This is a genomic window from Candidatus Nitrospira neomarina (assembly GCF_032051675.1).
GTDB lineage: Bacteria > Nitrospirota > Nitrospiria > Nitrospirales > UBA8639 > Nitrospira_E > Nitrospira_E neomarina.
Window position 1 is genome coordinate 748,549 of record NZ_CP116968.1, and the last position, 57,671, is coordinate 806,219.

General features: G+C 49.1%; 54 protein-coding genes (2 of these 54 only partly in view). 49 read left to right on the forward strand and 5 right to left on the reverse strand.

The window, feature by feature from the left end:
* Window positions 1–730, forward strand: the end of a protein-coding gene (locus tag PQG83_RS03360) for a methyl-accepting chemotaxis protein (protein ID WP_312746787.1). Its footprint begins 947 nt before the window's first position; only the last 730 of its 1,677 coding nucleotides appear in the window; the start codon falls outside the window, past its left edge; it ends in the stop codon at window positions 728–730.
* Window positions 731–768: 38 nt separating this feature from the next.
* Here the strand turns inward: PQG83_RS03360 and PQG83_RS03365 are convergent, their stop codons facing one another.
* Window positions 769–1,056, reverse strand: coding sequence for a hypothetical protein (locus PQG83_RS03365; RefSeq protein ID WP_312746788.1), 288 nt, complete (start codon window positions 1,054–1,056; stop codon window positions 769–771).
* A 223-nt stretch (window positions 1,057–1,279) separates the two neighbouring features.
* On the opposite strand from PQG83_RS03365, the gene PQG83_RS03370 reads away from it, so the two are divergent.
* The 47 genes from PQG83_RS03370 (at window position 1,280) to PQG83_RS03600 (ending at window position 49,857) form a co-directional block, all read left to right on the forward strand.
* The gene (locus PQG83_RS03370) at window positions 1,280–1,408 is read left to right on the forward strand and encodes a hypothetical protein (RefSeq protein WP_312746789.1); all 129 of its coding nucleotides are present in this window, start codon (window positions 1,280–1,282) and stop codon (window positions 1,406–1,408) included.
* Between the two features lie 108 nt (window positions 1,409–1,516).
* Window positions 1,517–2,005, forward strand: coding sequence for a chemotaxis protein CheW (locus PQG83_RS03375; RefSeq protein WP_376753567.1), 489 nt, complete (start codon window positions 1,517–1,519; stop codon window positions 2,003–2,005).
* 16 nt (window positions 2,006–2,021) lie between these two features.
* A complete protein-coding gene (locus PQG83_RS03380; RefSeq protein ID WP_312746791.1) occupies window positions 2,022–2,783 on the forward strand; it encodes a flagellar motor protein in 762 nt (253 codons plus the stop codon).
* A gap of 35 nt (window positions 2,784–2,818) precedes the next feature.
* Window positions 2,819–3,559: a flagellar motor protein MotB gene (locus tag PQG83_RS03385; RefSeq protein WP_312746792.1), complete on the forward strand. Its 741-nt coding sequence runs from the start codon at window positions 2,819–2,821 to the stop codon at window positions 3,557–3,559.
* Window positions 3,560–3,888: 329 nt separating this feature from the next.
* Window positions 3,889–4,608, forward strand: a complete 720-nt coding sequence (locus tag PQG83_RS03390) for a flagellar hook-basal body protein (protein WP_312746793.1) — start codon at window positions 3,889–3,891, stop codon at window positions 4,606–4,608.
* A gap of 95 nt (window positions 4,609–4,703) precedes the next feature.
* Window positions 4,704–5,495, forward strand: a complete 792-nt coding sequence (gene flgG, locus PQG83_RS03395) for a flagellar basal-body rod protein FlgG (protein ID WP_312640596.1) — start codon at window positions 4,704–4,706, stop codon at window positions 5,493–5,495.
* A gap of 11 nt (window positions 5,496–5,506) precedes the next feature.
* Complete coding sequence (gene flgA / locus PQG83_RS03400) at window positions 5,507–6,262, forward strand: flagellar basal body P-ring formation chaperone FlgA (RefSeq protein WP_312746794.1); 756 nt, start codon at window positions 5,507–5,509, stop codon at window positions 6,260–6,262.
* Entirely contained in the window at window positions 6,259–6,960 is a 702-nt protein-coding gene (locus PQG83_RS03405; protein WP_312746795.1) for a flagellar basal body L-ring protein FlgH, read from the forward strand. Before flgA ends, PQG83_RS03405 begins: the two co-directional genes overlap by 4 nt.
* Window positions 6,961–7,117: 157 nt before the next feature.
* On the forward strand, window positions 7,118–8,224 hold the full coding sequence (locus PQG83_RS03410; protein WP_312746796.1) for a flagellar basal body P-ring protein FlgI: 1,107 nt from the start codon (window positions 7,118–7,120) through the stop codon (window positions 8,222–8,224).
* 57 nt (window positions 8,225–8,281) lie between these two features.
* Window positions 8,282–8,638, forward strand: coding sequence for a rod-binding protein (locus PQG83_RS03415; RefSeq protein WP_312746797.1), 357 nt, complete (start codon window positions 8,282–8,284; stop codon window positions 8,636–8,638).
* 61 nt (window positions 8,639–8,699) lie between these two features.
* On the forward strand, window positions 8,700–9,020 hold the full coding sequence (locus PQG83_RS03420; protein WP_312746798.1) for a flagellar biosynthesis anti-sigma factor FlgM: 321 nt from the start codon (window positions 8,700–8,702) through the stop codon (window positions 9,018–9,020).
* A 33-nt stretch (window positions 9,021–9,053) separates the two neighbouring features.
* Complete coding sequence (gene flgN, locus PQG83_RS03425) at window positions 9,054–9,551, forward strand: flagellar export chaperone FlgN (RefSeq protein ID WP_312746799.1); 498 nt, start codon at window positions 9,054–9,056, stop codon at window positions 9,549–9,551.
* Window positions 9,552–9,558: 7 nt separating this feature from the next.
* Window positions 9,559–11,205, forward strand: a complete 1,647-nt coding sequence (gene flgK / locus PQG83_RS03430; RefSeq protein WP_312746800.1) for a flagellar hook-associated protein FlgK — start codon at window positions 9,559–9,561, stop codon at window positions 11,203–11,205.
* Between the two features lie 81 nt (window positions 11,206–11,286).
* Window positions 11,287–12,438, forward strand: coding sequence for a flagellar hook-associated protein FlgL (gene flgL, locus PQG83_RS03435; protein WP_312746801.1), 1,152 nt, complete (start codon window positions 11,287–11,289; stop codon window positions 12,436–12,438).
* 72 nt (window positions 12,439–12,510) lie between these two features.
* Entirely contained in the window at window positions 12,511–13,482 is a 972-nt protein-coding gene (locus tag PQG83_RS03440; protein ID WP_312746802.1) for a GGDEF domain-containing response regulator, read from the forward strand.
* 2 nt (window positions 13,483–13,484) lie between these two features.
* Window positions 13,485–15,845 (forward strand): ATP-binding response regulator, encoded by a 2,361-nt coding sequence (locus tag PQG83_RS03445; RefSeq protein WP_312746803.1) that lies wholly within the window; start codon window positions 13,485–13,487, stop codon window positions 15,843–15,845.
* Between the two features lie 76 nt (window positions 15,846–15,921).
* Window positions 15,922–16,398 (forward strand): flagellar assembly protein FliW, encoded by a 477-nt coding sequence (fliW, locus tag PQG83_RS03450; RefSeq protein WP_312746804.1) that lies wholly within the window; start codon window positions 15,922–15,924, stop codon window positions 16,396–16,398.
* 105 nt (window positions 16,399–16,503) lie between these two features.
* Complete coding sequence (gene csrA / locus PQG83_RS03455) at window positions 16,504–16,749, forward strand: carbon storage regulator CsrA (RefSeq protein ID WP_312746805.1); 246 nt, start codon at window positions 16,504–16,506, stop codon at window positions 16,747–16,749.
* A gap of 841 nt (window positions 16,750–17,590) precedes the next feature.
* On the forward strand, window positions 17,591–18,520 hold the full coding sequence (locus tag PQG83_RS03460) for a thiamine pyrophosphate-dependent dehydrogenase E1 component subunit alpha (RefSeq protein WP_312746806.1): 930 nt from the start codon (window positions 17,591–17,593) through the stop codon (window positions 18,518–18,520).
* Window positions 18,510–19,646, forward strand: a complete 1,137-nt coding sequence (locus PQG83_RS03465) for an alpha-ketoacid dehydrogenase subunit beta (protein WP_312746807.1) — start codon at window positions 18,510–18,512, stop codon at window positions 19,644–19,646. Before PQG83_RS03460 ends, PQG83_RS03465 begins: the two co-directional genes overlap by 11 nt.
* A gap of 38 nt (window positions 19,647–19,684) precedes the next feature.
* A complete protein-coding gene (locus PQG83_RS03470) occupies window positions 19,685–20,662 on the forward strand; it encodes a GDP-mannose 4,6-dehydratase (RefSeq protein ID WP_312746808.1) in 978 nt (325 codons plus the stop codon).
* Complete coding sequence (locus PQG83_RS03475; RefSeq protein ID WP_312746809.1) at window positions 20,659–21,780, forward strand: GHMP family kinase ATP-binding protein; 1,122 nt, start codon at window positions 20,659–20,661, stop codon at window positions 21,778–21,780. The genes PQG83_RS03470 and PQG83_RS03475 overlap by 4 nt, the downstream gene beginning before the upstream one ends.
* Before the next feature lie 13 nt (window positions 21,781–21,793).
* Window positions 21,794–22,354, forward strand: a complete 561-nt coding sequence (locus PQG83_RS03480; protein WP_312746810.1) for an NUDIX hydrolase — start codon at window positions 21,794–21,796, stop codon at window positions 22,352–22,354.
* 1 nt (window position 22,355) lies between these two features.
* Window positions 22,356–23,222: a transketolase gene (locus PQG83_RS03485; protein WP_312746811.1), complete on the forward strand. Its 867-nt coding sequence runs from the start codon at window positions 22,356–22,358 to the stop codon at window positions 23,220–23,222.
* Window positions 23,212–24,156, forward strand: a complete 945-nt coding sequence (locus PQG83_RS03490; protein WP_312746812.1) for a transketolase family protein — start codon at window positions 23,212–23,214, stop codon at window positions 24,154–24,156. Before PQG83_RS03485 ends, PQG83_RS03490 begins: the two co-directional genes overlap by 11 nt.
* Window positions 24,157–24,191: 35 nt before the next feature.
* The gene (locus tag PQG83_RS03495) at window positions 24,192–25,199 is read left to right on the forward strand and encodes an NAD-dependent epimerase/dehydratase family protein (RefSeq protein WP_312746813.1); all 1,008 of its coding nucleotides are present in this window, start codon (window positions 24,192–24,194) and stop codon (window positions 25,197–25,199) included.
* Window positions 25,171–25,638: a hypothetical protein gene (locus PQG83_RS03500; protein ID WP_312746814.1), complete on the forward strand. Its 468-nt coding sequence runs from the start codon at window positions 25,171–25,173 to the stop codon at window positions 25,636–25,638. The genes PQG83_RS03495 and PQG83_RS03500 overlap by 29 nt, the downstream gene beginning before the upstream one ends.
* Before the next feature lie 15 nt (window positions 25,639–25,653).
* Complete coding sequence (locus tag PQG83_RS03505) at window positions 25,654–26,769, forward strand: aldo/keto reductase (RefSeq protein WP_312746815.1); 1,116 nt, start codon at window positions 25,654–25,656, stop codon at window positions 26,767–26,769.
* Window positions 26,770–26,787: 18 nt separating this feature from the next.
* Window positions 26,788–27,759, forward strand: a complete 972-nt coding sequence (locus PQG83_RS03510; protein WP_312746816.1) for a class I SAM-dependent methyltransferase — start codon at window positions 26,788–26,790, stop codon at window positions 27,757–27,759.
* A complete protein-coding gene (locus PQG83_RS03515; RefSeq protein ID WP_312746817.1) occupies window positions 27,759–28,520 on the forward strand; it encodes a hypothetical protein in 762 nt (253 codons plus the stop codon). Before PQG83_RS03510 ends, PQG83_RS03515 begins: the two co-directional genes overlap by 1 nt.
* Before the next feature lie 29 nt (window positions 28,521–28,549).
* Window positions 28,550–29,578, forward strand: a complete 1,029-nt coding sequence (locus PQG83_RS03520) for an NAD-dependent epimerase/dehydratase family protein (RefSeq protein ID WP_312746819.1) — start codon at window positions 28,550–28,552, stop codon at window positions 29,576–29,578.
* 31 nt (window positions 29,579–29,609) lie between these two features.
* A complete protein-coding gene (gene rfbC / locus PQG83_RS03525) occupies window positions 29,610–30,095 on the forward strand; it encodes a dTDP-4-dehydrorhamnose 3,5-epimerase (RefSeq protein ID WP_312746821.1) in 486 nt (161 codons plus the stop codon).
* Window positions 30,088–31,080: an NAD-dependent epimerase/dehydratase family protein gene (locus tag PQG83_RS03530; protein ID WP_312746823.1), complete on the forward strand. Its 993-nt coding sequence runs from the start codon at window positions 30,088–30,090 to the stop codon at window positions 31,078–31,080. The genes rfbC and PQG83_RS03530 overlap by 8 nt, the downstream gene beginning before the upstream one ends.
* Before the next feature lie 74 nt (window positions 31,081–31,154).
* A complete protein-coding gene (locus PQG83_RS03535) occupies window positions 31,155–32,306 on the forward strand; it encodes an aldo/keto reductase (protein ID WP_312746824.1) in 1,152 nt (383 codons plus the stop codon).
* Window positions 32,307–32,467: 161 nt separating this feature from the next.
* Entirely contained in the window at window positions 32,468–37,669 is a 5,202-nt protein-coding gene (locus PQG83_RS03540; RefSeq protein ID WP_312746826.1) for a glycosyltransferase, read from the forward strand.
* A gap of 33 nt (window positions 37,670–37,702) precedes the next feature.
* Window positions 37,703–38,938, forward strand: a complete 1,236-nt coding sequence (locus PQG83_RS03545) for a glycosyltransferase family 9 protein (protein WP_312746828.1) — start codon at window positions 37,703–37,705, stop codon at window positions 38,936–38,938.
* A gap of 69 nt (window positions 38,939–39,007) precedes the next feature.
* Window positions 39,008–40,825: a glycosyltransferase family protein gene (locus PQG83_RS03550; protein WP_312746830.1), complete on the forward strand. Its 1,818-nt coding sequence runs from the start codon at window positions 39,008–39,010 to the stop codon at window positions 40,823–40,825.
* 39 nt (window positions 40,826–40,864) lie between these two features.
* Entirely contained in the window at window positions 40,865–42,520 is a 1,656-nt protein-coding gene (locus PQG83_RS03555) for a glycosyltransferase family 9 protein (protein WP_312746832.1), read from the forward strand.
* On the forward strand, window positions 42,501–43,049 hold the full coding sequence (locus PQG83_RS03560) for a DUF8042 domain-containing protein (RefSeq protein WP_312746836.1): 549 nt from the start codon (window positions 42,501–42,503) through the stop codon (window positions 43,047–43,049). Before PQG83_RS03555 ends, PQG83_RS03560 begins: the two co-directional genes overlap by 20 nt.
* A gap of 298 nt (window positions 43,050–43,347) precedes the next feature.
* Entirely contained in the window at window positions 43,348–44,175 is an 828-nt protein-coding gene (locus PQG83_RS03565; protein WP_312746839.1) for a flagellin N-terminal helical domain-containing protein, read from the forward strand.
* Window positions 44,176–44,305: 130 nt separating this feature from the next.
* Window positions 44,306–44,641, forward strand: a complete 336-nt coding sequence (locus tag PQG83_RS03570; protein ID WP_312746841.1) for a flagellar protein FlaG — start codon at window positions 44,306–44,308, stop codon at window positions 44,639–44,641.
* Between the two features lie 130 nt (window positions 44,642–44,771).
* Window positions 44,772–46,187 carry a flagellar filament capping protein FliD gene (gene fliD / locus PQG83_RS03575; RefSeq protein WP_312746843.1) on the forward strand — a complete coding sequence of 472 codons (1,416 nt, stop codon included), beginning with the start codon at window positions 44,772–44,774 and terminating at the stop codon, window positions 46,185–46,187.
* Window positions 46,188–46,201: 14 nt separating this feature from the next.
* A complete protein-coding gene (fliS, locus tag PQG83_RS03580; RefSeq protein WP_312746845.1) occupies window positions 46,202–46,594 on the forward strand; it encodes a flagellar export chaperone FliS in 393 nt (130 codons plus the stop codon).
* 13 nt (window positions 46,595–46,607) lie between these two features.
* A complete protein-coding gene (locus PQG83_RS03585; protein WP_312746847.1) occupies window positions 46,608–46,922 on the forward strand; it encodes a hypothetical protein in 315 nt (104 codons plus the stop codon).
* Between the two features lie 320 nt (window positions 46,923–47,242).
* Window positions 47,243–47,491, forward strand: coding sequence for a hypothetical protein (locus PQG83_RS03590; protein WP_312746849.1), 249 nt, complete (start codon window positions 47,243–47,245; stop codon window positions 47,489–47,491).
* Between the two features lie 85 nt (window positions 47,492–47,576).
* Window positions 47,577–48,182 carry a PilZ domain-containing protein gene (locus PQG83_RS03595; RefSeq protein ID WP_312746851.1) on the forward strand — a complete coding sequence of 202 codons (606 nt, stop codon included), beginning with the start codon at window positions 47,577–47,579 and terminating at the stop codon, window positions 48,180–48,182.
* 172 nt (window positions 48,183–48,354) lie between these two features.
* On the forward strand, window positions 48,355–49,857 hold the full coding sequence (locus tag PQG83_RS03600) for a CsgG/HfaB family protein (RefSeq protein ID WP_312746853.1): 1,503 nt from the start codon (window positions 48,355–48,357) through the stop codon (window positions 49,855–49,857).
* A 55-nt stretch (window positions 49,858–49,912) separates the two neighbouring features.
* Here PQG83_RS03600 and PQG83_RS03605 read toward each other — a convergent pair whose 3' ends face one another.
* The 4 genes from PQG83_RS03605 to lon all read right to left on the reverse strand — a co-directional run bounded on the left by PQG83_RS03605 (window position 49,913) and on the right by lon (window position 55,461).
* A complete protein-coding gene (locus PQG83_RS03605; protein WP_312746856.1) occupies window positions 49,913–51,337 on the reverse strand; it encodes an HD domain-containing protein in 1,425 nt (474 codons plus the stop codon).
* A gap of 124 nt (window positions 51,338–51,461) precedes the next feature.
* Entirely contained in the window at window positions 51,462–51,911 is a 450-nt protein-coding gene (locus PQG83_RS03610) for a DUF2062 domain-containing protein (protein WP_312746859.1), read from the reverse strand.
* Between the two features lie 21 nt (window positions 51,912–51,932).
* Window positions 51,933–52,949 (reverse strand): thiamine-phosphate kinase, encoded by a 1,017-nt coding sequence (gene thiL / locus PQG83_RS03615; protein ID WP_312746864.1) that lies wholly within the window; start codon window positions 52,947–52,949, stop codon window positions 51,933–51,935.
* Between the two features lie 37 nt (window positions 52,950–52,986).
* Window positions 52,987–55,461, reverse strand: a complete 2,475-nt coding sequence (gene lon, locus PQG83_RS03620; RefSeq protein ID WP_312746866.1) for an endopeptidase La — start codon at window positions 55,459–55,461, stop codon at window positions 52,987–52,989.
* A gap of 563 nt (window positions 55,462–56,024) precedes the next feature.
* On the opposite strand from lon, the gene bamA reads away from it, so the two are divergent.
* Window positions 56,025–57,671 carry the 5' portion of an outer membrane protein assembly factor BamA gene (gene bamA, locus PQG83_RS03625; protein ID WP_312746868.1) on the forward strand. 690 nt of this gene lie beyond the right edge of the window, so the window shows 1,647 of its 2,337 coding nt (coding positions 1–1,647); it begins with the start codon at window positions 56,025–56,027; the stop codon falls past the right edge of the window.

Genomic DNA, 57,671 nt, shown 5'->3' on the forward strand with positions numbered 1-57,671 from the left:
TCAGTCAGTTTCCACCGTGGAAGAAGTGTCAAGAACTGCGGGAGAAGTGGAGCAAAGTTCCACAGAAGCTGCACGCATTGCTCAGGAAACCGCCAAAGCTGCGCGAGGCGGACAGGAAGAGATGAACCAAACCGTGATGGGTATGCAACAGATTTCTCATGCGGTGGTGCAGGCCGCAAATACTATTACTGCACTCGGGCGGTCTTCGGACCAAATTGGAAAAATCGTAAGTGTGATTGAAGATATTGCGGATCAGACCAATTTATTGGCACTCAATGCGGCCATTGAGGCTGCGAGGGCGGGTGAACAGGGGCGAGGGTTCGCTGTGGTTGCCGATGAAGTGCGGAAATTAGCAGAACGGACAACCAAGGCGACTAAAGAAATTGGAGATATGATCCGGCAGATTCAGAAGGATACGCGAAGTGCTGTTTCATCAATGGATCAAGGTACAAGCCAGGTCGGCCTTGGGGTGGCCTTAGCCAATAAAACCGGAGGGGCCTTGGCAAACATTCATTCTATGATCAACGCGACGGTGGAGAAGATTCAACGAATTGCCAATGCTACAAAAGAGCAATCCATGGCAACGCGACAAATTGCCAGCGATTTAGAATTTATGACCCAAACAACCCGTCAGACAACCAGTGGAGTTTTTCAGTCCGCCAAAGCTTGTCATGATTTGCGACTGTTGGCCGGGGATCTTCAGAAGTTGGTCGGATCAATTAAAGTGTAACTCAAGGATCCCCATGCCCGGTGAATGGTCAAAGAGCCCTAATGGGTGGAAGGGGGGTTCTGGTTGATCGAATCGTTGAACCCCGGTGACTGGTCGGTTGAGATCGAAGGAGGTAATTTCTTCTTGTCGACAACCTGTTCGAGCATGTTGACGGAGTCTTTGAGTAAATCCGCCGCGCAGGCCAAGGTGACATGTAATTGTTTCCAGGCCTCATCCCAGCGGCCCTCAAGTTGAAGGTCCTGGAAACGTCGATGTTGGTCTTGCAAAATGGCTTTTTTTGCATCAAGGAGTAACCGATCGGCTTGTGAGCTGGCGAGTCTGTCCATGTAATGAATCCTTTATTTAGAGACATGCTAATGAAGTAATAATGCTGTTCACCCTATCAGAGCCGTTCTTGAAGCCTCAAGGCTTGTACATTAAACGTTGGTGGACAATGCGATGAATTATGTGAGATTGCTGTAGATTCTTACCTGCCTCTAAGGGAATCTAATAACTGTTAATGGAAAACAATGGAAATCATTGACGCTCATGTAGGACATTTCGTGGCGGATGGATGAATATGATCGAACTGTGGGGAATGGCATCGATCAAAAAGGAACTGTCTGTGGGGAGGAAAGTGATGCTGCGGAAAGCGGGGTCAGTCAGGCGGTTGGTTGCGTGGATGGGCCAGGTATTTGAAGGGCTTGGAGAAACCAAAAGCCCTGGCGATGTTGGGTGGCATCGGCTCTCACAGGGTAGGAACGGGGCATGAGAGAGGCTCTTGACGCGTGTGGAGGGACACAAGGCATGCAGAAAACTTTGACGAAGGTATTACCTCATGATGATTTTGAGGAGGACAGTGGAGTGGTTCTCCAAATGGTCAGTTTTCAGTTGGGGGACGAAGTCTTTGCTATTGATATCTTGGTGGTTCAGGAAATTATTCGTCTGCTGGATATTACCCAGGTTCCCAATGCCCCTCATTTTGTGGAAGGGGTAGTCAATCTGCGTGGAAAAGTCATTCCCATTATTAATCTTCGGGTTCGCTTTGGTCTGGCCGGGACTGAACCCACCAAGGATACCCGGATTGTGGTCGTGGAAATCGCGGATATGATTTTAGGATTTATCGTTGATTCTGTTGAAGAAGTCTTACGGCTGTCCGAAGAATGTATTGAACCCCCGCCCCCTACTAGTCGAGGAGGTGCTGAAGAATGTCATAAAGGGGTAGGGCGGGTGAATGGGTGCCTCGTGTTGTTGCTGGACCTTGAACGGTTGTTTAGTCATCGGTCCTTTGCATAAGGAAGAATGGTCCATCATGGATATTTTATCGGTATTGGGTATCCTGCTTTCGCTGGGCGCCATTGTAGGCGGACAACATTTGGAGGGCGGGCATTTAAGCTCCATTCTCCAAGGGACAGCCTTTTTGATTGTGATGGGAGGCACGTTGGGCGCGGTGATGCTGCAATTCCCTCTTCCAATTTTTCTGAAAGCTCTTTCCAGTGCCAGCATGGTGTTTGGAAATGTGAGCGTGGATATGAAGGGCATTATTGCCAAAATTGTGGAGTTATCCAATATCAGCAGAAAACAGGGACTTTTGGCTTTGGAAGGGCAAATTAAAACATTGACGGATCCGTTAATGGCCAAAGGGGTGCAACTGGTGGTCGATGGGACGGAGCCGCACAAAATAAAGGAAATCCTGGAAGTGGAAGTCGAAATTTTTGAAGAAGAATTTGGAACGACGAGCAAGGTCTATGAAGCGTTTGGCGGATATGCGCCGTGTGTGGGGATTATTGGCGCCGTACTTGGTCTGATTCATGTGATGGAAAACTTGGCCGATCCTTCAGCATTGGGTGGCGGGATCGCGGTGGCATTTGTAGCCACGGTCTATGGGGTGGGAGCTGCCAACCTCTTGTTTCTTCCTATGGGTAATAAAATTAAGTTAAAGGCTAAGACTTTGATCATCGCGAAAATAATGGTGATTGAAGGCCTTGTGTCCGTGGCCCAAGGGGAAAATCCACGAATGATTGAGGAGAAGCTGAGTGGATTTCTGTCCTCGGCGGAGAAAAATAAAAAGTAAAACGCTGACGGCCGGACGATCGGGGTGAGGGGCGTGTGAAGAAAAAACACGAGGAACATGAAAACCATGAACGATGGCTGGTTTCGTATGCAGATTTTATTACGTTACTGTTTGCTTTTTTTGTGGTGATGTATTCAGTCTCATCTGTCAATGAAGGGAAGTTCAAGGTCCTCAGCGAATCACTGGTGAGCTCCTTTAACAACAAAAAGACAGTAGGGGAACTTTCAATCGTGAATCTTCCCATAAATAAAAATATCCCCACTCAGGTTAAAGCGAAATCTTCTCCAGCGGAAAATGCCGGGGCCTTCCTAAGCGTGGCCAATGCCATTACTGCCGCGAACATTCCTCAAGGGGTGCAAATCACTACGACGGAACGTGGGTTGAATATTCGGATCAAAGACGATGCGCTATTTCAAAGTGGAAGTGCCAGGCTGAATCCACAAATTATCGAATTTATCGATCTCCTTGCCGGACTCGTCAAAGAGTTGCCCAACCATATTTCCGTTGAAGGGCATACGGACAATCAGCCGATTCGATCGTCTCTCTATCCCTCGAATTGGGATCTTTCTACTGCCAGGGCCAATACCCTGGTCCGCTATTTGATCGACCAGCATCATCTTGCTGATGAACGATTGTCTTCAACCGGCTATGCAGGGACCCGGCCTGTTGAGTTGAATGACACACCACAGGGTCAAGCCTCTAACCGTCGAGTAGAACTCATTGTGCTGAGGGGTACCCATTCCGACACCGAATTTTCACACCCCTACCTTCCCTAGAAAATATTCCACGATTCGACCGCAATTTCAGAACATCAGTTGATCCAATTTCGGCTTTTCGCTAGGCAGGATCTGGCCTATAAGGAAAGTAATGCCGATAGGTGCCGCGTGGTGTCCGGGATTCCAATGCCTGGTAGTTTTAGATTTGAAGAGTTCAATAGGCAACAATTGCCAGTTCGAGCTCACGGGTGCCGGGTTTAAGGACTGAATGCTACCCCTCCGTAGAAAAACTTTCCATTCCGGTCTCTCTTCCGATCAAAATCCGTCTCTGTCTCTTATTGGCACATGCGTTGCAGAATTTCTCAGGTATTCACGTCAAGGAGGAAGCCATGAACCGAGGTATCTATCCGCCCTTAGCCGGGGCGATTACGCTTGAACACCGCATGGAAGTCCTTTCTCATAATATCGGGAATGTGCATACGACGGGATTTAAAAAAGACAAGCCGGTCTTCGCAACCATCCTGGGACAAACCTCAGGGCCTTCCGTGGCCGGAATAGATTTGTTTCCCCTGATGGATGCGCTTCCCCCTGATCGATCGCAAGGCACCTTGTATCAGACCGGGGAACCGTTAGATATAGGGTTGGAAGGCGAGGGGTTTTTGGTCGCCCAAACATCAGATGGATTGCGGTACTACCGTGGTGGAAAATTGTATCGGAATGCAAACGGAAACTTAGTGACCCATACCGGTGATCCACTTATGGGAAAGAAAGGGCCCATTACCCTTCCTCCTGGCGAGGTCGTGATTGGCGCTGATGGATCACTTTCCGTCAATAATCAGGTTGTAGACAGGTTACGGTTGGAGAGGATTGCGGATGGACAAGAAACGGCCAAGGTGGGCAATTTGTTCTGGACCGTTCCAGCTCAGATCGTTCCGGATAAGCAGACAACGGTGCATCAAGGCATGTTGGAACAATCCAATGTCAATCCGTCCCTGGATATGGTTGAGTTGATCAAAGTGACCAGAGAATACGAACAAATGCAAAAAGCGATTAAAGCCATGGATGAACTAGCCGCCCAAGCCATACAGGCAGGCCGGGTTCAAGGGTAATCCGAAACAGGGATGAGAAATGATCCAGGACCCTTTTGCTGTATGAACAGTTTCTCGGGGCCAGCGAACACAGATAAAAAGGGGGAGCAACCACAATGATTCGAGCGATGCATACCGCATCCACAGGCATGTTTGCCCAACAACTGAATATTGACACGATTGCGAATAATCTCGCCAATGTGAATACGACAGGGTTTAAACGAAGTCGCGCAGAATTTGCGGATCTTCTTTATCAAATTTCCCGTTTGCCTGGAGCGAGTGCTTCGAATGTTGGGGTCTTTCCTGTGGGGATGCAGGTCGGATTAGGTGTGAGGCCGGTAACCGTGGCGAAGGAGTATGTCCAAGGAAGTCTCAAGCAAACCACGAATCCGTTGGATTTGGCGATAGAAGGAGTGGGATTTTTTCAAGTCACACGCCCGGATGGGACCACGATGTATACGCGGGCTGGATCCTTTAAGCAAGACAGTACGGGTAATGTGGTTTCAGGTGACGGCGATCAGCTCATTCCGAGCATTACCATTCCGTCCGGAGCACTCCAAGTGGATATTGGGCAGGATGGAACGGTGTCCGCGTTGCTTCCCGGGGTGTCTCAAGCCACTCAGGTTGGGCAAATTCAGTTGGTGCGATTTGATAATCCGTCCGGTTTGATTGCGCAGGGCAATAATTTATTTTCAGAGAGTTCCTCCTCAGGTCCTGCACAGCAGGGGACACCAGGCTTTTCAACCGGATTTGGAAATATACAGCAAGGATTCCTGGAAATATCTAATGTGAATATTGCCGATGAAATGGTCAATATGATCATTGCCCAACGGGCCTATGAACTGAATGCGAAAGCCATTCAGGCATCGGACGATATGATGCAGGTTGTTAACGGACTCAGACGTTAGAGGATAAGATTTTGAAGATCATCATAATATTTTTGGGATTGTTCCTGTGCGGGAATGGATGGGGGACACTTGGAGGAATATCCTGGGCGGAAGTATCAGTTTTATCAACACCTGTTCGTCCGGATAGTCAGTCGTTGGACGGAAAAGATTTTGAACGGGTGATCCTGGCGGAACTGAAGCGCCGGTATGGACGATCGCAGCACCAGGTGTCGTTTCGGGTATTGTTTCCCAAGCAAGGGGTTGAGGTTCCCAAGGGGAAAATCCACCTTGAGATTGGAGATTGGTCAGGGGGAGGGAGAACAGGACGACGTGCCTTTCGAGTTGGCATTTTTGTGAATCAGCAATTTCTCCGAACGGTGAATGTTGTGGGGGAGGTGAAGGCCCAAGTCGAAGTGGCGACACCAATACGCTGGTTGAAACCCAAAGAGGTGGTGACCGGTGAGGATCTGTCTGTGATGTTGGTGGATGCCCCTTCACTGACCCATGATTTTATTCTTGATCTTGACGAAGTGATAGGGAAACAGGTCTTACGTCCATTGCCACCAAGACAACCGATTCGAAAAATCATGTTGGACTATCCGCCGATGATTCATAAAGGCGACCGGGTGATGATTGAAGTCAGGAGTGATGGTTTGCTGGTTCAGACCGTGGGAATAGCCAAAGCGGCTGGTAAAAAAGGAGAAACCATTCCTGTCAAAAATCAGACATCGGGCCGGGAGGTGTTGGGTACCGTGTTGGCATCGGGACTCGTGGAGGTTGGATTTTGAGCAATGATCTGTTGAGGGCGAAGTCTTGGGTATGGGGAGTCCTGCTGCTGGCGGTCCTGTTTGGGGGGGTCGGATGCGCCAAGGAAAAGACGATGAGACAGGTCGAAGCTGAGTCGAATGTTCTGGAAAAGAGTCCGGCATCCTCCATGGGGTCCCTCTGGGACCCGGGGAACGGCCGAGCGTACATGTTTGAAGATAGGCGAGCGGGGCGAATCGGAGACATTGTCGTCGTGCAAATTGTCGAACAACACAAGGGTTCCAAAAAAGCCAACACGAAAGCAGACCGGGATTCCAACCTGTCAGCTGGAGTAAGTGGGGGACTCTTTGGGATTAACACCCTCAGCCAGAAGTTTGCAGAATATTTTAATATTGATGCTGGGACTTCTCATGAATTTGAGGGCGACGGATCGACGAGCCGGGAAGATACCCTGACGGGCACCATTGCCGCCAATGTCATTGAAGTCTTTCCCAACGGTGACCTCCGGATTCGGGGGAAACGGGAGGTCACGGTTAATAGTGAAAAGCAAACCATGACCATTAAGGGCATCGTCCGCCGGATCGATCTGGATACGCAGAACATGGTGTTGTCATCCAAAGTCGCCGATGCAGAAATTTCTTATACCGGATTAGGAGTGGTGGATGATGTTCAGAGGCCGGGATGGGCTACAAGGATTTTTGACTGGTTGACGCCGTTTTAAATTATTTGGGGATGAGTTCATATTTTATTTTGATCTAATGGGAGAATGTGTGATTCGTCCATCATCTTTTAGAAATGGTAGAAAACCTTCAAGGAAATCCGGACGAGCATGGGTTTCGGGATGGGGTGTAGTCTTAGTTTTAATCGGCGGATGCCTCATGGTCAGTGCCAGTGCGGTCATTTTACCGGGAGAAATTCAGGCGGCCCGCATCAAAGATATCGCCTCCATTGAAGGCGTGCGGGAAAACCAGTTAGTCGGGTATGGCTTGATTGTTGGGCTGGACCGGACGGGTGATTCCGTCGTCGGTGGGCAATTTACGGCGCAAGCCATTATTTCCATGTTGAATACCATGGGGCTCAAACTCAATATTGATCCCATTCAATTGTTAACAAAAAATACCGCGTCGGTGATGGTGACCGCCAAATTGCCGCCGTTCGCGAGACCCGGCATGAAATTGGATGTGCAGGTCTCCTCCATGGCCAATGCCAAAAGTTTGCGAGGGGGAACGTTGTTGTTGACCCCGCTGAAAGCAGCCAATCAACAGGTATATGCTGTCGCCCAAGGGCCGCTCTCCACCTCGGGATTTGAAGCTGGTGCTGGAGGGACCACCGTGAAGAAAAATCAACAATCCGGGGGGATTATTCCTGGTGGAGCGATTGTCGAACGAGCGGTGGATGTGGACATGCAAGCGTGGGAGAAATTTTCGTTGACCATGCATCAGGCCGATTTCATCACGGCATTGCGGGTGTCTGAAGCCATTAATGCTCATCTTGGGGATGGTGTGGCCTCGGCTGTCAATTCCGGACAGATTCACGTGGGGATTCCCGAACGGTTCCAGGGCAAGATCGTCCAAATGATTGCTGCGGTTGAAGGGCTGGATGTGAATGTGGACGTCCTGGCCAAGGTTGTGGTGAACGAACGAACGGGAACGATTGTCATGGGGGAACATGTCCGGTTGGCGAGGATGGCCATTTCTCATGGCGATCTCACGATCAAGGTGGGAACGCAGTTTAATGTCTCTCAACCAGAGAATGGCTTTATTGGGCGGGGAGCACAGGGTGCCGGTAGAACGGTCGTGACTCCTGATGTCCAAACCGATGTGCAAGAAGAGGATGGTCGAGTCATTCAAGTAGACAGTTCCGTGACGCTTGGGGATTTGGTAAAGGCGTTGAATTCATTGGGTGTGACTCCTCTCGATTTGGTCGCCGTCCTAACGGCGGCTAAGGCTGCCGGTGCCCTTCAGGCCGACTTGGAGTTGATCTAGACCAGGATCTGAAGAGGACACGGTGAGCATGCCTGTCTGGCGGAAAGGATATGGTTTATGAGTGCTGACATGTTCCCTATGGATATGACGGGTCTCTCACACTCCGTCACCACCGGGAGGATAGATAAGGTGGAAGATTCCGTTCGTCGAGGAGAATTGCGGCGTGCGAGTCAGGAATTCGAATCCTATTTTTTGTCCTATCTGATGAAGGTGATGCGAGAGACGGTCCCCAAGGGCGAGTTCACAGCCAACCCAATGGGGGAAATGTATTATTCATTTTATGACGAAGAAATTGGCAAGCGTGCCGCTCAAGCGGGAGGGATTGGCCTTTCTGCGTATGTGTTAGACACGGTGGCCAGAAATGAAGATCTCACGCGTTCTCCCACCTCTGGTCCCCCTTTTTCGAAATCTTAAGAGGTTCTGTAAAGTTTAACGGCGTTGCTTCCGATACATACAGAGAAGGAGGCAAGAAGCCATGACCATACGGGGCCTTGATCCCAGTGGAGAGCTGGGGAAACTATTTTTTCACGTCCAAGCTAAAAACCTTCAAACGCAGGAATCCAGCCCGCCAAACGCCACCCAGCGTCCTTCGTCCGCTGACCCTGTCGATCTTTCCGTTTTGGCCCAGGAAATACGCGACTATTCCACTCGGGTGGCGCAGGTTCCTGAGCTGAGAGAGGAGAAAATCAGGCGTATTAAGGAGGTATTGGAAGCGGGGGCACAATTGGCGACCTCAAGTCAGGTGGCTGATGCCTTGACCCGAGAGACGATTCTTAACGAGCTGGGCTTGAAATAAACACCTGATGCTCAGAAGAGAAATGGCTGACCGATGATTCATTCCCAATCGGCAACGTGGGAACGATTGCTGGAAATGCTGGCTGAAGCCCAATCGGTGTTTCAGCGGTATGGTGTGTTGCTTTTTCAAGAAGCCCACAGCCTCCGGATTATGGATCGGCCTAAATTGGTCGAGGTCAACGGTCAGAAGGAACAGGCGCTGGAGACGATGTGTCAGTTGGAACAGCAGGTAGAGCGTGAGCTTCACCGGTTGGCCGGGTCCGCCGCGTACGAGTCAATTTGGAGTTGGTTGAAAACCGTTCCGGACCCACGGGCACAATTGGCACAAGGAATGTTGACGGACCTTCTTCGGCTGGCACATTTGATCCAGGAACAAGGGAAAAAGAATGAAGCCCTGATTCGCCCAATCTATCAAAGGGTCCGTGAGGCAGTTCAGGTTATGTATACAGGGTTAGGTACCGGACCGGTGTATCAGGGATCCGGAATATTACAGTTTCCTTCGGTTCCGGGCTCGGTCCATCTCCGGGGATAGGAGTCTTATGGCGGGCATCAGTGACATTTTCAATATCGCGCGTTCCGGAATTCGTGCCAACCAACAAGGGCTCGCCACCACGTCACATAACATCGCCAATATTAATACCAAAGGCTATTCCAGACAGGAAGTCGTTCTTGAGACTGCGCGGCCGGCTGAAGGCACGATTGGGAGCGGAGTCCGGGTTGCCGCTATTCGTCAGTCCGTCGATGATTTCCTGGAAAACCAGTTGACCTCTGTCAATGAGGACCTTGGATCGATAACCGCCAGGAATCATTACTTGGTTCAAGCGGATGGAATTTTTACCGAAACGGATAATTCCGGACTGTCGTTTAGTCTGACAGAGTTTTTTAATGCGGCTCGGGATTTGGCGACGAATCCGGAAAGTACCATACAGCGGACAGTCCTGTTGGCGAAGGGGCAATCCCTCACGGACCAATTTGTGACGGCGGCCCAAGGATTACATCAAATCCGCATGGATGCCGATGGGGAGATTGCCAGGCATGTCGATACTATTAATGGGTTGGCCACAAAGATTGCCTCTCTGAATGATGTCATTTTTAAGACGGAATCCAGTGGACGTGATGCGCTGGATTTAATGGATCAACGAAGGGTCCTCATTAATGATTTGGCTGGTTTGGTCAATATTGAGCAGGTGCCTCTGAACGATGGCATCGGCATTAATGTTGGAGGTCAACTCTTGGTAGCGGGTAATCATGCCAATACGTTGTCGACCGAATCCGACCCGGACAATCCTCCGATGCATGATGTGACATTTGTGCGCAGTGACGGGAGTGAGTTTTCAATCTCTCACAATATTCATGGAGGACAAATCGGCGGATTACTCGCCCAACGTGATGGGGATATCGTGAAATTTCAAGACCAGGTGGATCGATTGGCCGCCGTTTTGGTTAATGAATTTAATCAACAGCATCAGGCCGGGTATGGCCTGGATGGCACCACGAATAATAATTTCTTCTCCGCCTTAAATCCTCAAGCTCCTCTGGCCCATGACCGGAATACGGGAAGTGCTTCCGGCGGTTCGGTCACGATTGCAGATCCTACGCTGGCGACCTTTCAGGAGTATGAGGTGCAGTTTTCCGGAGCCTCTGCCTATTCAGTGGTCAATACGGCGACGGGTGCGACTGTGACGTCTGGTGTGTATACCTCCGGATCGCCCCTGAGTTTTGATGGGTTAGATGTCGTGATCAGCGGCACGCCGGCTGCGGGGGATGTGTTTTATGTCAATGCTCAAAAAGGCGCGGCTCAGCAATTTGGTGTCGCCCTCTCGGATACGGATAAGATCGCGGCTGCTTCTACGGTCGCAGGGATTCCCGGTAATAACACCAATGCATTGAATCTGGTGGCTATTCATACGAATCGGCACGTGGACCTTGGGAATGTGACACTCAATGATTACCACACGATTACGATTGGAGATGTCGGGAGCGCCACCCAGCAATCGACACAGGCGATGCGGAGTAAACAGCTTGAAATTGATCAATTGACGGCCCTACGAGAAAGTGTCTCCGGGGTCTCATTGGATGAGGAATTGACCAATCTCCTTAGTTTCCAGCGCTCATTCGAAGCCTCAGCCCGGATGATAACGGTAGCGGATGAATTGATGCAGACGATGCTGGCGATGGGTCGCTAACTGTCTTGATGAGGCAACCATCTAAGGGTAAGTCATCATTGATGACCGGTCGAAGACGGTCGGATAAGGACGAACAATCGTATGCGTGTGACTGATCGTCAACAGGTTGATGCGCTGCTAAGGGCGATTCAAGGTATTCAGCGTAATATCGGGGAACGCCAGGAACAAATTTCTTCGGGAAAGCGGGTGAATCGCCCATCTGATGATCCTGCGGCATCCGAACGGATTAATCAGTTTCGAAATGTTCTACGGACCACTGAACATCGCTTGAACACGGTCAATGAAGGAATGGGCCGGCTCAATTTATCCGATAGCGTTCTGGAGCAGGCTGGCAATACCGTCCAGCGGGCGAAAGAACTGGCGTTGAATATGGCGAGCGACACGAATACGTCCGTGGAGCGACGAAATGCGGCTCAGGAAGTTCAGCAACTGATCCTGGGCTTGGCCGGCATTGCCAATACGCAACTTAATGGACGATTTGTGTTTGCCGGCAGTCAAACAAAAACCGAACCGTTTGTTCCGGGTTCGGCCACGGGATCCGCCGGTATCGCCAATGGAGGAGGTGCCAGTGTTGGGGTATCTGTGGCGTCTGCGCCGGCCTTACAACCGGATGCCTATCAAATCCAGTTTACCTCCTCGACACAATTTGATGTGCTGAATCTGACAACGAATCAGACTGTCTCCTCAGGGAATACTTATGCATCCGGCGCGCCATTCTCGTTTGATGGGTTGGATGTCACCATTTCGGATGGTGGCGGGCCCCCTGCCACTGGCGATCAATTTTTTGTACGAGTCGGCTATACCTATCAAGGCGATGGTGCGGGGGTGGAGGTGGAAGTTGGTGATGGTCGGACCGTGGAAAGTAATGTCCCTGGAGACCAAATCTTTTCGGGTCCGACGGTGGATCTATTTCAAAATCTTCAGGATTTTCATCAGGCCTTGGTGACCAATGATGTGTCGGGTATTCGAGCGGCCATCGGTCAGTTTGATCCGGCTCTCTCCCAAGTAAACGATGCCAGGGCTACGATCGGTGCCAGAGTCAATCGATTGGATACCATCAAAGAGGGTTTAGATCTGTTGAGTGTGAATACGCAAACTCTTCGATCCAATTTTGAGGATGCCGATATCGCCCAGGTGGCTTCTGATTTGGCTACGCTACAAAACACGCTTGAAGCGTCGATGAGCACACTGGCACGGCAATTTCAGACGAATTTATTAGATTTTATTAAGTAGGCCGTGAAGGTCTCTTTTTTTTTATTGGACTCAATAGTGTCACCCCCGTAATTGAATAGGTACGAAATCTTTATGCGAATTCTTGTTGTTGATGATGATCCTCTCACATTACATATGGTGGTGTATCGATTACGGCAATGGGGCCATGATGTCACTTCCTGCACTGACGGGGATTCGGCATGGAAGGTGTTGGCACGAGGATCCGTGCCGAATGTGGCGATTGTCGATTGGATCATGCCGGGGCTCAATGGCCCTGAACTGTGTCAAAAAATCCGTGGGAGAACCGATTGTCCCTATGTGTATATTGTCATGTTGACGGGGCGGAACAATCCTGAGGATCTCATTGCCGGATTGGACGCGGGAGCGGATGATTATCTCACAAAGCCTTTCCATTTAGGTGAATTGGATGCACGGTTACGAGCAGGGAAGCGAATTGTCGATTTGCAAAATGAATTGATTTCGGCTCGAGAAACCCTTCGGATTCAGGCCATGCAAGATCCCTTGACGCAAATCCTGAATCATGGCGCCATTGTGGATTCGTTGATGCGGGAAATAGATCGGGCCCATCGGGAGCAGCAACCCTTGAGTCTCATTCTGGCTGATTTGGATGGATTTAAGAATGTGAATGATTCCTATGGGCATGTTGCGGGGGATCAGGTGCTGATTGAGGTCGCTAGACGGATGCGTTTTTGTTTGCGTTCTTATGATGCTATTGGCCGATATGGGGGAGAGGAATTTCTCATGGTGTTGCCCAATAGTGATGCGGCCCAGGCCGTGCGGCTCGCTGAACGGATTCGAGTGGCGATTTCCCAGAAACCCTTTCGCGTTCACAATTCAGATCTAACGGTGACGGTCAGTCAGGGGGTCACGACGTGGACCGATCCCTGTCCAATTCCCATTGATCATTTAATCCAATCTGCAGATGGTGTCCTCTATTTAGTCAAAAATAGCGGTCGAAATGGGGTGGAGTTTGCGCAATTTCATGGGCATGCGGATGAGACCTTTTCCCGACTCACGAGTTCCCCAACTTCAATAAAGCAATGATTATGGCTTCCATTCTTGTGATTAATGATGATCCGGTCCAACTCCATCTTCTAGCGAGTTGGCTTGAGAAGGATTACTTTGCGGTCCATCGTTTTGTCTGTTCCGAAGAGGCCTGGCAGTGGCTCCAAGAAGGTAATGTGCCGGATGTCATTGTTCTTGATCTTCATATGCCGGGAATTAGCGGATGGCGGTTCTGTGAATTATTGCATTCGTTCTTCGGGTCCACACAGGCGGTGCCGTCTGTCCTTGCCGTTTCCGCCACGTATACCGGAATCGATGCTCAAGACATTTTAAAGGATCTTGGGGCCTCCGCCTTTCTTGCCCTCCCGACGGATCCGCAACGCTTTCGTCAGCAGGTACGACAGCTGGTGGAAAGTCCTCCAAGTCCCCTGCGTCCACAGATCTGGATGGTTTCGGCTGACCATTCGGCTATTCAAGGGATTCATCACCTCTTTGTTGAACGGGGGTGGCGTGTGGTGGAATGGGAAGCGGGCAAGCAGGTTCAGGTGGCGGTGAATCTTGTGGATCCGGATATTATCCTCATTGACGATCCCCTGCCGGATGCGACAAGCGATGAGTTCGGGATCTGGTGCAAAGGCCAATTTCCTCAGGCCATGTGTATACTCCTTGGGAACGAATCTATGGCAGAAAGATCCCTTCCTGAGGCGATCCATGTAGATGCGTATCTACCAAAAGCCTGCGATCCATTCAATATCATCTCTTTGTGTGAAAAAGGGCGGTGGGAACGCGCATTCTCTCGAGTGGAACATTTACTGGACATCCGCACTGATGATTTACGCGAATCTGAAGCTCAATTTAGGGAGCTGTTCGAAACGCTCCCGGATATATTGGTGATTTATGATCATCGCGGAATGATCACCCACGTGAATTCTCTCGGAGCACAACAATTAGGATATCGCCCCCCGGTCCTGATGGGGAAAGCGTTTTCAGTAATCAAACCTGAGTCAGCTGACGCGGAATCCAGTCCTACGGCGCCAAACCCTGCCCGTGGGGGCCGGAGATGGGAGGAAACGTTTCTTCGTCAAAAAAACGGCAGCAATCTTCCCGTTGAGATGATGGAACGAACAGTTCAATTTCAAGGCCAACGCCAAACTCTTTTCATTGCCCGCGATTTGACGGCAAGAAAGCACATGGAGGAAGAGAAATCTGCCCTTGAACATCAGTTGCGGCAGGTTCAAAAAATGGAAGCCATCGGTCGACTGGCCTCAGGGGTTGCCCACGACATGAATAATACATTAACGGCCATTATGGCCCATGCAAGTTTGTTGAAGATACAGGATAAAGCTGACACCCCCTTGTGGGCAGCGGGTGATGTCATCGAGAAAGCCGTTCGTCGTGGAAAGGAATTGACTTCCCAGCTCCTTGGGTATGCCAGGCAGGGCAAACATCATCATGTCACGGTGGATACCCATGAAGTGATTCAGGAAGTAATGAATCTGCTCGGGAGGACAATCCATAAAATGATCACATTTCGCGCGGATCTGTCGGCAATGAGGCCTCATGTGGTGGGGGATCCTAACCAACTCTATCAGATTCTCATGAATTTAAGTGTCAATGCCTGTGATGCCATGGGAGAACGTGGGGAATTGCTTATACAGACTTCGAATGAAACGGTCACACCCGAATATGCCTCACGTGTCCCGGGATTGTGCGCAGGTGATTATGTGGTGATTCGGGTTACGGATACCGGGACGGGAATGTCATTAGAGACGCAACGACATATTTTTGAGCCATTTTTTACCACCAAAGAGCAGGGGCAGGGAACGGGAATGGGATTGGCGATGGTGTATGGTATCGTCAAAAATCATTACGGCTATATCGGGGTGACGAGTTCCCCTGGGTGTGGAACGACCATGCGTGTCTATCTTCCGGATGCACCGTGTGCGACTCTCATGACCAGATCGACTCAGAAGACAGAGCCTTCTCACGGGACCGGTCATATTTTAGTGGTGGATGATGAGAAGGATGTGGGAGAAGCTGCTCAGGCCATACTGGAATTTCTCGGCTATCAGGTGACAGTAGTGTTGAATGGGAAGGACGCCGTCGCCATCTGCCAGGACCCGACAACTCCTGTAGATGTTGTGCTGTTGGATATGGTGATGCCGGTAATGTCCGGGGCGGCATGTTTTGAAGAATTGCGAAGGATTCGACCAGATCTCAGGGTCATTCTCTGCACGGGTTATGACCGGAACCATGCTGTACAAGATTTATTGAATCAAGGTGTGATCGGGTTTATTCAAAAACCGTATGATGTCGACGAATTGGCTCATGCCTGTCAGGTTGTTCTGACAAATGACAACCGGGTCGAACCCTGTGGTACGGGGAGAACGTGCCAAGCATAGATTTTTCGAGAGGGAACTCATGGGCACGCTCACTTCAGCATGAAGATGACAACCCCTATTTGGAGAACAGACCAACATGAAAATTCAGACTAGTCGCTTCGGTATGCTGGATGTGTCCGATGACACGCTTTTAACCTTTCCCTTTGGCCTCGTAGGGTTCCCAGCTTTCCGACGGTATGTGGTGCTCGACCCCCCAGAGGATGCCGATTATCGGTGGTTTCAGTCCGTGGATGAACCAAGCTTAGCTTTGGTGATTATGGACGTGCATCTTTTGCAGCCGGATTTTCGCACCAACCTATCCGAAGAAGGACTGGCGGAACTCGGCATGACTCCGACCGATTCCATTTCCATCATGGCCGTCGTCACGATTCCCTCTGATCAGCCCGATCAGGCCACGGCGAATCTTCGTGCCCCTCTTGTCGTGAATGAACGAACAAGACAGGGGAAACAACTGATTCTCCATGAATCAATCCCCTTGCGTTATCCATTATTTCAAGATTCTATTCAGGGCCAAACTTACTCCGGGGCGGCGAGAGAGGCCGCATCGGTGTAAGGGATGCACACACACCATCGGGGAACAGGGCCAACCGGCTTAGTGCGTGTATAATGGCAGGAATTTTTTACCCGTGAATTTTACCTCAAAGCCAAGGAAGGCACCATGCTCATACTTACCAGAAAAATTGATGAAGCCATTCGTTTAGGGGATGACATTCGCATTGTCCTGGTCCAAATTAAAGGAGGGCAAGTGCGACTCGGAATTGAATGTCCGTCGCATGTCCGTGTACTTCGTGAAGAATTATATGAAGCCGTCCGTCAGGAAAATCTGAATGCTGTATCCTCGGATCCGAAGCATTTGGCTCACCTCCCCAGACCGAAAAAGCCGCCGGTTAAACCTACCGAATAAACCGAATTAGATCAGGCTTGTGTTCTTCGTCATGTGTGGCGATTCCTCATTGGGTCAATCCAGTTCATTCTGAGCTCCGCCTAAACATATACATCCTGCCATTGTGGCAGGGACCGGCAAAACCGGTGCTTCAGTGGGCTCGGTTAAGAGGGGGGGCATCCCGGGGAATATCATCCTCAACCGAGACCGTGGTTATTGAGATACCCATCTGCGGGCGCCCGATGAGCGAATCTATTCGCATCGCCTGCAGCGCATGTGCTATTGGGGCTTCGCGAAAACGTGATTTGCGGCCGTCTTTCAGGCGGGACCATTTCCCCTGAGGCGCTTGCGTATCCTCGAAACTGAGATGCTGCCCGTCCTACCCCAGAAAGATCTTCACGGATTTCATCGCCCAAGGAGGGAAAAACTCTCTCAGTCTTGGAGATTGTGCTAATCCACCGGCAGCCCAGTACGGGGAGGGGTTCTCCTTAGGCCTTGATTGAAAGAAGATTGAGGATCATCGACGCACGAGTAGGCCATATTCGGTTTTATTCCATAGTGCCATAAAGGCCATGCCTCAATGTGGTCTCACCGGTTTCTTCAGTCCTGCAGTTAATTAGCGTTTCTCTTGCTAGGCAAAAAATTCCGAGTTTGTCAGCAATGAATTCCTAGTAGGTAAAGGTTTTTCGATTGACCTGGAATTTGCCAGCATTGGGAGCTGGATCCCGGCTGTTGTAACTTGAACTGCATGGCATAAAACTTGAACTTCTTTACATCGTATAAAGAAGTCGTGAAGCTCTTCACGGTCTGTGAGGCATGTTCTGAAACCGGTGATCGAGGCAGAGATATAGTCGCAAAGAAAATGGAAAATTCTCAAAAATTTTGTGAATTGTTCTTTCAGGCTCTTCGTATACGCCTGGTGGAAGAACGGATCATTGAATTATATCCTAGCGATGGTATTCAAAGTCCGGTGCATTTATCGATTGGACAGGAGGCTGTTGCTGTAGGGGCATGTCGGGATTTGAAAAAAACAGATCTGGTCTTTTGTACCTATCGTAGCCATGCTTTTTATCTGGCTAAAGGGGGAAGTTTGGCGGAAATGTTTGCCGAACTGTATGGCAAAGTTACCGGGTGTGCGCGAGGAAAGGCCGGTTCGATGCATTTAGCGGCACCCGAGGTAGGGTTGATGGGTGCCTCGGCTGTGGTGGCCAGTACAATTCCTCATGCCGTGGGAGCGGCTCTGGCGGCGAAACGGTTAGGCCATGATCAGGTGGTGGTTGGTGTGTTCGGAGACGGAGCCACGGAAGAAGGCGTCTATCACGAATCATTGAACTTCGCGGTTCTTCACCGCTTACCCGTGATATTTCTATGTGAGAATAACGGATTAGCCGTGCATTCATCACAAAAATCCAGACAGGGGTACGATATTCTTGACCATGCACGATCATATGGTCTTCCGGTGTACCACATTGCCGAGGGATATGATTTTGTGAAGGTGGCGGACACGATGTCGGACATTATTCGACGTGTTCGGTTAAACCGAGAACCGGTATTTGTGGAGATTCGGACTTATCGGTACAAAGAGCATGTCGGGCCTGGCGAAGACTTCATGTGTGGCTATCGCCAACCTGAAGAGTGGTTGGCTTGGAAACGACAGGACCCTCTCGAACACTATGGGGACCTAGTCGAAACGTTTCGCCCAGCTATCCTGAATGAAATAGACGAAGCGGTACATTTCGCCATGAGCAGTCCATTTCCCTCCGTGGAGGAATTACTTCGCGATGTTGTGTAATGCGGCGGTCACATCCCGTGTGAACGGTCAGGCCGCGTCGGCTCTTCGTGCCAAGGAAGGCACGGAGATCATGAGCTATCGGGACGCGCTGCATTGGACCATGCATGACGCCTTACAGCGGCATGATGCCGTTCTTATCCTGGGCCAGGGGGTGGATGATCACAAAGGGATTTTTGGTTCCACCACCGGATTGAGTCAAGCGTTTGGGCCGGATCGAGTGATGGATACGCCGCTTGCCGAAGAAGGCATGACAGGGGTAGCCATTGGGGCCGCGTTAAACGGGCTGTATCCGATTCAGACCCATATTCGTGCCGATTTTTCCCTGTTAGCCATGAATCAGATCATTAATTTAGCTGCCAAATACAAATATATGTTCGGTGGCCGGTTTGACGTGCCCATGTTGATTCGCATGATCGTGGGACGAAGTTGGGGGCAAGGTGCGCAACATTCACAAAGCCTCCAATCTCTTTTTGCACATATCCCCGGGTTGCAGATTGTGATGCCCTCGAGTTCGCAATCGATTCTCGACACCTATCCCGCGGTGATTGACCGCTACCGGGGTCCCGTCATCTCATTCGAGCACCGGTTGATGTACGATCTGCAATTTTATGTGGCGTCTCCATCCACGCGACAGGAGACCGAGCCCTTTGGGTCCCGGTTAGTGCGGCCAGGTGAGGAGGTCACCATTGTGGCCACCTCCATCATGGTGTTGGAAGCCATGAGAGCAGCAGAACACTTGGCCCTGGTGTCCGATATTCAATGCGAGGTCATTGATTTGCATTGCGTGTCCAGTCCTGACTGGGATTTGGTCATGCACAGTGTTGAAAAAACGGGACGGTTGGTCGTGGCGGATACGAGTTGGCGGGAATATGGCGTATGCGCGGAGGTGTGCCGTGTGGTCGCCGAACGCAATCCCGGATGTTTGAAGGCACCGGTGGTGACCTTGGGAATGCAGCCCGCTCCCTGTCCTACGGCCAAGTGTTTGGAAGATCTTTTTTATCCCGATTTGCGCCAATTAGTGGATGCGTTGGCTGTCCTCGTCACCGGGAAGAAGAGCCATGGGTTGCCCTTGCCCGATACCCAATCGATGGCAGATGTGTATAAACGGTTCAAAGGCCCTTTTTAAGCAGGATTGTCGGATCACCTCATCAAAGGAATGCGAAGATGAAAGTGCTCATTACGGGAATTTCAGGAATGGTGGGCAGTCACTTAGCGGAGTATATCCTTGCGGATCACCCGGACGTGGACCTTCATGGACTCATTCGATGGCGAACACCTCTTGATCATCTTGTGGCCATCAAAGATCGCATTGCCCTGCATTATGGTGATCTTCGGGACTTGAATTCCCTCATTGTGGTGATCAAAAAAATCCAACCCGATTGGATCTTTCATTTGGCGGCACAATCCTTTGTCACGACAAGTTTTGACGCGCCGGTCGACACGCTGTCCACCAATGTGCTGGGGACGACCAATTTGCTCGACGCGCTCCGCATTACCGGAGTCGATGCCAAGGTGCATGTCTGCAGTTCATCTGAAGTCTACGGACAGGTGTTGGCAGATGAAGTCCCGATCACTGAGGCGAATCCCTTTAGGCCGGCCAGCCCGTATGCGGTGTCAAAAGTCGGGGAAGACATGATTGCCTTTCAATATTTTTTGTCCTATGGCATTCGAACCGTCCGTACCAGGATGTTTACCCATACCGGCCCACGGCGAGGGGATGTCTTTGCAGAAAGTGCCTATGCCAAGCAAATCGTCGAGGTGGAATATGGGCTCCGGAAAAATCCGATCCGCGTCGGAAATTTGGACAGTATTCGGACTTTTGCAGATGTCCGCGATGCCGTCAGAGCTTACTGGGTGTTGATGGAAAAGTGTCCGGCCGGGGAAGTTTATAATATCGGAGGAAACCGTACGATGACACTGCGGGACATGCTCGAGATTCTCAAAGGCATGGCCACCTGTCGCATTGAGCATGTGGTGGATCCTGCATTGTTGCGACCGTCGGATGTCACCCTGCAGATTCCCGATACGTCGAAGTTCAAAGCGGCGACCGGGTGGGAACCACGCATCCCCTTTGAAGAAACCTTACAAGGTATTCTGGATTTTTATCGAAGGCGTTACCACAAGAGGAGCAAAGCTGCGTGATTATCTCTCGGACTCCCTATCGGTTGTCGTTTTTCGGAGGAGGCACGGACTATCCTCAATGGTATCTTCGGGAAGAGGGCGCTGTTCTTTCCACCACAATTGACAAGTACTGCTATGTGAGTTGTCGATACCTTCCTCCATTTTTCAATATTAAACACCGGATTGTCTGGTCGCATATTGAAACGGTATCGACTATTGGAGAGATTCTCCATCCTGCCGTTCGAGAAGGCCTGCGATTTTTAGGTTTTGATGATTCTCAGGGGGTGGAAATTCAGCATCAGGGTGATCTGCCGGCCCGTTCAGGCATTGGATCCAGCTCTTCATTTTCGGTTGGTCTGGTGAAAGCGCTCACCGGGTTGAAAGGGGAGATGTTGGGGAAAATGGATCTGGCTCGCCAGGCGTTCACGTTAGAGCAAGATATCTTAAAAGAAACAGTTGGCTCCCAGGATCAAGTCGCCGCCGCCTTCGGCGGATTTAATGTTATTCGTTTTCTACGAGACGGCCAGATTCAAGTCGAACCGCTCACCTTATCATTGGGGCGATTGGCTGAACTGGAGCAAAATCTCGTACTACTGTATACCGGCACCAGTCGCTTAGGTTCAGACATTGCAAAAAGTGTCACCGAAAACTTTTCCCTCAGGTCTGCCGAACTGAAAACCATGCGTGTAATGGTGGACAGAGGGTTGGGTATTTTGAGTGGAACGAGTTCGTTGGAGGAGTTCGGGAAATTGCTTCATGAAAGCTGGATGCTGAAGCGGGCACTTTCCCATGAGGTTTCCAATTCCACAATTGATGAAATTTATCAAAAAGCCCTGGGCAATGGGGCGATTGGTGGAAAGCTTTCCGGGGCAGGAGGCAGTGGATTCATGTTGTTTTATGTTCCGATTTCCAAGCAGGCACATTTTCTTTCAGCGATGCATCCCTATATTTGTGTGCCGTTTTCTTTCTCACAATCAGGAAGCAGCATAATTTACTACGATGGGCCTGATAGAAGGGTATCCGGCGGATATTCTTCCGAGGGAGAAGGGGCCCATAAGGAAATGGAAAGAAGGCGGCTTCCCTCTCTCAAGACCCCTAAAAAAGCAAAAGATAAAATTCTTGTTGGACATCGATCCTGAGGGGCATGACCACATGCCGTCACTAACTTCCGTTCCGCCACAAATGGGTATGACCAGGGAGGTATTCGGGTGTCCGTGGTTTCGGGTACATGAAGAAGCATGGGATGACTTTTCTGAATTGGACCGTCAACCGTTTTATCGTATTGAAAGCTCAAATGGTGTCTTAGTGTTAGCCATGACCAAAAAGGAAGAGATTATTCTGGTGCGTCAATTTCGACAGGCGTTGCGCAGGAACACCATTGAATTTCCTGCTGGGAGTATTGAGGACGGTGAGTCTCCCGAAGAGGCCGCGGCGCGGGAACTACTTGAAGAAACGCGATATCGAGCCGGAACCCTTCGTCTGTTAGGGAGCGGACATATCATGATGAATCGGTACAGTGCGAGAGATTTTTTATTCATGGCTCAAGATTGCGAGGTGCTTTCCCAAACTCCCGAAGTTGCGGACCAAGACGTGCTTCTGGTTTCACCCCCGGAGTTTAAAGCCCTGGTGACATCCGGAGATTTTGAGCATATTCCTGCGTTATCCCTTTTCAGCCTTGTGGAGTGGCAATTCGGTTCGCGTTTGGTGGTATGACATGAACGTTCAGGCCCTTGAAAACAAAGCCGCAGAGCTGAGACTTCATATTCTCAGGGCCGCGTTAAAAGCCGGGAAAGGTCATGTTCCCCCAGCATTTTCCTGGGTGGAAATTGGTGTGGCGTTGTTTTATGGGGGACACCTGAACCTTCGGCCCCATGATCCAAAATGGGAAAACAGGGATCGATTCATTCTGAGTAAGGGGCATGGATGTTTGACCTTGTATGCGATGTTGGCCGATTTGGGGTTTTTCCCCAAAACCGAGTTAGACAATTTTTGCGGACCGGGAAGTCTCCTGGCCGGTCACCCCGATACCCAAATTCCGGGAGTGGAGGGGATTTCGGGGTCACTTGGGCATGGGTTAGGCCTGAGTGCTGGATTGGCCTTGGGAGCTAAACTTCATTCATACCCTTGGAAAGTTGTGACGGTCATGGGGGATGGGGAATGTCAGGAGGGATCGGTATGGGAAGCGGCGATGTTTGCGAGCCATCACCAACTCCATAATCTGGTGGCGATCATTGATCGGAATGGGTTAGGTGCAACCAACTATACCGAAAAAAATGTAGCATTGGAGCCCTTCGTCAGCAAATGGAAGGCTTTTGGATGGGAGGTGGTATCCATCAATGGGCATTCATTTCAAGAAATAAATAAGGTCTTGGAAGGTTTTCGTCAAAGAAGTTCGCTGAAGCCTCTAATGATTTTGGCTCAAACGGTGAAGGGAAAAGGGGTGTCATTTATGGAGGCCTCAGTCGATTGGCATCACAGGATTCCGAAGGGTGAGGAAGTGGAAGAGGCCATTCGGCAATTGATGGGTACAATTTCCTCTTTCGGTTCCGCGGTCACGATGGAGTTGGCTCATGGTGCATGATTTTCGTGATGCGGTCTTTGAGAGTGTTTTACAGATTGTGGCCAAAAACCCCCGCACAATTGTCCTCACCAATGATATGGGAGCCATGGGATTAAGCCAGATTCAAGAATTGTATCCTCGGCAAGTTTTAAATGTGGGAATTAGTGAGCAAAATATGATGAGTGTGGCGGCCGGAATGGCACTTTCCGGGTATGTGGTTTTTGTCTATGGAATTGCCTCTCATATCACGACGCGGTGTTATGAACAGTTGAAATTGGATGTGTGTGCCTTAAAGGTTCCGGTCATCCTTCTGGGAATGGGGCCCGGCTTGTCATACGGGATGGATGGACCCACCCATCATGCGACACATGACTGTGCTCTCCTCCAAACACTATCAGGCATGACCATTTATCTGCCTGCAGATGGCGTAGCCATCAAGGCCATGGTAGAGCAGGCCTACCAGAGTGGAACGCCCGCCTATATCCGGATCGATAAGGACCCCTATGAACCGATATATGCCCCCAATGAACATGATTTCAGTTTAGGACTGGAAACGATTCAACAGGGGGAATCCCTTTGTGTGGTGACCAACGGAATCATGGTTGCCAGGGTGCGAGAAGCGGCAAGAGAATTGCTGGAAGAAGGTATCGAAGTCGCTCTTGTGGATTTATATCGAATGAATCCTTGCAACGAGGCCAGACTCTGGGAAGCGTGTCGAAGCGCTCAAGCCATTGTGACGGTGGAGGAACATGGTCGGACCGGAGGGATTGGAAGTTTGGTTGGGAGACTGTTAAGTGAGCGGGGCCACGCTATTCCTTTCTGCGGGCTTTCGCTGGGTGATGAAATGTTGTTTGGTTCCGCGAGTCGAACCTGGGCCTATGGGCAATATGGCTTGGAAAAGGAAAGCCTGAAAAACACGTTTCGGCAAATGGCCCTGTTACCCACGACGGTCTGATTTTTCTTCTATCGATTGAAGTAAGGATATTCATAGTGAAGCCGAGTTCCTCCTTTTATTTCGGAAAACGGGTTCTGGTTTCTGGAGGCACGGGGATGATCGGTATTCCCCTTGTTCGAGCCTTGTTGGAACTGGGGGCTCAGGTGACCGTGGTGTCCCTGGAGCAGGAAGGTTATGCGAGAGCCGTATTAGGCCCTTCAGTTGCCTTCTTTAGGGGCGATCTGACTTGTTATGACACATGCGAAAAAGCTGTGAAAGGACAGGATTATGTTTTTAATTTGGTTGGAATCAAAGGGTCCGTCGGTATAGGGGTGAAACGAGCAGCCAGTTATTTTGTGCCCATGCTTCGATACCAATCCAATCTATTAGAAGCCGCATTTCGAGAAGGAGTCTCCCGGTATCTTTTTGTGAGCAGTATTTGCGCCTATCCACCAGCGACAATTCATGTGGAGGACAACGTCTGGAATGGTCTTCCAAAACAAAATGACCGGTACGCCGGAATTGCGAAACGGATCGGCGAACTTGAAGCCGAAACCTACCTGCACGAATATAATTGGGAGGCGGTCCGAGTGGTCCGGCCCTCAAATGTGTATGGTCCGCTTGATGACTTTAATCCAGCTACGGGACAGGTGATTCCGGCTCTCATTCGGAGAGTAATGGATGGAGAGTCTCCCGTTCGTATTTGGGGAGATGGATCTGCCATACGAGATTTTATTTTTGTCGAAGATGTAGTTGAGGGATTTTTGCAGGGAATGGAGCATGCTCCGCCATGTTTTCCTATTAATTTGGGTAGTGGCGTTCCGACCACTATCAGACAATTAGCTGAAACCATTGTGGCTGAAAGTCGGGTCTCCACTGAAATTGAGTGGGATCCCTCAAAACCGTCCGGTGACCCTGTCCGGTTGTTATCGATGGAACGGGCGGAAGTCACCATTGGATTCCATCCAAAAATCTCTCTCAGAGAAGGGATTCGTCAAACTATTCACTGGTATAGAGAAAATCGGGAACTCGCCCATGAGCGGAAAAACCTTCTTAGCGCCTAAAAACAGGAAGCGGAAAACCGAAGGACTTTCCAAGCCTCGATTTGTACCCGGGTTGGGAGATCTGGTTGATCGTTTAACCGTAGATCAACTGAAGGAAGCGTTCCATGAATCGATTCGGACAGCGGTCAGAATCGAAATCGCTGATTTGGAACATGATATTGATGGATGGGCTGATCGACATCAGATCAAATTGTCAGGGCGGAACGTCCGGATCATCATTGTGCTTGCCCAAATCAATTATGAAATCTGGATGTGTAAAGAAGGCATGATGGCCGAACCCAAACGATACGATCAGTGGTTGAAACGGGCTCATCAATTAAATGGCATCAGAAATCAGATGAAAAATCTTCTTTTAGCCGGGGTGAAATCGGGAACCAGAGTGTGTCCGGCGAGTAATGTCTCGGTGGATGATTTAAAAGATTGGAATATCCAGCTATAACCATAGGCTTGCACGATGCTTTTAAAAAAATTAGGCCAATCTGACATAGAAATTTCCGCTATCGGTCAAGGGACCGGGATTCATCATTCCCTGACAAACCGGGAAGCACATCGGCAACTTGAATCCACGATCCGGGCCGGAATTGATATGGGATTAACTTTTATTGATACGGCGCCTGTGTATGGTGATGGAGAGTCTGAAGCGGTAATTGGTAAGGCCTTGAAGGGGATTCGGAATCGTGCGGTGCTGGCGACAAAGGTCTCTCCTGAGAACTTATCTTCAAAAGGCATTAAATCCTCGGTTCAGGAGAGTCTCAGGCGTTTGCAAACAGACCGGATTGACCTTCTCCAAATCCACTGGCCCAATCCTCAAATCCCCATCTCGGATACACTGGTGGGTTTGGAGAAAACGGTACAGGAGGGTTTGGTCCGAAATGTGGGAATTTGCAATTTTTCATTCAATGACACTTTAGAGATACATCACCGATTAACTCCAAACCTTCTGGCTTCTGTTCAGGTCGAATATAACTTGTTCGATCGAAGTATTGAACGGGAATTCCTCCAATATGGGGAACGAGTTGGAATCAGCATTATCGCCTATAGTCCTCTTCATTGTGGACGTTTTGTAGCAAATCGGAAGCAGTATGCTGTTCTTCAGGAGATAGCGAATAAATACCATAAAACTCCAGCTCAAATTGTTTTGAGGTGGTTAATTGGGCATCGCCCAGTTGTGGTGATTCCGAATACCACGAATTGTCAACGAATGAAGGAAAACGCGGAAAGTATAAATTTTAATCTAAAAGACGAGGATGCCCGATATCTTGAAGGACAATGTACCGGACATTTTCTAAAGATTCCTCCTAGATCCATACAAGTCGCTGATGACTCAGGACGTTCGGTCTATCGAACCCTCGAAGACGCTCTTAAAAATGCCATGAATTGCGTACCTAGTCCGCAAGAATTGGCCCAACAAATTTCGGCAGGGGATTTTTTGAAACCGGTTCGTCTTCGCCCGGCTAGTTCTTCCCATGACCGGTTTGAGCTCTTGGAAGGCCGAATCCGGTATTGGGCATGGGTCATTGCCCACGGTTTCGAAAAGCCCCTACCCGCGCTGGTGGAAGATTTCTCCTGATAGCCTTGTGAGGAATTTATGATTGCCACTCTTCCACTCACGCAGAATCACAAGCACCATGGGATCCTTCATCAAGAAGATTTTGAAGCCCTATTTGGGGAGGCGCCCGGAACGCTCTTTCAGGAATGTCAGGAATTGGTAGGACATCATGATTTGCGTTATGACGTTTTACAGGGGGCTTCCCGTGATCAGGTTTTGCTTCGAGTGTTGAATACCCTTGACCAGGATCTGGAAGTCGCAGGGAAGCATCGTAAGCAGCGTTGGGAAGATGGATGGGCAGAGAATCTGATGGATTTCCAACGCACAGGATATGATTTAGCTGCATTAATCCCAAAATTTGTGAGACCCCAGGAAATCATCCGATTAAAGGGTGAGTATGTCCGACCGGTTTCCTCTCATTTCGAAACCAGTTTTGTCGAAATTCTACGCCACTGGATGTTTAAAAAATGGTTTCATGACGTTGACCATATTTACGAGTTTGGTTGTGGAACCGGCCATAATTTAGTCGATGCAGCTTTCATGTTTCCAGGCCGTCCCTTGTATGGGTTGGATTGGTCCCAATCCTCTCAAGCGATTCTTCTCCTGTTGAGAGAAAAGCATGGATTTAATGTCGTTGGTCGGGAATTTAACATGTTGGAACCTGATGAATCGTTTGATCTGTATCCTCGGAGCGGGGTGTTCACCGTTGGCGCCATGGAGCAATTGGGCTGTCAGTACCATGCTTTCGTGAACTATCTTCTTAGGCAACGCCCTTCTATTTGCATACACGTGGAAACCCTGTATGAGCTCTACGATCAGAACGTCCTGTTTGATTACGTCGCAGCTAAGTATCTGGAGAAAAGAAAGTATTTGCAAGGATTACTCGGAACTTTGAAGACTTTTGAGCAGGAGGGCCGGGTGGAAATTCTTGGAACAATCCGAACTTTTGGCTCACTATACCATGATGGCTATTCTATGGTGATCTGGAAGCCGGTAGAGGAGAAGATGTGATGGTGAACGCGGAGCAATTACAGATTAAAACTTATGCGAATTCGAGTGAGCAAGCGGCTCGGCAACAGATGGGGAATTTGCTCTTTCAAAATCCGATTCCCCCGGACCAATTGCTATCGAATCTTGGACTATTTCTAGAATCCAAGCATTTGGCTCGCCTGTTATTCATGGACTTCTTGTACCGTCAGATCATTGCCGTTCAAGGTGTCGTCATGGAGTTTGGAGTACGGTGGGGGCAAAATCTTGCCTTATTTTCCGCATTGCGAGGGATCTATGAACCCTTTAACCGGCATCGAAAAATTGTCGGCTTTGATACGTTTTCCGGATTCCCATCTATCCATGAAAAGGATGGAAAGTCCAATATGATGGTGAATGGCCAATTGGCCGTCTCTCCACACTATGCAGAAAGCCTTCAAGAGCTGCTCAGTCTTCACGAGACACTTAATCCGTTAAACCATATTAAAAAACATGAACTGTGCGTCGGAGATGTGGTGGAGGAGTTGCCTCGATATCTGGCCAGATGCCCGGAAACCATCGTGGCTATGGCCTATTTTGATTTAGATTTGTACCAACCGACGGTCAAGTGTCTTGAGCTACTTCGTCCCCGAATGACCAAGGGCACTATTCTGGGGTTTGATGAATTGAATGATCCTGATTCCCCGGGAGAGACCCTCGCCTTGATGGAGGTCTTTGGATTGAACCATTTAAAGATTCAGCGGTTTCCCTTTGCCTCTCGAGTGTCGTATGTAGTGCTGGAATAAGGGGCTATCACGCACTAAGGAGAGAGTCCGTGCCTCAAACAATAACTGAACAATTAGGAAAAGGCATGATACCTGATTCCATTATGCAGTTCTTTTATGGGAAAAATATTGTCGTGACCGGGGGAAGCGGCTTGATCGGACGGAAAATTGTGAGTCGGTTGATCGAGGCTGGCGCCTCCGTTCGAAGTGTGTCCCTTGATGAGATCCAGGTTGAAGATACGGTGGAGTATGTGAAAGGCGATTTGTGTGATTTTGAATTTTGTAAACGTACGGTGAAGGGCATGGATTGTGTTTTTCATGTGGCGGGAATCAAGGGTTCCATTGAAGTCACGAAATCCAAGCCGGCAAGTTTTTTCGTCCCGTTGTTGATGATGAATACCAATATGTTGGAGGCCTGTCGTCTGAATAAGGTTCATCGGGTGGTCTATACCTCATCTATTGGAGCATACCCGAGTGCCGAAATTTTCAAGGAACAGGAAGGAGAAGATGAAGGGCCACCAATGGATATGTTCCCTGGATGGGCCAAACGAATGGCTGAATTGCAAGTTCGTGCTTACCAAATACAGTACGGTCTGACGCACTATGCCGTGGTGCGTCCCTGCAATGTGTATGGACCAGGAGATAATTTCGATCCGGACAATGCCATGGTCATTCCCACCCTCATGCGACGCATATTTTCAAAAGAAGATCCGGTCGTGATTTGGGGAGATGGCACCGCCATTCGGGATTTTGCCTTTAGTGGTGATGTGGCTGATGGAGTGATTCTTGCTTTGTACTATGGAACGGGTGGGCGGTACGTGAATCTAGGCAGTGGTATCGGCTATACCATCAAAGAATTAGTAGAAGCTCTTCAATCGGTTGTGCCGTTCCGGGCCCAATTTGATCATACGAAACCCGCCGGGTTTCCCCGGCGTGTGATGGATATTTCTTTGGCCAGGAAGCTTCTCGGGTACGACCCACAAGTGAGTCTTCAGGAGGGGTTACAGCATACATGGGATTGGTATCTGGAGCATCATGATGAATATCTTCAACGGCAAAATTACTTCGCCGCCTCATAAGTTACAGATCTCTCCCTGCCGCCTGGAAGGCGTGAGATTGGTTACCCCACCGACGATTTTTGAAGATTTTCGGGGAACCTACGTTGAAACGTTTAACGAGGCCCTGTACCGGCAAGCTGGAATTGATATGCCATTCGTGCAGGACGATATCTCCGTGTCTGGCAGGTATGTGCTACGAGGCATCCATGGAGACCAAGAGACCTGGAAGCTGGTGTCATGTTTATGGGGGAGGTTTTATTTGGTCGTCGTCAATTGGGATCCCACCTCTCCACAGTTTCAACAGTGGGAATCGTTTACGCTATCAGATGGCAATCGATGCCAAGTCTTGATTCCACCGAAGTTCGGAAACGCCCATCTGGTGCTGTCTGAGCAAGCGATCTTTCACTATAAGCAAACGACCAATTATAACCGGGAAGGGCAATTTACGGTACCTTGGAATGATCCAACTTTGGGAATCTGGTGGCCGGTTAAACAGCCGATTGTTTCCCAACGGGATGAAGGAGTGACTCATGTTTAAGGGTAGTAAAGTATTAGTGACAGGAGCGGGAGGATTTCTGGGAACCAACATGGCTAAGCGTTTGGTGGAAGAGGGGAGCTATGTACGTGGCACATTGCATACACGTAGGCCGCAATTCGAGCACCAGGATTTGGAATATGTCAAAGCCGATTTAACGAATATGGAAGAGTGTCGTCGGGTCGTAGAGGGCATGGACTATGTCTTCATGTGTGCAGCGAATACCTCAGGAGCGGCAGTCATGGCGACTCAGCCATTAGCGCACGTGACGCCGAATGTGGTGATGAACGCCCAGATGTTGGAAGCTTCCTATCAGGCAAAGGTAAAGAAGTTTCTCTTTATCAGTAGTAGCGCCGCCTATCCACCCAGTGGGGAGCGGGCCATCTCTGAGGAGGAAATGTTTGCGGGGGATCCGTATGAGGCTTATTACAGTGTGGGATGGATGAAACGGTATGGGGAGGTGCTGTGCCGTATTTATTCCGAAAAAATTAAGGATCCGATGAGCACGGTGGTCGTGAGGCCATCTAATGTCTATGGGCCATATGACAAATTTGATTTTGAGCGTTCCCATGTGACCGCGGCACTTATCCGCAAAGTGATTGAGCGTCACGATCCTCTAGAGGTGTGGGGAACAGGTGAAGATGTTCGAGACTTAATTTTTGTAGATGATTTCATTGACGCCGTGATGTTAGCAATGGCTAGGCTAGATCGGTTCGACCCAGTGAATATTGGATATGGAAAAGGGTGTCGAGTTCGGGATGTGTTGAATACCCTTTTGGAGGTTGATGGGTTCCAGAGTGCTCAGGTGGTCGTGAATCCAACGAAACCATCTATGATTCCAATCCGTTTGATTGATGTGGGTCAAGCCAAAGTCCTTCTCAATTTTACCGCTCAGACCGGCCTTGTTACGGGTTTAAAGAAAACCATCGCCTGGTATCGGGAAAACCACGGGGCAAAAGAACTGCTAAGAACCGCCCACGCGGTTTAGAACAAGCGGTCCTTGTAAAGCCAGATATAATTTGGCAAGTCTCAGGGAAAAACCTTGTCGGAGTGAAACTTTAGATGCAAAGTAAACAATTCGGGGAGACAGGAGTCAGCGTTGCATCGATCGGTCAAGGTACGACAGGGATGGGGACGAAGAATCATTTCCCCAAGGAATATATTCAGGAAAGAATTAAAGCTCTACGATTGGGAATCGACCTAGGGATGACTTTTGTGGATACAGCTAGCTTGTATGGAAATGGGTTTTCAGAAGAAGTTGTTGGACATGCTCTAAAGGGGATTCGGGACAAATGTTTTCTTTCTACTAAATTTTACCCACATGAAAAAATGAGTTCGGAAGACATCGGTTTAGCCGTAGAAGCCAGCCTAAAAAACCTTCAAACCCCGTGGGTAGACCTTTACCAAATTCACTGGCCGAATCCTCGCGTGCATTTAGAAAAAATTTTTGAGGTTTTGGAAAAATATCAGAAACGTGGAATAATTAGATTTTTTGGAATTTGTAATTTTTCCCCGCAAGAAGTTTGTGCTCTTGAGCAATCCATACCTCATATTCCGTTGTCGTCAAATGAAATTGAATTTAATTTGCAAGCCAAAAGATTGGGAAATGAATTTTTGGGGTTGAGTTCATTTAAAGGAGCCATCCTGGCCTATAGTCCCTTAAACAAGGGAAGAATTGTTGGGACTGAATTTCAAGCCGACCTTATTAGAGGCTTAGCAGAAAGATATCAAGCCACTCCTTCTCAGATAGTTTTGGCATGGATTCTCTCATTTAAGAGAGTTTTTCCAATTGTAAAGGCAGCCACTCAGAAACATGTTAAAGAAAATGCTGGGGCAATGTCTCTTGCTTTGTCCAGTGAGGACATCCAACGGGTAAATGATTCCTGGGAAGAGCATATCTATGAGGCAAAACCTGAGAGCATTAAACTTCGAGGGACTCAACAGAGAAAACCTTATCTCACTTTAGAAGAAGCGATAGAAAATCCTCTCGATTTGGTGCCAAGTCCCGTAGCGTTAGCTGAATCAATTGTCCAGTATGACCTAAAAATGCCCATTCAAGTCGTTCCTCTTTGTGGAAATAACGATTCCTATGAATATGAAGTCGATCCCTACGATCCCTTTGATCAAATAAAAAAGTATTGGGCCTGGAAGATTGCGTTTCCGGGGAAATTGATTCCGGTTTGTATCTCGAGAACAATGCCCTTGAACTATTGAATTTTAAATTGAATAGGAAGATTTTGATGATATACGTGCCGAGGTAAATATTTCCTACCAACTGCAAAATCCTATGAAGCGAGCATGGCGGGCGGTTTGGAATTGTTCTTGCCTCTGTAAAACTGGGCTCCTAAGAATTTCACTTTTAACGAGAGCACATAATGCACACATTTCCTGAAAGTTCCTTGGCACATAAATGGCTTGATGGCCTTTCGGGTTTGGAAATCGGTGCTTCTACCCACAATCCCTATGGATTGAAAACCCGAAATGTTGGATTAGGTGGGGATGGGTATGATCAAGAACAATTATCCTTGGCCGGAGAGGTTGCTCCGATTGATATCTGTGCTGAGGCCAGTGCGATACCCCTTTCCAGTGAAACAGAAGATTTCATCTTAGCGTCCCACGTCATAGAGCATTGTCCGGATGTTATTAAGACTTTACTGGAGTGGTATCGAATTGTGAAACCCGATGGGTACCTTTTTTTGGTGGTCCCACATCGGGATGCGGCCCCTTCTGACCGAGGAAAGCCTCTTACCGAATGGGAGCATGTGGTTCAGGATTATATGAGACACGCTACACCAGAATCGGAGCCGGAAGGAAAAAGTTTCCTGTACTGTCATTATCATGTCTTTTCCCCCTCTTCCATGAAAAACTTTATTTCTAGAATTTTTGGTTGTCGTCTGGCGCTGATGGAAGAACAAGATCCGGATGATAAGGTGGGGAACGGGTTTTCATTAGTATATCGAAAGACCAAGTCAATTCAACAAGCATTTCCATGGGGATTTCAGGGAGGAGGGTATTCCATAAATGTTTCAAGGCCGGCAGATTTTTATCAAAACAAAAAGGAAGAGGAAATGATTCCTCTCATGAAACCCCGTCAGGTAACTCTTTCTTGTAGCCAAAAAGGGGAATTTCCGGTAGAGGACCTGGGGCGTTCTCAAGAAAAAATGGGGAAATTCAAAGGTATGCTCGTTTCTGTCATTGTGGCCGCTTATAACTCAGAACGATTTATGCGGGGGTTGTTGGAAAATTTAGAAGCACAGACCATCGCGGACCAGATGGAAATTATTATCGTGGAAACCGGCTCAGAAACCCAGGAAATCGATATTGTCCGAGAGTTTCAACAACGTTTTGCAAATATTACTTATGTCAGGACATCTGAACGAATTAGTGCTGTTGCGGCAACAAATCAAGGCGTTCGCATGGCAAAGGGGATTTACATTACTCTACTGCCCACAGATGACCGGTTGCGTTGTGATGCCTTGGAAGTGATGGCCCGTGAACTTGAACAACATCCAGAATCCGGAACGGTATATGCCGATGTGTTTATGACCCAGTTTGAGAACCAGACATTTCATCGTTTCATACGAGGCGGCTATTCCATTCGTTTCGATTTTAGTCCTGATATGATGTTGACCGGCTATCCTATGGGACCTTTGTTCATGTGGAGGAAAAAGGTTCACGAAGACGTTGGATTATTTGACGAAAAATTTCTTTGTGCCGCCGATTATGACTTCCATTGCCGTGTCGCGCGAAAGTATCCCATGCGTCATATCTCGGAGTTTCTTGGCTTATATTTGCAAAATCCAAAAGGGGTGGTGAATTCCAATCCCCAAATTAGCCAGGCAGAATTTCGAGCTATTATTCAGGCGAACCGGTCGTATTTTCCAGCACCTATTCAGAAACCCCTGACCATCCTTCAATACGAGAAACCCGTCTTCCCTGGTCAATATGTCAATATTGGTATGGTGACATTTAATCGGCTGGAATTTACGAAGCAGGCTATCGCTGCGCTTTTCCAGCATACCTGTTTCCCCCATGTCATCACGGTTGTGGATAACGGAAGTACAGACGGCACGCCACAGTATTTGCAAACGCTTCTCAATCAGGGATTTATTACCAATCTGATTTTGTTGCCAGATAATGTTGGAATTGCCAAGGCTTCAAATTTGGCATGGAGTCAGGAGCCTGAAGCTGAATATTACCTCAAGCTGGACAATGACATTGTTATCCAAAAGCCCGGCTGGTTATCCAGAATGGTTGAGGTCATCGACCGTATCCCTGAATTGGGCGCTATTGCCTATAACTTCGAACAAGAGAGCTATCCCGTCCGTGAGATTCGAGGCTTGTCTGTTCGGCCCAAAATTGGAAATTTAAACGGGGCTTGTACCCTTATCCCCAAAAGAACTCATCAAACATTGGGATTTTGGTGTGAGGATTATGGATTGTACGGGGAAGAGGATGCGGATTATGGGATGAGAATTCATTTGCAGGGTTTGCAAAATGCCTATATGGAGGATGATAAAGTGGGATTGCATCTACCTGCCGGAAGGGCAGCCCACATCGACGCACAGACGTTTAAGGCCACTGATGGAATTGAAGAAGAGACCCATGCGGAGTACCGGGCATTCAAAGATGAATGGAGGCGAAGAAATGTTCAGGACATCGCGAAAAAAAATTGGGAGGATTACCAGACAGGTGTGAAATCGCTGTTTTGTTCGTCTCCCTTCGTGAAGGGATTCCATAAAGATCGAGATCAACCTGAAGGATCTGACGTACTCACTCGCCGACGGATTCAGACTGACGAAATACCGAAGGAAGCGATGCTTGAAAGGCCACGAGATTCTTCTCCAAAGCGCTGGCGAACCGTTTCTGTCATTGCGTCTGATTATATCTGCGGTCGTATTCGACTCCTTCAACCACTCCTGGCTGGTGAAGGGATATGGGAAAAAGGCTCCATTGTTGCTGATGCCAACATCTATTTAAATGACACCATATTTCCCCCGATGGGGTTGGGACAGGTTTGGGCTATTCAGCGTAATTGTAGACTGTCAGAAGAAACTTTAAAGGAAGCGCAAAACCAAGGTACTCGAATTGTTTACGACTGTGACGATTTGCTCTGGAAAATTCCTCTCGATAATCCAAATCATGGATACTTTACTCCTGAATATCTTCAAAGAATGTTCGGTCTTATGTATACGGCGGATTGTGTGACGGTGTCTACGGAACCTATTCAAACCGATTTGAAGCAACGAGGAATCGAATCGACTGTTCTTCTGAATTGCTTGTTGCGTCAGGAATGGGAGGATTTCAACCCTCGACGTCGAGCGGGTTCCCGTCCTCGAGTTGGATGGGCAGGACAAGCGAATGTGCACAAAGGCGATACCGCCATTTTTGAAACGATTGTGGAGGCTCTCAAGGACGAGGTGGAATGGGTGTTTTTGGGAGACGCCCCACCGATGGTCAATAGCCCAGGGGTGATCAGCGAAACATTTTCCATGGTAGACGTGGCGCAGTATCCGAAAAAATTGGCGAGTCTCAATCTTGATCTTGCATTGGCGCCATTGGTGCCAAACCCATTCAATGAAGCCAAAAGTGATATCAGAATTTTACAGTATGGAATATTAGGTTATCCGGTTATTGGCACGGATATTTTTCCCCATCAACATGCCCCCATCCTCCGTTTGCCTCATGAACCACAAGTCTGGATCAAGGCGATTCGCGAACGAATTCATGATTTAGGTGCCTTAGAAAGGGAAGGAGATCATCTCCGAGCCTGGGTATTGAATCATCGTCTTATGGAACATGTGCTTCCTCAGTATGAACAAGCCTGGTTGGGCCGTGACGTCAAATCCTCAAACGGGGTACCTCAGTCGAAAATACAGAGTTCCACAGTGCCCTCTTATTCCCCAATCAACCATGCCAAGTATTCCTTTGATTGTTCAATCATTATTCCAGTTTGGAATAAAGTGGCATTGACCCGGCAGTGCTTGACTCACTTGGCTGAGGTCACGGATGGCTGTTCGTATGAAGTCATTGTCGTCGATAATGCATCCACCGATGAGACCCCGGCATTTCTGTCCTCTTTGAGTGGGGATATTCAGGTCATCACGAATCCGGCCAATTATGGGTTTGCCAAAGCCTGCAACCAAGGGGCCGCTTCTGCCAAGGGGCGTTTTCTGGTCTTTTTGAATAACGATACGATTCCGAAGCCAGGATGGTTGCGGGCTTTATTGAATGAAGTGGAGAGTCATCAGGATGTTGCCATTGTCGGAAGCAAGCTGCTTTATCCGAATAATACTATTCAACATGCCGGCGTGGTTTTCGCCAAACATTGTTTGACGCCCTACCATATATTCCGTGGTGCTCCAGGAGACCTGCGTGCGGCCAATGTTCGTCAAGAGTTTCAGGTTGTCACTGCGGCTTGTATGCTCATTCGCCGTGAGGAATTTAATGCGGTGGGGCAATTTGACGAGATCTATCAGAACGGGTTCGAGGATGTGGACTTGTGCCTCAAAGTGGGCAAACGGGGCAAGAAAGTCATCTATCAACCGGAAAGTGTGCTCTATCATTTGGAACATCAAACTCCCGGAAGGAAGGATCCTGAGGCCGAACGGCACAATGGTATTGTGCTCATGGAACGGTGGGCTTCCTCCATTGTGGTCGATGAGGATTTCCATACGGTTCCGGCAGGCTATGCCAACCGGTATTCCATGCGTGACGGACGGCTTCAGCCCTCGCTCCAGGCACTGCAGGGCGATAGGGAAATCACGCAGTGGCAACGCGTTCAACGGGTGCAGGAGTTCCTATTACGTCAGCGGCATGCCGCAGACGAGGGCTTGAATAGCCAGGACGACGGTGAATTGCATGGTCTCCTTTCCGAGTATCGAGATTGGCCGGATGATGGTGAAGTGCTTAGATGGGCGGCCAAGCTTTGCCAATCGTTGCAGCTATTGGATGGGGAGCGGGCATTTTTGAACCGGATACTGAGTAGGGGAGAAGATCGAGCGGCACGGGAACGACTCGCTAAGCTGGCTCTCAGCGGGAAGGATCTGTCCGGGGCGACTGACCATATCCAGGCGATCCTACAATCTGATCCCAACAATGGGTCGGGTCACTGGTTGCAGGGAATTCTGTTGATGCAATCCCAGCAATGTGGTGAGGCGGCCCTGTCATTTCGTCGCGCTCTGCAATGTGGCGCAGATTCTCGAAAATCCCGTATCGGTTTGGGAATGGCGTGTATGGGAATGGGAGATTTGGAAGAAGCCTGGAAGATTTTTGAACAGGTGATGATCGATCATCCCGATGATGTCGAAGCCATGAATGGGTTGATCCAGGCCGGAACATCCCTGGAACGATGGAAAGACTTGGGGGAACGGCTTGCACGGTATGTCGAACGAAACCCCGCAGACTGCGATATGCGCTTTGCTCTGGCCGGGGTGGAATTTCGGGGGAGTCGACTCGATGTGGCCAAGCAACAATTTGAGATGTTAAGCCTCTTAAAGCCCGACTATGAGGGATTACACGATTTAGAGGTTCTCCTTCAGACGGCACCTCTTGACCGCCATGCCCTCGCAACTTAAATAGAAGAACTTTTTGCCTAGTCAAGTTAGCCTATGTCCCGAGCCCTCTTAATACAATTAGCTCGGCTGGGTGATCTGGTCCAATCTCTTCCTGTTTTGACTGCTCTGCAAACCGCCTATCCTGAGCGACCTCTTGATCTCCTTTGCCCTTCGCCCCTGGTGGCGCTTGGAGAACTTTTCCCTTGTGTGGACAGGGTTTTCCCTTGGAATGGGGAACAATGGCATGAATTCGCCACGACCAAGATGACGGATTGTGATCAACAACTTGCCCGAGCCACTCGCTATTTGGCTGACTGCGCCTTTCCCCCGTATGCATTGGCCTATAATTTGAATAACCATCCTCGCGGGATACTTGCTGCCCATGTATTGAGTGGTCTGGTTGTCGGTCCTGGCGAGTATGGACCATTGAATCAGTCGCTTCCGGCATGGGCGGGATATTTACGTCAAATTGCTCGAGATCGAGGGAGCAACCGGGTGCATTTAGCGGATGCGTTTTGCGGGTTGTGTCAGGTTTCTCCGCCCTTGGACGTTCCCTACTTACAGGCCCCGGAGGTGCCCTTGCCCTTTGAGCTGGAACTGCCGGTGAATGGTGAACCTTTAACTCTCATCGGAATTGTTCTTGGTGCGGGAGATGCCGACCGGCGAGTTCCCCTTTCTGCATGGCAAGACCTGATTGCTGCATGCGCTGAGCACATTCCTCAGTGCTACCTGCTTTTGGTTGGTGGTGCGGGAGAACGGGAAGCGGCATTGGCCTTGGAGCATCGCCTTCCCGCTAAATACCTCAATCGGGTCGTGAATGGGTGTGGCCGGACCTCGTTGCCCCAGCTTGTGGCTCTTCTTAATCGGTGTCAGTGGGTGGTCGGATCGGATACGGGACCATTGCATCTCGGAGCGATGTGTGGGGCTCGGGCGATCGGCTGGTATTTCTCCCAGGCCAGAGTTCATGAAACGGGCCCCTATGGGATTGGTCATTATGTGTGGCAACGCACGGGAGCGAAACTTCGGGAGAGCCTGGATGTCCGTGAAATAAGCGCTGCTGAGTCATCCTCTGCCTATTGGCCTGTGATGGAAACCGTCAATTTAATGCAGGAAGGCACGGTGAATGCCACAACAGATGGGTGGGATCTCTGGACCAGCAATAGAGATGAGTGGGGAGCGTTTTATACCAGGGATGGCATCCCTGACGAGGCTGTCCTCCGGCGAAAAGATACGTGGAAGGCGCTGTCTCAGCTGGCGAATCAAGGTATTCGGATGGAAGTCGCGAAGTAGTCGGGAAGGCTCCCGGGAGGTTTAAGGCAGGGGGCGGTGTTTCCAGGGCAATCAACCAGGAACAGATAAATGGACGTGTTGAAACAAAATATCGGTATTCTTCGCGACCAGGATCCGATACTTGCCGCTCAGATCCTCCAGGTAACAGGAGGGACCCTGTCGATCCAACCAGCTAAATCTGGAATGCCCACCGCGCTTGTCGACTCCCGATATCTCCATAGTGCGTATGATCCGGTTCGCGAGGCGGAGCGATGGGCTGAAGAACGCGTGAAAGAGTGTCAAGCAGAGGAAACTATTGTCCTCCTTGGCGTGGGACTGCTCTACCATGTGCAAGCCTTGCGTCAGATGTTGCCCCATGACCAGGTCGTAATGGTCGTCGTGCCGGATCTTTCTGAATTTGCGGATTGTGTCTCGGTCCGGGCGCTGGAAGGGTGGGGGGAAGGGGTGATATGGCTGACGGGTTCCATTCCTGATATGGCTGTCCAAGTGACACAGGAAGCCAAGCGGGTGCGTGTTCTGAGTTACGAACCTGCGGTCACGGTTCATCGTGAGGCCTATGAACACTTTCGACTGCAACTTCGTGAGCATCTCGCTCAACAATTAAGCGGGGCGCTTCACATCATGGTGGTCGGACCTATTTATGGCGGGTCGTTGCCGATCGCCCGATATGTGGTCAATGCCTTGGAAGGTCTTGGACATCGTGTAAGTTGGGTGGATCATAGTCCTCATTACGCGGGATATCAGAATTTGGAAACGATCCGTGATCACCGGTTGCGGCTCACCGTCCAGCAACGGATGAGTGAAATGCTGGCGGTGATAAGCCTTGCTCATGTGGCAGAAGATCCCCCGGATCTCGTGTTAGCTTTGTCCCAGGCGCCATTGACCATGGCCGTTTTAGAGCAAATGCGTCGAAAGAAGGTGTTAACGGCCATGTGGTTTGTGGAAAATTTTCGGCATTTAACCTATTGGCAGCAGATGGTGACGGGGTATGACTTTTGGTTTGTGATGCAAGAAGCCGCATGCTTGGACGCTTTCAGAAAAGCCGGCGCCAAACACGTCTCGTATCTTCCCTTAGCTGCTGATCCGTCCATTCATCAACCTAGGACCTTCACCGAAGAAGAGCGACAGCAGTTTGGTGCAGACGTCTCGTTTTTAGGAGCAGGGTATAGAAATCGGCGACATATCCTCCCATCCCTGGTTGGCCATGAGTGGACATTTAAATTGTGGGGGAATGAATGGGACAACCCGGGGGCGTTAGCGTCGGTTCTTCAGAGAGGGGGCGCACGTATTGATACCTCCACCAGTGTAAAAATTTTCAATGCCACCTCGGTCAATATTAATTTGCATTCGTATACGGGAGACGGATTCGATCCGGAGGGAGATGGGGTGAATCCCAGGACATTTGAATTAGCCAGTTGCGGGGCGTTTCAAGTGGTTGATACTCGAACCTTGCTCCCGGCCCTCTTTGATGAATCGATGATGGCCATAATCAACAATCCGGATCAGCTCCTCCCAACCGTCCAAACCTATCTGCACGAACCAGCCAGGCGAGTGGCCATGGCTGAATTGTCCCGGAAGCGCCTATTAGAAGCGCATACGTACGAACATCGGATGAAAACCTTCTTAGGCGCCGTGGGTATGGCGAGTCCTGACCGGTTAGGAGCTATCCTTCAGGGGGACCGTCATGCTGAATCCTTAGTGGCGCGAAGTGGGAAGACTCCGGAACTGATTCCCATGCTGAAGCAGTTTCCTCCAACCGATCGTGTGGAGTTAGTGGATGTGGCGAAAAGTATTCGGAATAAGGGGCCTGAAGCCCGGTTGAACCGTGAGGAACTACTGATTCTGATGATGGATGAATACCGCCAGGAAAAACGGGATTTTCTTTGAACCTGTGATGGGATAATTTCCCGCTACCGCCAATTATTGATGAATAAACAAGTCCTCATTATTAATATTACCCGGATGGGTGATTTAATTCAGATGGTGCCCCTTCTTTCACGGTTAGAGGAAGAATGGCCGGGTGTGGCCATTGATCTGATTGTTGATAAAGAATTTGCGCATGTCGCCAGCCTGATTCCTGGGATTCGACAGGTGTTGATGTTTGACTTTCAGCTGCTGATGGATGAAAGCCGGGTGCGAGCGCGAGACGTGGTTTCTCTCTACCGGGAACTTGCCGGTTGGGTCCAACCGTTACTTCAGGTTGGGTACGATCGTGTGGTGAACCTGACCTTTAATCGCCGCAGTGCGTTTCTGATGAAATATTTCGGGTGTGCAGATGAGCGAGGAATGACCACGACCCAGGATGGGAGTTTCGTGGTGAAAAATCCTTGGATGAAATATTTCGTGGATTTCCATGTGTATCGACAATTGAATCGGTTCAATATCGTGGATCTTTTTTCGCTTGGTGGGAGCGGGCCAGGTTCGTTTTCTCCCCTTCGCTTATCTGTTCCCCAGCACATGAAAGAATGGGCACGGACCTATGTGAGACAAGCAGGAACGGCTGATGAGTGGATTGGCATTCAAGTCGGCGCCAGTGATCCGATGAAAGCCTGGCGACCGGAGTACTTTGGACAAATGATGGCGTGTCTCAGCCAAAAACAGCCGGTCGGATTTGTGTTGATTGGCACGAAGAAAGAAGAGGCGGAGGTTCAGGAGGCTATTCGGTGTTACCGGCAGGCGGGAGGATTGGGGAACATCTGTGAAGCCGTTGGCCAAACCACTGTCCCGCAACTGGTGGCCTTACTTGAACATTGTGTCTTGATGGTGACCAATGACACGGGGCCCATGCATATGGCTGTGGGAGTGAATACGCCGGTTCTGAACGTGTCGGTGGGTCATGTGAATTTTTGGGAAACCGGACCGTTTGGACCAGGGCATTGGGTGGTTCAACCCGAGATCATGTGTGGCCCATGCGGATTCGATAAGGTCTGCCCTCACCATGCCTGTAAAGACCAGATCATTCCTCAAGAGGTGGCTGAGCTCTGCTTACATCTCTTGGGTAATCGTCCCTTTCCATCGTTTTCGTCCAAGATTCGAGTATATGAAGGTGGCGTCAATGAAGATCATTTAGGGACATTTATAATAAGAGCGGGAACGGAAGAGCCACGCATCTCCTGGTACGCGGAGTATTGGCGGCAATACTGGTATAAATCCTTTACCGGTACCCCTAGCCTGGTCCCTTTTTTCCCAACGCCTCCACCGGATTTTTCAGACTGCGAGCAGGTATGGCGTCGCTTGGCTTCCCAGCTCGATCAGTTGTGTATTCAGGCAGACACCGTAGTGGATATGTGTCGTCAAAGGCCGATTCCGGTTAACCGGTTAAAAACGTGCCAGTACCAACTTAAAGTTGACACACTCACGATGCAACAGATCGCCAGGCCGTCATTGGCCTTTGGTCCTTTAGCGATGGCTTTTTTCCGAGATACCTTTAGCTTGGAGGCCTTGACCCTTAGCGGCATGGCCGAAGAACATGCCCGAGCGTATCATATATTTCGCACTCGAGGGGAAGAAAATTTTAGGCGGTTGGAAGGAATGCTTTCTCATGATCCAAGGGGGATTTTGTATGCACGTACAATTGGATGAAGAAATCTGGGAAGTGGGTGATCGTGTTCAGCTAGGGGAGGTTCTGGCCAATTTGAGTGATCGCGCTCAGGCCAAAGGGTGCTTGGTGACCGAATTAATAGTTGGTAATCGGAAGATGACGGATCGGGAGTTAGTGCCTCCCACCCTGGCCAAAGTGGCGAGCTCGTTTGGATCGATAGCGGCCGTGAGCAAACAGGTGGAAACCATCGTGCAGTATTCCGAACAAACGGGTCAAAAATTCGGAGCACAGTTACGCGATCAAGGACAGAAGTTTGTTGATGCTTTCCGGCAAGGGAAGGGAAAATACCGCCAGCTAGACCAATGGTTCGGCCAAATAGCCGATTACCTTGAATGGCTACAGGTTCATGAATCTATGGGTCTTAAAAAGCCTGAGGTCATTAATGACCTATCCTTCTGGGTCAAAGAATTACTGAATGCTCGAGAAAACGAAGATGGCGTTCGAATCGCAGACATGTTGGAGTATGAAGTGATTCCTTGTCTTTCTCGAAACATTACCCATCTCCCGTGACACCAAGTTTTCTCGCCCTTCCATTCTTGTGGCATCCTATGAAGTTACCACTGAAGGCTATGGAATGGCGTTGCCTCTGTTTACCCCGTCAGGTTACTGCCTGGATTCTCAGTGGGGTTCTGGTAGGACACAAGTGATTGGCTAGCCTCCTCAAGTTTTCCTCCTGGTGGTCGATACATACCGGTAGAAGTGGGAATTGGTTCATTTCACAACTATCGAGGAGGCCAATCGGCTCAACTCATTTATTGTCTTCCTCAAGGGACGGATCCTTTGAGGTGCAGCCATCAAGGAGGAAAGTATGGCACTTGTCGTTAACAACAACATCGCATCGCTCAACGCTCAACGGAATTTGGGCGTGTCCAGTTCTCAATTGGAAGGATCGGTCGCCCGTCTTTCTTCGGGTTTGCGAATTACCCGAGCTGCAGACGATGCTGCAGGTTTAGGAATTTCCGAAACCTTGCGGGCTCAGATTCGTAGTATTAATCAAGCGGTCAGAAATTCCAACGACGGCATCAGTTTACTCCAAATTGCTGACGGTGGTGCGGAAGGCATCGGCAATCTATTAGGCCGCCTTCGGGAACTAGCCGAGCAATCAGCCAGTGGAATCCTTGGCTCGAATGAACGATCCTTCCTTGATCAGGAATTTGTGGCCCTTCGCTCTGAAATCGATCGAATCTCTTCTGTGACAGAGTTTAACGGAGTGAAATTGTTAAGTGGAACCGATAACGACTCCTTGAGTATCCAAATTGGTTTCCGGAGTTCAGCGAATGATACGCTTTCCTTGTCACTCAATGACTTGAATACAAGTACATTAAACCTCGCCTCGACCAATGTGTCGACTTCCGGCAATGCGTTAGACGCATTGTCTAACATTGATAGCGCCATTAGTGCCGTGGCGTCTGCTCGTGCAAATATCGGGTCCTTGCAAAACAGGATTGATGCTGCTGTCGGCAATCTGCAAGTTGCCGGTGAGAATATCACCGCTGCTGAATCACGGATTCGTGATGCTGATATTGCCTTTGAGTCAGCGAAGTTCGTCAGGAACCAAATATTAGTTCAGGCCGGTACCTCAATATTGGCTCAAGCCAATACGTTGCCTCAGCAAGCCCTCGCCTTGCTGCAGTAATCCGTTATAAGGAGAAACCGGGGCTAAGTCCCGGTTTCTCCTTTAAGAAAGTTGGGGTTAACCCATTATGATTTCAACACTTTCTGACAGCGTCTCTTTCATAAATATCTCAGTTGGAAATGAGATTCGCGTGCGGGATGGACAGAAGCCCAGCACGGGGGATATTCAGCGCAAATCAGAGACAAAACAGCCAGTTTATGACCCAGACTTTACTGAGGAATTAACGGCCAATGAACCATTGACGGCGGAACAGGTCCAAGCAACAGTGGCTCGGCTTCAAGAAACGGTGAAGCAGGTTGATCCCCGGATTGAGATTTCTTTGGAAAAGGATATTAATCAGGTGATTTTTCGAGTCGTGGATAAAGAATCAGGTGACCTTATCCGACAAATACCTTCAGAACAGATAGTAGATCTTGCGCGGTTATTTTCCGGACAGTCAGGTTTGTTTGTAGAAGAGAACATTTAGTCGACGTTTCAACTCATTTGCAGTTTATGATCCCCAAGTCCCTGCCCCTGAAAGATCGTGTTCTCGTGATACAATGGAGAACCGTTAAGCATTTCGTCATGTTATAGAGAATGACGAAAGGAATATTCGGATGGCTATTAGTTTCGGTGGGCTTGGAAATGGCGTTGATTTTGGACCGGTTATCGATGCGCTAGTTCAGGCAGAACGCCTTCCCATTGATGGCCTGACCCAGAAAAAGCTTCAGGCCCAAAAAAAACAAACCGAATTGGGTCTGTTAGGGGCTAAACTACTCAGCTTTCAAGGTCTGGCGAGCGGTCTCCGCAATCGAGTCAGTTTTAATAAAAATCAAGTTAATGTCGCCTCACCTAGTGCCCAAACCCCATTATTGGCTACTGTTTCGTCGTCTGCGGCCCCAGGCACCTATCAGGTAACAGTAAATCAGTTGGCCTCCGCACATCAAATTATTTCTAAGGCTTCCACGGCAGTTTCCCAAACTGATGCGGATATTGTTGGTGGCGCATCCGGGACGTTTCAATTTCAAGTGGGCACCGGCTCGATTCAAACGGTGAATTTAGAGGCCACGGGTACCTTGGATGATTTACGAGTCGCAATAAATGATCTGGGAGCCGGAGTGAGTGCTTCAATTCTGAATACCGGGAGTGAAGCTTCACCCCAATTTCGTCTCGTGTTGTCAGCGAATGAGACTGGGCTCGACCAGGCCATCACAATTGTGGCTGACGATACAACATTAGATACGGCGACGACTGGAGTGGATACGTTTCAAGCCGCTCAGGATTCCGAAGTCGTATTGGGGGTAACGGATGCCGGAGCCGGGACCACGGCCATTACGATCACCCGTTCGACCAATACACTCACTGACGTCGTTGCAGGCCTTACTCTCAATCTTCAAGCGGTGGATGCCACCAATCCTGTCACGATCTCGGTGAGTCAGGATAATGGAGCTGTCAAAGAAGCAATCTCAGATTTTGTGAATAGTTACAATGAGATCGTCACATTTGTCAATGAGCGAACTTTTTATAATACTGAAACGAAAGAAAGAGGGATTTTTGTTGGAGAGAGTTTAGCTCGAACCGTTCTTGATCGAATTAGGGGATCAGTTTTTTCCCAAATCAGCGGATTGACGACATACTCAGGCGCTTCACAAATTGGGTTTGAGACACAAACTGCCGATGGGACGATTAAGCTGAACGAAACAACATTAGATTCGGCCTTGAGTACCAACTTTTCCGCTGTACGTGATTTGTTCGTTAAGAATACCACCACCGGCACCAATGGGATTGCGGATTTGACCGTGAATGCCATTGATGGATTGGATGATATCGACACGGGCTCTCTCACGCGTCGCCAAAATGCCTTAACGAAACAAGTGAATGATTTTACGAATCAAATTTCTTTGAAGGAAGAAGCCTTGGCCCGTTTTGAGGAGCAACAACGTTTAAAGTTTGCCAATTTGGATGGATTATTGGCCTCGTTGCAAAGTCAATTGAAACAGTTACAGAACGCATTCCCGTTGAGTAATGGCTAAAGAGAGGAAATCGTATGATGGTTGGTGCTCAGGCTTATGCAAACACGCAAATTCAAACTGCGTCTAACGTTCAAGTGATTGTGTTGCTATATGATGGGGCCATTTCTTCCATGAAACTTGCACAAGAGGGAATGTCCACCTTGAATTATCAGGATAAGGCCCGATTTCTTGATCGTGCCCTTCGTGTGATCGGGGAATTGTCCGCTTCCCTCAATATGGAGGAGGGCGGGGGGATCGCAAAAGACCTCCGCCGTATGTATGAGTACATGCAATTTGAATTGACGCAAGCCAACCTGAAAAACGAACCCCGGCGCTTAGAAGGCCCTATCCGTTGTCTGTCTCTCTTACGAGAGGCCTGGGTGGATTTGGCCGTTCAAGAAACCAAGCCACAGGCAGTTGGGATATAACCCACGGGGTTTTATGTCTGAAGGTAATTATCTGGTAGAGCAGCTTACTCAGAGGGTCTTAGAGGCCGCTCGACATGGTCAATGGGATCAGGTCATTGTGCTGTATGGTCAGCGACTGTCCCAAGGACCACAACAATCCCTTTCTTTACCTACCATCCAAGCTCTCATGGAATCCGATCAATGGCTCCTAGCCAGGGTTAAAGAAGTGCAAGCGGCAATCAACCAACAACTGAATGATATTCAGGATCAACGCCGAAAGTTAGGGGTTCTCAAACGACAGTGGGGAGAAGACCCGACAAGCCCGGTTCGACATCTTCTGACCATTTGACTGTGGAGGGAAATGTTGAGAGGTTTTTCAGGCGCTGCACAATGGGATTCCCCCCAAAGATCAAATTTCAATATTTTTTCCTGACATGACCGAATTTCTCCGTCACAATTTTGACGAAGAGGGTCAAGGTCCTCCTAATCGATAAAGAAAAATTTTCTCATATTTCCTTCTGCCCTACATTTCTCTGGAAAAACAACCGAAAAGAAAAGTAGGCTGTCCAGGTATGACAATTGCGAGATTGCATCCCTTAAGGATGGGATATTCATTTTTAGAGGATGCTGCGGCTGGTTGTTCGGCTCTCTATTTAAAGGTAAAACAGGATGACTCAACAATCGGCATCATGTGCAAACTCTTTGTCAGTATTGACTGATAATTCTGTACAAAACGGGAAATTATTACATTCGCTCTCCAATAAATTATTGCCTATTGTGGTATTTTCCCAGTTAGCGCTGCGTCGGTGTGAAGATGAACAGCTGAAGCAACAATTGGAAAAAATTCATGGAGCTGCCGAACAAGCCAGGGATATTCTGGCGGAAATTCGCAGCCTTCACGCTGCGAGGAATCCTTAGTATGAAAACAGAGTTTATGGACACCTTAGTGTTGCGATTCCTTTGGTTAGGTGTGCCGACAGGGCGATTCTTATAAAGGTGGCTTATGGATATTGTGGCTTCTGAGGATCGACGTCAAGATTGTCGTGTAGAGGTGCCTGTATGTCTGTGGGTTGAGATTCCTCTTGCCTTTTCCTATGAAATGATTGATCTTGATGGGGCAGAATTCAGCCAGTGGCAATGGGATGAGCTGGCGGTCTCACCGGATCTAGTGAAAGCGATGGTGGATGAGAAGGATCTTACCATCCGTGATCCTTTGCTCTTGCAAATGGTCACGAGGATTGACTGGATGTTGACATCCATCCTCCGGACTTTGGGAAAAGATAAAAATCTAAAGGGGGCTATTCCAGAATTAACGAAAGTGAGCCTATGCGGTTCCGGAATTAAATTTTATTCTGAGGACTCATATCCCCTTGGTTCTTTTCTCGTTCTACGCCTCATTTTGCGGCCATTTATCCCGATTCAGGCTGTTGGGAAAATTGTTAGGGTAGATACTAAAACAAAAGGCAAGGAACAAGGATTTGAGATCGCGGTGGAGTTCACCAAAATTTCTTCTGATGATCGCGAAGCGATTATTCGACACACACTTCGGTCTCAAGCCACCATGCAACGGCTTCGTCTCAAGCAACCTGACGATTCCGTCCTTGACTAGGGTTCCAGTAATTTTCCGGTGTCTGGTGTCCTGTCTCGTGCTAATGGCAGGATGTCAGAGACCACCGGAGATTCCCGTTTCTCCGACTTCATCATCTTCATCCCCCATTCCCTCTATACCCCGTCGTGTTCTCAATCGACCACATAGCGTCGCTATCCTTCCTTTGGAAAATATGAGCCGGCATTCCCATCTAAATTGGCTGGGTCGTGGACTTCAAGAAATGCTGGTCAGTGATTTGGCTCGATGGCCACAACTTGAGGTGGTATCGCGAGATGCACTGGGTTCGGTCTTAAGGGAGCAATGGCTTCAACAAAGAGGATTTTCTTCAAGTGAAAATCTTGTCGGTCTAGGACAATTAAAAGGAGTACGATATCTCATTCAAGGGAGAATTTACCTGCAGCAGCACACTCTCTCCGTGGATCTGCAGATTGTCGACGTAGAGACTGGGGTGGTCGTGAGCTCAGTCAACGCTCAGGGGATAGAGTCGGATATTCCTGGTTTGGAGCAAGGCCTTGTGACTCACCTCATTGGTGTGTTTGACCCTTCTCTTGATGGAGTTAGCCGATCAATGGTTGATAAAAGTTCGGAAGACTCGAAGCCACGCTGGTGGGATTCTGGAGTTGACAAGAATGGGCGACAGGTGATTTCCTCCGGACCAAATTCTTCATCGATGGTGTCCCATCTTGATGCATTTCTATCATTGGAAAAGCTCACATATCAGCGCCGGGAAGCGTATCGGTTAGCAGAAACGATTTGGGAGAAGGGATTTGTTATTGAAATGGGGCAGCCCCTGTATCAGGTTTGGCACTTTTCGATTGATCCCACAAGGTTTTTGCCGGTCATGGCTATTCCTCTTTCATTGTTTTTCTCTCCACACCGGATTTCCAATATTTTCGACCAAGCGCAAAAGTCAGGAACCGATTCGGGGGGGGATGTAGATTCTGATGGATTTAGCACGACCCTAGATGAGGGTTCAGGAGCCCGGTCATTATTTATTGAACATTTTCAAAAGCCCCGGCGCGTATTCATCCGTGCTCTTAATGAAAAGCAGGATGTGCTGGCGATTTATTCCGATTGGGGGTGGCGGACCGAACATAAATTTTCAATGCGAGGTACTCAAGGGGTATCCGTACCTATGTGGCCGAAACCGTTTGTTACCGGGCTCGTCAAATTCCCGGTTGATTGGGTTGAGCGGGAAAGGCAGCATGTGACATTTGATAGCGTGGTAGTTCCCGTGCCGGACGAGCACGTTCTTGTTGTGCTGGAGCCCATCGGAGAGTTCAAAGCGGAGGAAACCCAGATTTTGCCCCTGGCTGATAGGGAAAACATTCTTCTTCAGAGGTTAGAAACTCTGATTAAATCCAATTGGGCTCCTGCGATAACGGAAGGGTTGCCAATCCGAGGGTATCTCCCAGGTAACAAACGGACGGCAGTGGGCGTCGTCCATGTGCAAGAGGGGAAAATTCGTGACATCCAGTTTCACCATTGGCCTGAGGATCCATTTTTTCTTGAAAGCTTACAAGATCTTCAAATACAGTTATTGGGGGCTTGCCTGGAGTGTCAGGATTCCGGGATGGTCGTTCCCCATCTCCCCGATCCGGTTAAAACAATTCGTTTACAACTCACACTGGTGAAAGACATTTCCGCCCTCCATCTCGGCAGTCGCTCTCACTAACCTGGCCTACGATTTTCTCATGTCACTGGAACTATATGTGAGGCAACTGTCCCTGTTATAGCACTGAAACCGGTTGAATTAAAGTCGGCCAGTGCCGTCGTAGGGTTTCCTCGGCAGCTTTGGCTAGGATCTTATCGATGGAATGATCCTGGCTGAATACTCGCAGAGTGATCATCCGGGCTGGAAGATACTGAAGGTATTTTTGAAGGATGTCCTTTTCGACCGTGCCTTTGGCCGGGTTCCAGACAAATATTTGAAAGTTTCCCATGTTGAGCAAATTAATGGGGCGAGGGTCCTTATGAGCAAAGTCTACTCGAATATCTTGGTGACGATATTTAGTAGGTAACAATCGACGCATCCGGCTCAGAAAGACCTGAGGTTGAAAGGATGATGATGCCGGCTGAATGATGGGCAGCAGCGTGCTGAATGCGGTTTTCCACTTCACGTGTCTTCCGATAATTTGACTCCATTCCATTCCCAGTTGTCGTTTATGCATGGATCGAGCGTGCTTCCATGAACGCACCGTTTCGATGACGTGCCAATCGGTTAAATGTAGGTAATGAGGTAAGGATTGGAGAGGATTTTTTTTGCACAGGATTTCCATGGTGGGTTGAAAAATTTCCTGGAGATGAAAGTCGATCGCCCGCGTGGTGCGATGGTAGTAGACGTTGGCGTAGAGATAGAGGCGCGCGTGTAAAAACATTTGCAATGCCGGAAGTCCTGATTGGTGGATCGTGAGTCCCTGTGATGAAAAGAAGGTGTAATGAAGGAGTCGTTCAATATCTACAGGGCCAATGGCTACTCCGCACATGTAGGAATCCCTGAGGACGTAGTCGCAATTGTCCGGGGTATAAATTCCGCCAAGAAGGGGTTGTAAGGCGATAACCCACGGTGGGAGATGTTTTGTCGATTTGTGAGGATCCTTGAGAATAAGGAAGGCGATATGTTCCGGATCCAATTGCTCTCCTGGAGCAAATGGCCCGGAGGGACTCCGACAGATCTTTTTTATAATTGGCCCCAAATGGTCACGTATAATGTGTTGGCCGACCACTTCATGCGTCAGGTTAAATTTATGCAGGAAATGATGGTCGAAAAAATGGCAGAAGGGGCCATGTCCGATATCGTGGAGCAGGGCCGTGATACGAATAAATTCTTCCAGAAAATGACGCGATGGTACTTCGGAGACGGTTTGGCAAAGCGACGGATAGAGGCGAGCCATAAATCGACCTGCCAGGTGCATGGTCCCGAGGGAATGCTGGAAGCGGGTATGTTCGGCGCCCGGATAGACCCAATGCGCACTCTGAAGTTGGAGAATATACCGAAGTCGTTGAACCCAGGGAGAATCAATCAAATCCTTTTCGGTCTGTTCCGTAGGATGTGGTTCTTGATAGGGAACGGTGATGGAAATATAGCCGTGAATAGGGTCGGCCAGAAGCGAGACGCCATCAAATGGGGATGAGAGGGGTTCTAACACGGCCATGGGCTAAGCGTCTTTCCCTGACCTCAGGCTATCGCCTGATGGAGTGTGCCGGGTTGTCAGAAAATGCATGGCATAAAACGTATTCACGGTTAGGATCTGCTGGTGCGCCATGTTTGTTATGTTGCTAGGAATTCTTAAGCCCCCGGTATCGGGTGATGACCCATCGCATGACGGGATAGGCGATCAACGATCCGACAATCGCCAGGGCACAGGCCCCAACGAGAAAAGGAATGAGGTAGGGGGAAAGCATATCAAATATATTGTCCACCCTCATCTGATCCCACTCAATCGTGGCTGATGAGGATGCGCCCATCAATAGCATTCCGGTGTAGAGACTGGCAGCTAAGATTGGAATGAGTGTCCAGGGATTGTTGATTAATGACCCCAGAAAGAGCGCTAAAAAATTCAGCCGGAAGGCCCAGGCGCAGAATACCACGCTGGCGGTGTGGAACAAATAATGTGGTGCGAAGGCGATAAACACACCTAGAGCAAAGGCCATGGCTGTGCGGTGAGGAGTTTCCCGAAGATGTAAGACATGAGTCAATTGTTGGCGGACAGACTCAAGCGTTACCATTGACAGTTGCCTAGCATTCCATTACTTCGAAAAATGCACATAACTTTGCGAGACCAATTTTTGAGTTTTGCCGTCTTGATGGGCTATTTGAACTCCCGAACGACGAGGGGTAATGACACCAATGGCGGTGGCAGGAATCCGTAGTTGATTGACCGCCAATTCCAGGCGATGTTGTTTTTTGGGAGGCACGGTAAACAGTAATTCATATTCTTCTCCTCCATGGAGAGCCCAGGGTAGAGGGTCTGTACTCATCTTTAACGCGTATGAGATGAGATGAGGTGACAAGGGTAGGCTGTCCTCCTGAATGAGTGCACCCACATGGCTTTGTTGGCACAAATGTTTGATATCTCCTGAGAGGCCATCAGATAGGTCCAAGGCGGCCGAAGCCAAACGACGGGAAGACAGCAATCGTCCCAATGCAATACGAGGGGTGGGCCTGAGATGGCGCCCAACTAAAAACTTCATGGGTTGTCGCAATTTTGAAATCTTTTCTCGTGAAGGGTGATGTGTCAGATAGTCCAATCCTGCAGCTGAGTTCCCTAACGATCCACTGACATAGATGATATCGCCTTCCTGGGCCCCGCCCCTTGTTAACGCCTGACCGGGTGTAACCTGTCCGAGTATGGTAATTGCCAGAAACAGCGAGGAGTGTGATGCTGAAGTATCACCACCCACCAGTCGAACTCCATGGGCTTTGCAAGGAACGGAAAGTCCACGATACAGGTCCTTCCAGTCTCCATATGTCACATGAGAGGGAAGGGCAACGGCCACCAGGATATATGTGGGAATGGCTCCCATTGCGGCCATGTCGCTGAGATTGGCGACGGCTGCCTTGTAACCAAGATCAAAAAATGAAGAGGTGTTTTTGGAGAAATGAATGTTTTCAACGAGGAGGTCGGTGGATATGACGAGATGGGCTGATGAGGGGTGGGCCAGAACCGCTGCATCGTCTCCCATGCCAATGAGGGTACGAGGACCGGGTGCGGAAAATCCACGAGACAGGGCGCGGATAAGTTGAAATTCCCCAATTGTTGACACGGGCGCCTGGCGGCGGGAAGGGGACATGATAAAAAAGTCAGCGTGTCTTGGTGATGGATTGTCGTAACGGGCGACGGGTGACCGGGGAGGCAACTTTTTTTCGACGGCCGGATGAGCTATGTCCATGAGTCAGTGACGAGTTCAAATCGTGTCGATTTTTGGTGCGAAGGGCGACTTTAAGAACTTCCGACATATTCTCCACATAGATAAACTCAAGGCCTCGTAGGAGATGTTTGGGAATGTCATCAAGGTCTTTCTGGTTTCTTTTAGGCATCACAATGGTTTTGATATGGGCCCGTTTAGCGGCTAGAACTTTTTCTTTTAATCCGCCAATGGCCAGTATTCTGCCGCGAAGCGTGACTTCCCCTGTCATCGCCAAGTCTCGTTTGACAGGTTTATTGCTGAGACAGGATGCAAGGGCCGTCGCCATCGTAATGCCTGCGGACGGTCCGTCTTTGGGAATGGCCCCGGCCGGAACGTGAACGTGAATGTCCTGTTTTGCGAAAATGTCAGGATTGATTCCCAATGACTTGGCCTGGGAGCGAATATAGGTAAGTGCGGCATGAGCAGATTCTTTCATGACGTCGCCAAGATGCCCTGTCAAGGTTAAGAGGCCTTTTCCCTTGATGGCCGAAGCCTCGATGTACAAAACATCCCCACCGGTTTCTGTCCATGCGAGTCCAGTTGAGACGCCGACTTCATCTTTTTCCTGTTCCTGATCCGGCACATATTTAGGAACACCGAGGTAGTGATGGAGGTTTCGGGGAGTGACCTGATAGCGTTTGATCTTTCCTTCGGCAATGCGTTTCGCCACTTTTCGCATGACATTGGCCAGTTCACGCTCCAGATTGCGAACCCCGGCCTCTTTGGTATATTGAGAAATGATGCGCGCCAGGCACGGATCGGTGAGAAGTAAGTGCTCTTGTGTGATTCCGTGTTCCTCCAACTGACGCGGGATCAGGTAGCGTTGAGCAATGCCAAGCTTTTCTTCCTCCGAATACCCTGGGATTTCAATGATCTCCATTCGGTCCCGTAGTGCGGAGAGAATGGGATCCGTCAAATTTGCGGTCGTAATGAACATGACTTTACTCAGGTCAACGGGGACTCCGAGATAGTGATCGACAAACGCATGGTTTTGTTCCGGATCGAGCACTTCCAGTAAGGCAGCCGAGGGATCCCCGCGGAAATCGGTTCCAATTTTATCGACTTCATCGAGCATGAACACGGGGTTATTGGTCCCTGCCTGTTTGATCCCTTGGACGATCCTTCCTGGCAGTGCTCCAACATAGGTTCGGCGATGTCCTCGAATTTCGGCTTCGTCTCGTGTTCCACCTAAACTCATGCGAACGAATTCCCGCCCCATGGCACGAGCTATCGATTTACCTAAAGAAGTTTTGCCGACTCCAGGAGGCCCCACAAAACACAAGATGGGTCCTTTCATTTTGTCTTTGAGTTTGCGCACGGCGAGATATTCCAGAATTCGTTCCTTGACCCGTTCCAGATCGTAGTGATCCTCCTGCAGTACCTGGTTTGCCTGGGGGAGGTCGAGGTTATCCTCAGAATGACGGTTCCAAGGTAATTCAACAAACCATTCCAAGTACGTGCGGATCGTCCCGGCCTCGGCCGTATCCTGGTGTGTTTTTTCCAGACGTTTCAGTTGTTTCTCCGCTTCTTTCAGGACCTTGTCCGGCATGCTGGCTTCTTGAATCTTTCGACGAAATTCGGCCACTTCTTCAGATCGGTCATCGAGTTCCCCCAACTCTTTCTGGATCGCTTTGAGTTGTTCGCGAAGGAAGTATTCTCGTTGCGTCTTATCCATTTCCCCCTTGGCTTCAGCTTGGATTTTCTGTTGCATGGACAAGACGTCCTGCTCACTACTCAGGATTTCATTCACACGCCTCAGGCGGAGAAGAGGATCGTCAATTTCGAGGACTCCCTGAGTGGTCTCAATATTGAGCCCAAGATTGGAAGAGATAATGTCTGCCAGACGTCCAGGATCGTCAAGATTTTCAATGACGGTGAGCACATCCGGCATCAACACTTTTCCTAGTCCGACAATTTTTTCCAAGGATTCTCGGGTGGAGCGAACGATGGCTTCTTTCTCCAAGGAAGGAAGCGCTGTGGGTGATTCGGCCAATGTTTTGATGCGGGCGGAGAAAAATGGATTGGTTTGGGTGAATTCTTGAACCCGGGCTTTTGTGAGGCCCTGGACGAGTATTTTGATACGGGCATCCGGAAGTTTCAGCATGCGCATGATGACGCCGACTGTGCCTATTTGATAGAGATCTGGGGTCTCTGGCACTTCCACGTCTTGATTTTTTTGGGTGGTTAAAAAGATTAAGCGGTCGGAGGAGAGAGCGGCTTCAATGGCCTTGATGGACATGTCGCGCCCAACAAAGAGAGGGAGCACCATATAGGGAAAGACAACAATGTCCCGTACTGGAAGAAGGGGTAATTCTTCTGGGATCTGTTCAATAGACGGTGCGGGAATCTCCGGATAGTCTTCAGTCATCAGTTTTATTTCTAACGATGAACGAATGGGTTCATCAAAGATTTGGCCAAAGTGGGGAACAGTGTTTCTCTCAATCTTTTCATCGGAAAAGGGACTTTACCAGACAGAGCAGGGATATCTTCGGACCTATCATGAACGTTACGATGGTCCCGGCTTGCACAGCCAATGCCGAAGATTGTCCGGGGTTAGGAATGGGTCTCTAAATGAAATTCCATTATTCGTTGTTTAAGAAAACCTACATGAATTGTATTGATTTTGATACTAGGAGAAGGTGAAAAATGTTGTCAAGGTTTATGCTTGCTCCCTTCTTGGGATGTTTCTGAGAATAGCGCATGCCTAAGATGTTGCCTTTACAAGGAATCCTATCAAGAATATAATCTGCCACCTTGATCCCAATATGATGATTGCCTCCTCATTTCTCAGGCTTCCCCCCATTATCACCAGCATCTCTAAGGTTTAATCGTTGGGGACCAAATTGAAGGGGCAATTCTGCTGTCCTGCTGACCATACAAATTTTTTGTGATACACCCTTCTGGTTTCCTCCATCGCTTTAGAGATGCCCCATGGATCTAGTGTTGCCTGAGTTACTGGGTCTTGGGCACAAGATGAGGCGTTTCGGGATTTCTCTCTTTTCATCTTTCAGCCTTTTTCTCCTTGTTGGTCTGCTTGTGGTAGGAACACTTCCGTTTGGGAGACCGGTGTTGGCCCAAACTTCCCAGTCCCATATCGAAGGCATCGAAATTGAAGGAAACCAGCATATTGAAGACCTGGCTATTTTAGGGAAATTATCCATCAAACCAGGTGATGTATTTACCCAAGAGTCCATTCGGGAACAAATTCAGCTGATATATGGAATGGGGTTTTTTGAAGATGTCGAAGTCTCAACCGAAGTCAGGGCCAATGGAGTCCTGGTGGTCTTTCGTGTGAAGGAAAAACCGTTTACGATCGAAGTGGTGTTCGATGGAAATGAAGAGTTGTCAGACGACAAGCTGAACGAAAAAAATACCGTAAAAAATCAGGTGTTTTTGGATAAAGAACAGGTAAAGATTTCTGTAGAAAGTTTTCGATCGTTGTATCACGACAAGGGCTTTTACCATGTTCAAATTATTCCTATCACCGATATGGTCGAGAACAATCAAGTACGATTGACCTTTTATATCGAAGAGGGGAGTCAGGCCCATATTCGTACGATCGTATTTGAAGGCCGTAATGTCATTCGGAAGAAGGAATTGACGTCGTTTATGGCCAATCGCGAATATTCCTGGCCCTGGTCAATTTTTTCGGATGCCGGCATCCTTCATCGCGATGAGCTTCCGAATGATGTCGAACGGATTAAAGAAGTGTACCTCAATAAAGGCTATTTAGATGTCCAAGTCGGGATGCCTCGAATGGATTTGGATGAGAAGAAAGAATGGTTTACTCTGGTATTCCCGATTGTCGAAGGAGAGCCCTATGTGGTGAGTCAAATCGAGTATACCGGAAATACGCTCTTCTCTGATGCCGAATTACGGGAAGGATTGATCATTGAACCTGGTGAAGTGTTTCAGCGTGCAAAAATCCGTGATGAGATTACCCGGTTGACGGATTTATATGGCAGTCGGGGTTATGCATTTGCCGAGGCCAATCCTTCCGTAGAGCCTGATCCTCCCACGCGGAGCACTCGTATTGGTTTTTCCATTGAGGAAGGAGAAATGGTCAGGATTCAAGATATCCGCATTACCGGGAATAATAAGACGCGGGACAATGTGATCCGGCGTGAATTGCGGGTGGATGAACGGGACATGATCGATTCCCCGGCAATAAAACGGAGTTTCGAACGTCTTAATAATTTGAATTTTTTTGAAACGGTGGAGATTCTTCCCAAACAGATTGCTCCAGGTGAAGTCGATTTAGAGGTCAAAGTCAAGGAAAAACCGACCGGCTCCTTCAGCATTGGCGGAGGTTTCAGCACCTTGGATCAATTTACGTTGATTGCGGATATTACCGAGGGGAATTTATTCGGGCGGGGGTATTTAGCCAGGATCCGGGGGCAGGTAGGAGGACGGCGTACTCTGGGAACTATTACCTTTCGAAATCCGGCTATTTTTGATACCTTAACCTCCGGCCAGGCTGATTTGTTCAGCTCGCGAACCAATTTCCTGACGTATCTTGAAAAAAAGCAAGGGGCGAATCTGACGTTTGGTCGGGGCTTTTCTGAATACCTGACGGGT

What these genes read in the sequence shown, in the direction of transcription:
- PQG83_RS03585 (WP_312746847.1), top strand. Translation starts at nt 46,608, where the DNA reads ATGTCTGAAGGTAATTATCTGGTAGAGCAGCTTACTCAGAGGGTCTTA.
- PQG83_RS03420 (WP_312746798.1), top strand. Translation starts at nt 8,700, where the DNA reads ATGACCATACGGGGCCTTGATCCCAGTGGAGAGCTGGGGAAACTATTT.
- PQG83_RS03610 (WP_312746859.1), bottom strand. Translation starts at nt 51,911, where the DNA reads ATGGTAACGCTTGAGTCTGTCCGCCAACAATTGACTCATGTCTTACAT.
- PQG83_RS03540 (WP_312746826.1), top strand. Translation starts at nt 32,468, where the DNA reads ATGCACACATTTCCTGAAAGTTCCTTGGCACATAAATGGCTTGATGGC.
- flgN (WP_312746799.1), top strand. Translation starts at nt 9,054, where the DNA reads ATGATTCATTCCCAATCGGCAACGTGGGAACGATTGCTGGAAATGCTG.
- PQG83_RS03590 (WP_312746849.1), top strand. Translation starts at nt 47,243, where the DNA reads ATGACTCAACAATCGGCATCATGTGCAAACTCTTTGTCAGTATTGACT.
- flgL (WP_312746801.1), top strand. Translation starts at nt 11,287, where the DNA reads ATGCGTGTGACTGATCGTCAACAGGTTGATGCGCTGCTAAGGGCGATT.
- PQG83_RS03415 (WP_312746797.1), top strand. Translation starts at nt 8,282, where the DNA reads ATGAGTGCTGACATGTTCCCTATGGATATGACGGGTCTCTCACACTCC.
- fliS (WP_312746845.1), top strand. Translation starts at nt 46,202, where the DNA reads ATGATGGTTGGTGCTCAGGCTTATGCAAACACGCAAATTCAAACTGCG.
- PQG83_RS03470 (WP_312746808.1), top strand. Translation starts at nt 19,685, where the DNA reads ATGAAAGTGCTCATTACGGGAATTTCAGGAATGGTGGGCAGTCACTTA.
- PQG83_RS03380 (WP_312746791.1), top strand. Translation starts at nt 2,022, where the DNA reads ATGGATATTTTATCGGTATTGGGTATCCTGCTTTCGCTGGGCGCCATT.
- PQG83_RS03600 (WP_312746853.1), top strand. Translation starts at nt 48,355, where the DNA reads ATGAGCCGGCATTCCCATCTAAATTGGCTGGGTCGTGGACTTCAAGAA.
- PQG83_RS03460 (WP_312746806.1), top strand. Translation starts at nt 17,591, where the DNA reads ATGGAAAATTCTCAAAAATTTTGTGAATTGTTCTTTCAGGCTCTTCGT.
- lon (WP_312746866.1), bottom strand. Translation starts at nt 55,461, where the DNA reads ATGACTGAAGACTATCCGGAGATTCCCGCACCGTCTATTGAACAGATC.
- PQG83_RS03465 (WP_312746807.1), top strand. Translation starts at nt 18,510, where the DNA reads ATGTTGTGTAATGCGGCGGTCACATCCCGTGTGAACGGTCAGGCCGCG.
- PQG83_RS03375 (WP_376753567.1), top strand. Translation starts at nt 1,517, where the DNA reads ATGCAGAAAACTTTGACGAAGGTATTACCTCATGATGATTTTGAGGAG.
- PQG83_RS03370 (WP_312746789.1), top strand. Translation starts at nt 1,280, where the DNA reads ATGGATGAATATGATCGAACTGTGGGGAATGGCATCGATCAAAAAGGA.
- PQG83_RS03545 (WP_312746828.1), top strand. Translation starts at nt 37,703, where the DNA reads ATGTCCCGAGCCCTCTTAATACAATTAGCTCGGCTGGGTGATCTGGTC.
- PQG83_RS03505 (WP_312746815.1), top strand. Translation starts at nt 25,654, where the DNA reads ATGCTTTTAAAAAAATTAGGCCAATCTGACATAGAAATTTCCGCTATC.
- PQG83_RS03390 (WP_312746793.1), top strand. Translation starts at nt 3,889, where the DNA reads ATGAACCGAGGTATCTATCCGCCCTTAGCCGGGGCGATTACGCTTGAA.
- PQG83_RS03440 (WP_312746802.1), top strand. Translation starts at nt 12,511, where the DNA reads ATGCGAATTCTTGTTGTTGATGATGATCCTCTCACATTACATATGGTG.
- PQG83_RS03555 (WP_312746832.1), top strand. Translation starts at nt 40,865, where the DNA reads ATGAATAAACAAGTCCTCATTATTAATATTACCCGGATGGGTGATTTA.
- PQG83_RS03605 (WP_312746856.1), bottom strand. Translation starts at nt 51,337, where the DNA reads ATGGCCGTGTTAGAACCCCTCTCATCCCCATTTGATGGCGTCTCGCTT.
- PQG83_RS03365 (WP_312746788.1), bottom strand. Translation starts at nt 1,056, where the DNA reads ATGGACAGACTCGCCAGCTCACAAGCCGATCGGTTACTCCTTGATGCA.
- flgG (WP_312640596.1), top strand. Translation starts at nt 4,704, where the DNA reads ATGATTCGAGCGATGCATACCGCATCCACAGGCATGTTTGCCCAACAA.
- fliW (WP_312746804.1), top strand. Translation starts at nt 15,922, where the DNA reads ATGAAAATTCAGACTAGTCGCTTCGGTATGCTGGATGTGTCCGATGAC.
- PQG83_RS03410 (WP_312746796.1), top strand. Translation starts at nt 7,118, where the DNA reads ATGGTCAGTGCCAGTGCGGTCATTTTACCGGGAGAAATTCAGGCGGCC.
- PQG83_RS03490 (WP_312746812.1), top strand. Translation starts at nt 23,212, where the DNA reads ATGGTGCATGATTTTCGTGATGCGGTCTTTGAGAGTGTTTTACAGATT.
- PQG83_RS03445 (WP_312746803.1), top strand. Translation starts at nt 13,485, where the DNA reads ATGGCTTCCATTCTTGTGATTAATGATGATCCGGTCCAACTCCATCTT.
- PQG83_RS03500 (WP_312746814.1), top strand. Translation starts at nt 25,171, where the DNA reads ATGAGCGGAAAAACCTTCTTAGCGCCTAAAAACAGGAAGCGGAAAACC.
- PQG83_RS03565 (WP_312746839.1), top strand. Translation starts at nt 43,348, where the DNA reads ATGGCACTTGTCGTTAACAACAACATCGCATCGCTCAACGCTCAACGG.
- PQG83_RS03535 (WP_312746824.1), top strand. Translation starts at nt 31,155, where the DNA reads ATGCAAAGTAAACAATTCGGGGAGACAGGAGTCAGCGTTGCATCGATC.
- flgK (WP_312746800.1), top strand. Translation starts at nt 9,559, where the DNA reads ATGGCGGGCATCAGTGACATTTTCAATATCGCGCGTTCCGGAATTCGT.
- PQG83_RS03485 (WP_312746811.1), top strand. Translation starts at nt 22,356, where the DNA reads ATGAACGTTCAGGCCCTTGAAAACAAAGCCGCAGAGCTGAGACTTCAT.
- PQG83_RS03550 (WP_312746830.1), top strand. Translation starts at nt 39,008, where the DNA reads ATGGACGTGTTGAAACAAAATATCGGTATTCTTCGCGACCAGGATCCG.
- PQG83_RS03595 (WP_312746851.1), top strand. Translation starts at nt 47,577, where the DNA reads ATGGATATTGTGGCTTCTGAGGATCGACGTCAAGATTGTCGTGTAGAG.
- csrA (WP_312746805.1), top strand. Translation starts at nt 16,504, where the DNA reads ATGCTCATACTTACCAGAAAAATTGATGAAGCCATTCGTTTAGGGGAT.
- fliD (WP_312746843.1), top strand. Translation starts at nt 44,772, where the DNA reads ATGGCTATTAGTTTCGGTGGGCTTGGAAATGGCGTTGATTTTGGACCG.
- PQG83_RS03510 (WP_312746816.1), top strand. Translation starts at nt 26,788, where the DNA reads ATGATTGCCACTCTTCCACTCACGCAGAATCACAAGCACCATGGGATC.
- PQG83_RS03530 (WP_312746823.1), top strand. Translation starts at nt 30,088, where the DNA reads ATGTTTAAGGGTAGTAAAGTATTAGTGACAGGAGCGGGAGGATTTCTG.
- PQG83_RS03480 (WP_312746810.1), top strand. Translation starts at nt 21,794, where the DNA reads ATGCCGTCACTAACTTCCGTTCCGCCACAAATGGGTATGACCAGGGAG.
- PQG83_RS03515 (WP_312746817.1), top strand. Translation starts at nt 27,759, where the DNA reads ATGGTGAACGCGGAGCAATTACAGATTAAAACTTATGCGAATTCGAGT.
- PQG83_RS03560 (WP_312746836.1), top strand. Translation starts at nt 42,501, where the DNA reads ATGCACGTACAATTGGATGAAGAAATCTGGGAAGTGGGTGATCGTGTT.